Annotated in this window: 50 protein-coding genes (1 of these 50 only partly in view); 22 read left to right on the plus strand and 28 right to left on the minus strand. The window is 48.1% G+C overall.

The window, feature by feature from the left end; all coding sequences use genetic code 11:
- The 3 genes from I3X05_RS12805 to I3X05_RS12815 form a co-directional block, all read left to right on the plus strand.
- Positions 1 to 1,205 carry the 3' portion of a PLP-dependent aminotransferase family protein gene (locus I3X05_RS12805; protein WP_337970770.1) on the plus strand. 229 nt of this gene lie to the left of the window's left edge, so only the last 1,205 of its 1,434 coding nucleotides appear in the window; its start codon lies beyond the left edge, outside the window; its stop codon occupies positions 1,203 to 1,205.
- Positions 1,171 to 1,608 carry a hypothetical protein gene (locus tag I3X05_RS12810; RefSeq protein ID WP_139046322.1) on the plus strand — a complete coding sequence of 146 codons (438 nt, stop codon included), beginning with the start codon at positions 1,171 to 1,173 and terminating at the stop codon, positions 1,606 to 1,608. The genes I3X05_RS12805 and I3X05_RS12810 overlap by 35 nt, the downstream gene beginning before the upstream one ends.
- Before the next feature lie 74 nt (positions 1,609 to 1,682).
- The gene (locus I3X05_RS12815) at positions 1,683 to 1,970 is read left to right on the plus strand and encodes a hypothetical protein (RefSeq protein ID WP_045570284.1); all 288 of its coding nucleotides are present in this window, start codon (positions 1,683 to 1,685) and stop codon (positions 1,968 to 1,970) included.
- Between the two features lie 125 nt (positions 1,971 to 2,095).
- Here the strand turns inward: I3X05_RS12815 and I3X05_RS12820 are convergent, their stop codons facing one another.
- From I3X05_RS12820 to I3X05_RS12830, 3 genes are all read right to left on the minus strand, one after another.
- Positions 2,096 to 2,554 (minus strand): hypothetical protein, encoded by a 459-nt coding sequence (locus tag I3X05_RS12820; RefSeq protein ID WP_045570285.1) that lies wholly within the window; start codon positions 2,552 to 2,554, stop codon positions 2,096 to 2,098.
- Between the two features lie 677 nt (positions 2,555 to 3,231).
- Positions 3,232 to 4,473: a hypothetical protein gene (locus I3X05_RS12825; RefSeq protein WP_193168060.1), complete on the minus strand. Its 1,242-nt coding sequence runs from the start codon at positions 4,471 to 4,473 to the stop codon at positions 3,232 to 3,234.
- A gap of 60 nt (positions 4,474 to 4,533) precedes the next feature.
- Positions 4,534 to 5,283: a hypothetical protein gene (locus tag I3X05_RS12830; RefSeq protein WP_045571075.1), complete on the minus strand. Its 750-nt coding sequence runs from the start codon at positions 5,281 to 5,283 to the stop codon at positions 4,534 to 4,536.
- Positions 5,284 to 5,634: 351 nt separating this feature from the next.
- Here I3X05_RS12830 and I3X05_RS12835 point away from each other — a divergent pair, with 351 nt between their 5' ends.
- The 4 genes from I3X05_RS12835 (at position 5,635) to I3X05_RS12850 (ending at position 12,672) form a co-directional block, all read left to right on the plus strand.
- Positions 5,635 to 6,864: a hypothetical protein gene (locus tag I3X05_RS12835; protein ID WP_193157513.1), complete on the plus strand. Its 1,230-nt coding sequence runs from the start codon at positions 5,635 to 5,637 to the stop codon at positions 6,862 to 6,864.
- A 188-nt stretch (positions 6,865 to 7,052) separates the two neighbouring features.
- Positions 7,053 to 10,781 carry an RHS repeat protein gene (locus I3X05_RS12840; protein WP_337970771.1) on the plus strand — a complete coding sequence of 1,243 codons (3,729 nt, stop codon included), beginning with the start codon at positions 7,053 to 7,055 and terminating at the stop codon, positions 10,779 to 10,781.
- 3 nt (positions 10,782 to 10,784) lie between these two features.
- Positions 10,785 to 12,116, plus strand: coding sequence for an RHS repeat-associated core domain-containing protein (locus tag I3X05_RS12845; RefSeq protein ID WP_337970772.1), 1,332 nt, complete (start codon positions 10,785 to 10,787; stop codon positions 12,114 to 12,116).
- 295 nt (positions 12,117 to 12,411) lie between these two features.
- Positions 12,412 to 12,672, plus strand: a complete 261-nt coding sequence (locus tag I3X05_RS12850) for a prephenate dehydratase domain-containing protein (RefSeq protein ID WP_193185844.1) — start codon at positions 12,412 to 12,414, stop codon at positions 12,670 to 12,672.
- A gap of 53 nt (positions 12,673 to 12,725) precedes the next feature.
- Here the strand turns inward: I3X05_RS12850 and I3X05_RS12855 are convergent, their stop codons facing one another.
- The 3 genes from I3X05_RS12855 to I3X05_RS12865 form a co-directional block, all read right to left on the minus strand.
- Positions 12,726 to 12,914 carry a DUF4250 domain-containing protein gene (locus tag I3X05_RS12855; RefSeq protein ID WP_045571078.1) on the minus strand — a complete coding sequence of 63 codons (189 nt, stop codon included), beginning with the start codon at positions 12,912 to 12,914 and terminating at the stop codon, positions 12,726 to 12,728.
- A gap of 79 nt (positions 12,915 to 12,993) precedes the next feature.
- On the minus strand, positions 12,994 to 14,358 hold the full coding sequence (locus I3X05_RS12860; protein ID WP_193166951.1) for a sodium-dependent transporter: 1,365 nt from the start codon (positions 14,356 to 14,358) through the stop codon (positions 12,994 to 12,996).
- Between the two features lie 200 nt (positions 14,359 to 14,558).
- Positions 14,559 to 15,302 carry a YggN family protein gene (locus I3X05_RS12865; RefSeq protein WP_193166952.1) on the minus strand — a complete coding sequence of 248 codons (744 nt, stop codon included), beginning with the start codon at positions 15,300 to 15,302 and terminating at the stop codon, positions 14,559 to 14,561.
- A 213-nt stretch (positions 15,303 to 15,515) separates the two neighbouring features.
- Here I3X05_RS12865 and I3X05_RS12870 point away from each other — a divergent pair, with 213 nt between their 5' ends.
- The gene (locus tag I3X05_RS12870; RefSeq protein ID WP_413470427.1) at positions 15,516 to 17,435 is read left to right on the plus strand and encodes a RecQ family ATP-dependent DNA helicase; all 1,920 of its coding nucleotides are present in this window, start codon (positions 15,516 to 15,518) and stop codon (positions 17,433 to 17,435) included.
- Here I3X05_RS12870 and dinB read toward each other — a convergent pair.
- The 11 genes from dinB to bolA all read right to left on the minus strand — a co-directional run bounded on the left by dinB (position 17,422) and on the right by bolA (position 26,988).
- Positions 17,422 to 18,486 (minus strand): DNA polymerase IV, encoded by a 1,065-nt coding sequence (dinB, locus tag I3X05_RS12875; protein WP_337970773.1) that lies wholly within the window; start codon positions 18,484 to 18,486, stop codon positions 17,422 to 17,424. The two genes, I3X05_RS12870 and dinB, sit on opposite strands and share 14 nt — an antisense overlap.
- Before the next feature lie 95 nt (positions 18,487 to 18,581).
- Positions 18,582 to 18,815, minus strand: a complete 234-nt coding sequence (locus tag I3X05_RS12880; protein WP_039433425.1) for a DUF2789 domain-containing protein — start codon at positions 18,813 to 18,815, stop codon at positions 18,582 to 18,584.
- 121 nt (positions 18,816 to 18,936) lie between these two features.
- Positions 18,937 to 19,170, minus strand: coding sequence for a (Na+)-NQR maturation NqrM (gene nqrM, locus I3X05_RS12885; protein WP_039430318.1), 234 nt, complete (start codon positions 19,168 to 19,170; stop codon positions 18,937 to 18,939).
- 19 nt (positions 19,171 to 19,189) lie between these two features.
- Entirely contained in the window at positions 19,190 to 20,194 is a 1,005-nt protein-coding gene (locus tag I3X05_RS12890) for an FAD:protein FMN transferase (RefSeq protein ID WP_045571082.1), read from the minus strand.
- Positions 20,195 to 20,347: 153 nt separating this feature from the next.
- Positions 20,348 to 21,574, minus strand: a complete 1,227-nt coding sequence (gene nqrF, locus I3X05_RS12895; RefSeq protein WP_337970774.1) for an NADH:ubiquinone reductase (Na(+)-transporting) subunit F — start codon at positions 21,572 to 21,574, stop codon at positions 20,348 to 20,350.
- Positions 21,575 to 21,608: 34 nt separating this feature from the next.
- Entirely contained in the window at positions 21,609 to 22,205 is a 597-nt protein-coding gene (gene nqrE / locus I3X05_RS12900; protein ID WP_055051426.1) for an NADH:ubiquinone reductase (Na(+)-transporting) subunit E, read from the minus strand.
- Between the two features lie 7 nt (positions 22,206 to 22,212).
- Positions 22,213 to 22,845 (minus strand): NADH:ubiquinone reductase (Na(+)-transporting) subunit D, encoded by a 633-nt coding sequence (locus I3X05_RS12905; RefSeq protein ID WP_045571085.1) that lies wholly within the window; start codon positions 22,843 to 22,845, stop codon positions 22,213 to 22,215.
- Entirely contained in the window at positions 22,845 to 23,612 is a 768-nt protein-coding gene (locus tag I3X05_RS12910; RefSeq protein WP_045571086.1) for a Na(+)-translocating NADH-quinone reductase subunit C, read from the minus strand. The genes I3X05_RS12905 and I3X05_RS12910 overlap by 1 nt, the downstream gene beginning before the upstream one ends.
- Positions 23,602 to 24,846 carry an NADH:ubiquinone reductase (Na(+)-transporting) subunit B gene (locus I3X05_RS12915; protein ID WP_039465269.1) on the minus strand — a complete coding sequence of 415 codons (1,245 nt, stop codon included), beginning with the start codon at positions 24,844 to 24,846 and terminating at the stop codon, positions 23,602 to 23,604. Before I3X05_RS12915 ends, I3X05_RS12910 begins: the two co-directional genes overlap by 11 nt.
- A 5-nt stretch (positions 24,847 to 24,851) precedes the next feature.
- A complete protein-coding gene (locus I3X05_RS12920; protein ID WP_082069718.1) occupies positions 24,852 to 26,192 on the minus strand; it encodes a Na(+)-translocating NADH-quinone reductase subunit A in 1,341 nt (446 codons plus the stop codon).
- Positions 26,193 to 26,676: 484 nt separating this feature from the next.
- Positions 26,677 to 26,988: a transcriptional regulator BolA gene (bolA, locus tag I3X05_RS12925; protein ID WP_045571088.1), complete on the minus strand. Its 312-nt coding sequence runs from the start codon at positions 26,986 to 26,988 to the stop codon at positions 26,677 to 26,679.
- A gap of 205 nt (positions 26,989 to 27,193) precedes the next feature.
- Between bolA and I3X05_RS12930 the strand changes: the two genes are divergently transcribed.
- The 4 genes from I3X05_RS12930 to I3X05_RS12945 all read left to right on the plus strand — a co-directional run bounded on the left by I3X05_RS12930 (position 27,194) and on the right by I3X05_RS12945 (position 30,971).
- Positions 27,194 to 28,324, plus strand: a complete 1,131-nt coding sequence (locus tag I3X05_RS12930) for a methyltransferase (protein ID WP_045571089.1) — start codon at positions 27,194 to 27,196, stop codon at positions 28,322 to 28,324.
- Between the two features lie 77 nt (positions 28,325 to 28,401).
- Positions 28,402 to 28,971 carry a YajG family lipoprotein gene (locus tag I3X05_RS12935; RefSeq protein ID WP_337970775.1) on the plus strand — a complete coding sequence of 190 codons (570 nt, stop codon included), beginning with the start codon at positions 28,402 to 28,404 and terminating at the stop codon, positions 28,969 to 28,971.
- Positions 28,971 to 29,528 carry a peptidylprolyl isomerase gene (locus I3X05_RS12940; RefSeq protein ID WP_337970776.1) on the plus strand — a complete coding sequence of 186 codons (558 nt, stop codon included), beginning with the start codon at positions 28,971 to 28,973 and terminating at the stop codon, positions 29,526 to 29,528. Before I3X05_RS12935 ends, I3X05_RS12940 begins: the two co-directional genes overlap by 1 nt.
- Before the next feature lie 51 nt (positions 29,529 to 29,579).
- Entirely contained in the window at positions 29,580 to 30,971 is a 1,392-nt protein-coding gene (locus tag I3X05_RS12945; RefSeq protein ID WP_045571092.1) for an AmpG family muropeptide MFS transporter, read from the plus strand.
- 82 nt (positions 30,972 to 31,053) lie between these two features.
- Here I3X05_RS12945 and I3X05_RS12950 read toward each other — a convergent pair whose 3' ends face one another.
- From I3X05_RS12950 to I3X05_RS12960, 3 genes are all read right to left on the minus strand, one after another.
- Positions 31,054 to 31,719, minus strand: coding sequence for a ChrR family anti-sigma-E factor (locus tag I3X05_RS12950; protein WP_045571093.1), 666 nt, complete (start codon positions 31,717 to 31,719; stop codon positions 31,054 to 31,056).
- Positions 31,716 to 32,300 (minus strand): RNA polymerase sigma factor, encoded by a 585-nt coding sequence (locus I3X05_RS12955; protein ID WP_045571094.1) that lies wholly within the window; start codon positions 32,298 to 32,300, stop codon positions 31,716 to 31,718. The genes I3X05_RS12950 and I3X05_RS12955 overlap by 4 nt, the downstream gene beginning before the upstream one ends.
- Positions 32,301 to 32,416: 116 nt before the next feature.
- Entirely contained in the window at positions 32,417 to 33,001 is a 585-nt protein-coding gene (locus I3X05_RS12960; RefSeq protein ID WP_045571095.1) for an LON peptidase substrate-binding domain-containing protein, read from the minus strand.
- A 309-nt stretch (positions 33,002 to 33,310) separates the two neighbouring features.
- Between I3X05_RS12960 and I3X05_RS12965 the strand changes: the two genes are divergently transcribed.
- From I3X05_RS12965 to csdA, 4 genes are all read left to right on the plus strand, one after another.
- The gene (locus I3X05_RS12965; protein WP_045571096.1) at positions 33,311 to 34,129 is read left to right on the plus strand and encodes an outer membrane protein OmpK; all 819 of its coding nucleotides are present in this window, start codon (positions 33,311 to 33,313) and stop codon (positions 34,127 to 34,129) included.
- A gap of 109 nt (positions 34,130 to 34,238) precedes the next feature.
- Positions 34,239 to 35,129: a 2-dehydropantoate 2-reductase gene (gene panE, locus I3X05_RS12970; RefSeq protein ID WP_082069720.1), complete on the plus strand. Its 891-nt coding sequence runs from the start codon at positions 34,239 to 34,241 to the stop codon at positions 35,127 to 35,129.
- Positions 35,126 to 35,725 carry a DJ-1 family glyoxalase III gene (locus I3X05_RS12975; RefSeq protein ID WP_045571097.1) on the plus strand — a complete coding sequence of 200 codons (600 nt, stop codon included), beginning with the start codon at positions 35,126 to 35,128 and terminating at the stop codon, positions 35,723 to 35,725. Before panE ends, I3X05_RS12975 begins: the two co-directional genes overlap by 4 nt.
- The gene (gene csdA, locus I3X05_RS12980; RefSeq protein ID WP_045571098.1) at positions 35,725 to 36,936 is read left to right on the plus strand and encodes a cysteine desulfurase CsdA; all 1,212 of its coding nucleotides are present in this window, start codon (positions 35,725 to 35,727) and stop codon (positions 36,934 to 36,936) included. The genes I3X05_RS12975 and csdA overlap by 1 nt, the downstream gene beginning before the upstream one ends.
- Positions 36,937 to 37,251: 315 nt before the next feature.
- Here the strand turns inward: csdA and csdE are convergent, their stop codons facing one another.
- The 4 genes from csdE to I3X05_RS13000 all read right to left on the minus strand — a co-directional run bounded on the left by csdE (position 37,252) and on the right by I3X05_RS13000 (position 40,314).
- Positions 37,252 to 37,686: a cysteine desulfurase sulfur acceptor subunit CsdE gene (gene csdE, locus I3X05_RS12985; protein ID WP_337970777.1), complete on the minus strand. Its 435-nt coding sequence runs from the start codon at positions 37,684 to 37,686 to the stop codon at positions 37,252 to 37,254.
- 40 nt (positions 37,687 to 37,726) lie between these two features.
- The gene (gene tcdA, locus I3X05_RS12990) at positions 37,727 to 38,536 is read right to left on the minus strand and encodes a tRNA cyclic N6-threonylcarbamoyladenosine(37) synthase TcdA (protein ID WP_193157518.1); all 810 of its coding nucleotides are present in this window, start codon (positions 38,534 to 38,536) and stop codon (positions 37,727 to 37,729) included.
- A gap of 82 nt (positions 38,537 to 38,618) precedes the next feature.
- Positions 38,619 to 39,722 carry a murein transglycosylase A gene (gene mltA, locus I3X05_RS12995; RefSeq protein ID WP_045571100.1) on the minus strand — a complete coding sequence of 368 codons (1,104 nt, stop codon included), beginning with the start codon at positions 39,720 to 39,722 and terminating at the stop codon, positions 38,619 to 38,621.
- Between the two features lie 118 nt (positions 39,723 to 39,840).
- Complete coding sequence (locus I3X05_RS13000; RefSeq protein WP_045571101.1) at positions 39,841 to 40,314, minus strand: DUF2850 domain-containing protein; 474 nt, start codon at positions 40,312 to 40,314, stop codon at positions 39,841 to 39,843.
- A 144-nt stretch (positions 40,315 to 40,458) separates the two neighbouring features.
- Here I3X05_RS13000 and argA point away from each other — a divergent pair, with 144 nt between their 5' ends.
- Both argA and I3X05_RS13010 read left to right on the plus strand, forming a co-directional pair.
- Positions 40,459 to 41,796 carry an amino-acid N-acetyltransferase gene (gene argA / locus I3X05_RS13005; protein ID WP_045571102.1) on the plus strand — a complete coding sequence of 446 codons (1,338 nt, stop codon included), beginning with the start codon at positions 40,459 to 40,461 and terminating at the stop codon, positions 41,794 to 41,796.
- Positions 41,797 to 42,016: 220 nt separating this feature from the next.
- Complete coding sequence (locus tag I3X05_RS13010) at positions 42,017 to 42,199, plus strand: hypothetical protein (protein ID WP_039430341.1); 183 nt, start codon at positions 42,017 to 42,019, stop codon at positions 42,197 to 42,199.
- A gap of 65 nt (positions 42,200 to 42,264) precedes the next feature.
- Here I3X05_RS13010 and recD read toward each other — a convergent pair whose 3' ends face one another.
- The 3 genes from recD to recC form a co-directional block, all read right to left on the minus strand.
- Positions 42,265 to 44,379, minus strand: a complete 2,115-nt coding sequence (gene recD, locus I3X05_RS13015; RefSeq protein ID WP_337970778.1) for an exodeoxyribonuclease V subunit alpha — start codon at positions 44,377 to 44,379, stop codon at positions 42,265 to 42,267.
- Positions 44,376 to 47,999: an exodeoxyribonuclease V subunit beta gene (recB, locus tag I3X05_RS13020; RefSeq protein WP_337970779.1), complete on the minus strand. Its 3,624-nt coding sequence runs from the start codon at positions 47,997 to 47,999 to the stop codon at positions 44,376 to 44,378. Before recB ends, recD begins: the two co-directional genes overlap by 4 nt.
- Positions 48,000 to 48,286: 287 nt before the next feature.
- The gene (gene recC, locus I3X05_RS13025) at positions 48,287 to 51,757 is read right to left on the minus strand and encodes an exodeoxyribonuclease V subunit gamma (protein WP_337970780.1); all 3,471 of its coding nucleotides are present in this window, start codon (positions 51,755 to 51,757) and stop codon (positions 48,287 to 48,289) included.
- 253 nt (positions 51,758 to 52,010) lie between these two features.
- On the opposite strand from recC, the gene I3X05_RS13030 reads away from it, so the two are divergent.
- Entirely contained in the window at positions 52,011 to 53,837 is a 1,827-nt protein-coding gene (locus tag I3X05_RS13030) for a DUF3413 domain-containing protein (protein WP_193166964.1), read from the plus strand.
- A gap of 33 nt (positions 53,838 to 53,870) precedes the next feature.
- On the opposite strand, the gene I3X05_RS13035 is transcribed toward I3X05_RS13030, so the two are convergent.
- Positions 53,871 to 54,851 carry a TDT family transporter gene (locus tag I3X05_RS13035; protein ID WP_337971194.1) on the minus strand — a complete coding sequence of 327 codons (981 nt, stop codon included), beginning with the start codon at positions 54,849 to 54,851 and terminating at the stop codon, positions 53,871 to 53,873.
- Between the two features lie 106 nt (positions 54,852 to 54,957).
- Here I3X05_RS13035 and I3X05_RS13040 point away from each other — a divergent pair, with 106 nt between their 5' ends.
- The 3 genes from I3X05_RS13040 (at position 54,958) to dapD (ending at position 57,551) form a co-directional block, all read left to right on the plus strand.
- Entirely contained in the window at positions 54,958 to 55,851 is an 894-nt protein-coding gene (locus I3X05_RS13040; RefSeq protein WP_337970781.1) for a LysR substrate-binding domain-containing protein, read from the plus strand.
- Positions 55,852 to 55,962: 111 nt separating this feature from the next.
- On the plus strand, positions 55,963 to 56,271 hold the full coding sequence (locus tag I3X05_RS13045) for a YebG family protein (protein ID WP_045571108.1): 309 nt from the start codon (positions 55,963 to 55,965) through the stop codon (positions 56,269 to 56,271).
- 248 nt (positions 56,272 to 56,519) lie between these two features.
- Entirely contained in the window at positions 56,520 to 57,551 is a 1,032-nt protein-coding gene (gene dapD / locus I3X05_RS13050) for a 2,3,4,5-tetrahydropyridine-2,6-dicarboxylate N-succinyltransferase (protein WP_337970782.1), read from the plus strand.
- The last annotated feature ends 120 nt before the right edge of the window (positions 57,552 to 57,671 follow it).

Genomic DNA, 57,671 nt, shown 5'->3' on the forward strand with positions numbered 1-57,671 from the left:
AACGCGGAACTTTTGTGTCCGATCGTCTACCCGAGCAACGTATGTCTGAACAATACCAGTACTTGCTTGCTGGCTCAGCCAAACCGGTCATCGACCATGCTGAGGCTGAGCCCCTTTCGGTAAAAGAGAACCCATCCTGCAATGATGGTATTCCGGATGCCCGTCTTATTCCTTATGAGCTGTTGGCGCGGGCGTACCGAAGGGCATTGATTGCTGCCAGCCGAAAGCAATATTTGGGCTATGGCGATCCACAGGGCACTATCGAATTGCGTCATGCCTTACAACGGATGCTGATACAGGAACGCTATCTGAACCTTAGCTCCGCGCAAATTTGCACTGTGCGTGGTAGTCAGATGGCTATTTACCTGGCCTCCCGTGTACTTAAGCCGTCCGATGGAGTGATGGTATTTGAAGAGCTGACTTATGCACCGGCATTGGCCGCTTTTGAAGAAGCTGGATTTACCATACTACGCTGCAAAACAGATCAGCAGGGGCTGGATATTACGCATTTACAGCAACTAATCTCAGGCCGGAAAGTGGCTGCAATTTACACTACACCCCATCATCATTATCCAACCACTGTCACTATGGTGATGGAGCGGCGTTTGCTGTTGCTGCAACTGTCGACCCAACATGATTTTTATATAGTGGAAGACGATTATGACCACGAGTTTCATTTTGACAGCAGGCCTATACCGCCGCTTGCCAGCTTGCCAGGGGCAGATCGGGTGCTGCATATAGGTTCTTTATCCAAGGTCTTTGCACCAGGTTTACGGATCGGTTATTTGGTTGCCAGTGCAGCGTTTGTCGAAAAAGTTGTACAACAAATTTTAATGATTGACCGTCAGGGCAATACTTTAACGGAGCTGGCTTTAGCAGAACTACTCCAGTCGGGAGAAGTGAAACGTCACATTCGTAAATGTAAAAAAATCTATAAAACACGTCGGGATCACTGTGTTAATGAGCTTAAAAGGCTTTTTGGTGATAGAGTGCGTTTTCATATTCCGGCTGGAGGGCTGGCATTCTGGCTGGAGTTGGGTACTCAACCGCAGTTTGATTTGGCAGAGTTAGCCACAGAGCCGCACTTTTTTGTTGATAAACAACGATGCTTTGTCCGGTTTGGTTTTGGCTCCTTCACAGAGCAGGAAATAACAGCAGAGCTGACCCGCCTTGATTGGTTACTGTTTCCTCGCTCCCATTCCTGAACATAAGTTTAATTGGAAACAAATTGGCGTTGGTGTTGGTGTTGGCTTTATGACTGGTGGGGTGGGGATTACCGCTGCGGCCCCAAAAGCTGCGAGCCAACTGGGCCTTGCTGTAGTAAAGGCTGCAACGACCGAATTTGCCTCCGTGCCGATTTCCACCATCGCCGCCCTCTCCCAGCAACCTAATGCCAGCAAAGGGTTACAAATCGCTGGCAAAGTCCTCAACGGTGCATTCTCCATTTTGGGCTTGGCTTACGGTGTGCAAAATGTCGCAAGGATCGCAAAGGTCATCCGCAAAAGCGCGTTGTTTCGAGCTTTCGCCGCAAAAACTTTGCCAGCTATAACGTCACAAAAGGAGACTTCGATACACATAAATCTCTCTCTCATGATCAAGTCGTTTTAAGGGGCATAAGTTCACTCTCTTCTATCGCCAGCACAACGTCATCCTTGGTGGCAGCCACACAAACGGAATTAGGAATGAACGCTGAAAAGAGCAATCTCGCATCAAAAATTCTGCATTTTACTGGTGCGGCAACTGGCTATTTAGGATCACAATCGCTGAAAGTGAGCCAACAGTTTCGATCTGATCCGATCGCTTTTAGCGCCAGTCGATTTTCTGATTTTCCCCACCTAGCCGGTTTGATTGGCTTACTCGCGACAGAGCCAGGCAGCGATGAGGCAAGCTTTTTCAATACACTCACTTTACTCTTTATGGTCAATTCAACGGGGACATTAAAAGTGCAAAATCACCTAAAAGAGCGTTAGCCTGAAGCCTGATTCATCTTCGGTTTAATAAAACAGATCAATTGGTTTAATGAAACAGGTCAATAGAAACTGTTTCTATTGACCTGTTTTTGATCTGTTTTGTGGAAAATAGTGATTAAAGCTGCCTATTCCTCCGAGTTATCCTCTGGCATCTGAATTTTCACACTGGAAACCTTGCCCTTAAGTCCATTTTTTCTAAAATATTCTATCGATACACTGCCATTGAAATCATTCATTTCAAAATCGCCGACAATGTAGTTTTCAATAATATCTTCTTCAACGGTTATCACTGTATAATCATCGTTGGTTGAACTATTGGGATCATCGTATATAGTGATCACCGTGCCAAAAGGGATTTGACTCAATACTAATGAACTGGCTTCATCATTTTCACAACTGTAAGTATCCTTCTTAAAATTAATCGTTTCATTTTTTGCCACTATCGAACAAACAAGATCTTGCGTAGCATATTTACCCTCATAGAACTTCAGTGTGGGCTGAATCGGTTCTGCCTGAGTAGAGAATGAGCCAAGAAGTAGAATTGAACCAGCCAATTTCATTGCTATTTTACCGGAATATTTCATTGTTCAGTCCTTTTATATATTAACATATTATATATTAAACTTGTGTTATAGACGCTCAGAAACATGCTAAATACGCTATTTAATGGATCCAATCAGAACTTAATTCCACTCATCACCTTTTAAGGTTACATCGCATATTTTCTGTTCATTGGTAAGGAAAATTTGCTTCTTCATCTTTTCATAATACAAAAAGAGCCATTTGGATATTAATAAACTCTCTCTATATTAATTTAAAGTGTAATCGCTTGTGTTCATCATTTAGTGATAAAAGTTTCCCTAGCCGATTTAGATCATATCTAACTTCAAAAAAAATTACTGAAACAGAGTGTTTAAATTAATAATTTTTAAAACACCATGTTTCATTTAAATATAAAAACACAATATTAGTTATCTAACAAAAAATTAATGCAACTTATGAAACATTAAAGCTAAATCTAGACGATTCATCTGGTCGCAACAGTGTCGGCGATACACCTTATGTAGCTGCATGCATTAAGATAGAGAACAATTTAGTAGTCGCGAAAGAAGCGGTCCCGTTGATAGGAGCCGCTTTTACAAATAAGAATAGAAATAAGAAATCCCATTCTAAAAACTTCCATTCGATAGCCAACTTTTTACAAAATAAACTCTTCACAGGGGTAAAATCTCTGAAAAATAAAAATCCAGTAGAGAAAATACTATTGAATTGGCTCAATCAATACTTGATTTTCCCCATCACCTTCTAAAGTTAGATAGAATGTTTTTTTATCTTCTGATAAAGAAGTTTTAATAAATAGTTGTTCAGGATTACCGCAAACACCATCTATATCTAAATGGCTATGGAATATGCCTTTAGAAAAATCAATCACGTTTACTTCAAAAGTGCTTACATTATTATCACTATCAAAGCTTCTATCCCTATATATTATTGCATTTTCACCAGACCAATAGAAATCAAATTCATTGCCAGAAGCTGTACTGAAATCACTACTATGGCATAGATCGATCTGCTGTAATGTACCTTTGTTTCCACTTCCATTTATAGTATAAAAATAAGGCGACTTGGCTTCGTAATCTATCCTTACTATATCATTTTCTTTAGTGAAATAGAGATCTCGACCTGTAACACGGACTCGGTTGTATTCATTCAGTCCTTGATAAGACTGGTTTTGAAAAATTATCTTTTCAATCTTGCTTGGATCAAAGTACTGATCAGCTTCCGCTAAGCCAATTTCAACAAAGAATGACTTCCCTAATTTTCCAGGCTTTATTGATAATGCATCGACAAATGTATTAAGCTCTGGGTTTATATAGTCTACAGTATCGTTTAATTGAACATTATTTGGTTCAAAATCAATAATAGGCCGATGCATTAAGTGACCTTCTTTAGCCTTATAAAACAAATTCATGTTATTACTATCCCTCTGAAAATACAGGACATCACGATTACTCGCAACATCGACCACTTCGTTGGGCGTATAATTCTTTGAACTACCATCCAGACCAATTGATACAACTCTAATTTCATCCGTTTCATTGTGAGTATCATAAACGTATCCGCTCATACTATCACTATATCGAAAAACAAGTTTTGAATATGGCTGAAGTTGTTGCGTATCTTTTATATACGCATTATCGTTTTGTGACTCTCCATATATAGTTAGTGGCATCTTATATTTCGTTGAATTAACTAAACTAAATGTATTTTCTAGGCAATAATTATCCCCACCAGTAGGAATTTCATTATCTTTTAATACTCTATTATTTCCTTTGCATGTATTAAATGTATTCAAAAGGGGAATCGCTAAAAATGGGATAAAAGGTATTTGATCTTGATCTAGTTTTAGACATTCTCTTTTAATTGCGTCCTCTATAGAGGATAATGTTGTATAGTTTATTATACCAGCATAGTATATTTCATCATCCTTATCACTAATCATTTTTTCATCTTCAGGAATTTCTTTTACATTTACGCCTGATTCTAAAACGCCAATATAGGGTCAGAATTGATTTTGACTGTTTAAAATACCTATGGGTGAACCAGAAGATGCTTCAGAAACCATCATTTTTGCATTGGCAATCGCAGAGATTTTGAATGGTTCGGAATAAGGCATAAAATAGGTAAAATAAGATATTCTCTGTGGCCAGCCTTTTGCGTGATGGATCGCGTAAGTAAAATTATGCGTGACATTGTCAAACTGATATCCCGACTCAGCCAGCATTTCCAACTGAGGTAGATCTTTTTTATCCACTAAAAAAAGGGCAATATCTGCTGTCTCATCATTCCTCACTCCACCATCCACAACCAGTTCTCCTTTAATGTTACTTTTAAAATCGACCCGAGTGGTTGATGAAAAAAACAGAGAAGTGCTATCAACGGTATAGTGATCATCTTTGCCTAGGTAGTTAAAGTAGCCATCAAAGATGAATTCATTTTTTGTTAAGTCCTCAAATGAATGTCCTGATGTTATCGCACATAGCTTGTCATCATCGCGTTTTGTCCTGATAAAAAATGCCGTGTTACGATTGATTGATTGATCATCATCATTTATATGAATAAAGAAGACAGACTTGCTCTGCAGAATTCGGTTGTCACTGCTCGAATTATCAACCTCAAGAAACGTGAAATAATCGGGATATGATCCCAACGGATGATATGGCTCATTATGCTCAGACACTGCACTAAATGAAAAAATAAGGCTCAGTATTAATATCACTCTTTTTAAGCAATCACCTATGGTTTTTCTCATATCATTTTCCCTCTTTTCAAATTTCTAACACATTATCCAGTAATATCTATCATATTGATTACTAAACACAAAATAGCACACGTAATTTTTATATATGCATTTTGTTCAACAATCAAACAGTTTCATTTAATTTATTTTGAAACATTGTGATTTTAAATATTGAATCATTATGTTTCTCACCAAAACTTTGATAGAACATTTTTTTTGCACTAACTTTCATTTTGTGAATACCTTATACCAACAATTAAATATTGATATATATGTCACTATTTAATTAAAGAAAGTTATTCATCTAGTGGCATTAATTATACTTATTTATGCTTATATGAATGGAATAAAGGAATAAATACTATGCTTACTTACCTCAATGACCCTAGCTCTACTACTCCTCATAAATCCACTACCAAATGTGCATTACTTTTCTTTTCATTGGCTGTATCCAGTACTGTTTTTGCTGGTCCTCCTAATGAATATATAAAGAGCTTAACAGTCAATCGAATAGGACAAGGCCCTATCTATGGGAATGGCGTTATGACCGCTAAAATTTCTATTGGTTATGAAGTTGCCGATGGATTTTCCGCAACCCCTGACGGTACAGGATATAGGGTATACAACACAGATGATGCCTTAATTTTTAGTGGTTGGTTTACAGATGAGCATGATAATGGTTATCTTCATCAAATTTCAAGTTATAATAATTACAGCCAAGAATACAGTCAAGAAAGCACGCGATCTTCTGACAATAAAGAATATCTGACTCGATATGTAGGAGCCGATAAATCCAATACTAGTGACACCGTAGAGTTTTGTATTTATCAAAGCTTTAAAATTTATGACACCACAGGAGGACTTATAGATGAACACTACACAGTAAATACATGTGATAGTGGTAATGCAAATTCTATTGTCACGCTCACAAGTACACCCCCTTTATATCTTTCGAGACAAGACTTTTATTTTGAAAATCCGGTATTAGAGGACAATGGTAAAATTGTAAAAATTTACTCGCGCCCTCTTTTTCAAACCAGTAACTCACATCATGTAAAAGAAGTTAGATGGTGGTCTCCTGAGGTTTTTGATCAATATAATTCATTGCATGAAAATTCAGCCATAATGGCAGACTATACCAAGATAAATAATAGTAGCACCGAAGCAGTCTATAACTATCTTGCTACATTTTTTATGGGAAAAGACACTCATTATAGATATATAGATGATACACTTTATGGCCAACCTTCAAAGGATGGAACAATCCCTTCATACTCTGGTAATAATTATGTAGGATCTTTTATTGTCGCAGACTTTTCTTATGATCAAGGCAGTCCAAGTAACACAATAAATAAATCTTATTTTATGAATAGAGATGCTGTCTGCGCGAAAGAAATATCAGGTATATATATAGGTCAAACAATATGCACAAATGTCGCAAACCATCAACCATTGTATAGTGATTCCACTGGACGTTGGCCATCACAAAAAGCTTATTCACATAGCATACTTAAAGTTATAGATGTTTATGGCACTATGAGCGATATATCATTTGGTTACGATGGTAATAGAATGGTTAATTTCTCAGAGTAACCCATATAAAACGATTCAATTACCACAAGAACAAAAAGATAGCATTATACTTTGGTGTTGATTTTACGTCGTTTTCAACACCAAAAATGTTAACTTAACTTTCGAGAAACACCATGAGCAATAATATTACAAGCAATGCCGACAACTTTTCAGATTATATATCCTCAGGGGTTGACCCAAGAACGGGAATGTACTCTATTAGTATTAATTTAGGAACCTTCTCATCCTACCGAGGTGTAGGAGAAGATATTCCCATCGTATTAAATTACAGTGCAGCAAGTACACTTGATATTGGCTTTGGACGAGGCTGGAATATTCCAATAAGCCGATTTGACAAAGAGAAGAATTTTCTTTCTCTCTCAACAGGCCAAGCATTTGAGGTCGAATGGAATCATCAACGCAATGAATATGACATTCCCTATCGTAAACTCAAAGATCTGCGCGTTTTTTATCTTGACGAGAGCGAAGAGATTCAGGTGGTCTACAAGGATGGTAAGCAAGAGTTTATCAGCTATAACGAAGGGATCACCACAAGAGTCGTTTCTGCTAACGGGCTGGAAATTGGCTTTGAATACGGACAAAAAGATTTTCAGCAAGTGCTGTGGCACATCTACGACAAAAATGCTGATCGCGAGTTGGAAATTGATTGGTGGACGAGTAAGTGGAAAACCGTAGTTACTCATAAGGTTCTTGGCACGGTTCGACAAACCATCGAAATTGATAAAACAGGTAATGGGAATATCTATACTCGTTTGGATGCAATCCGTTTTCCCGGTATCGATTCTACAACTCACTTTGAATATCGCTACATTGGTGCTTGCAACTATGATGTGATTGAGCGAGTGGCTCACGCCAACGGCTTGGTCGAAGAGATGCTCTACTACGACCAAGGACACTATTTACCTCAAGATGCCCCCATAGACACGTTTCCTTATGTTCATCGGCATACCGTTTTCCCTGGAGAAAACCAACCACCGCAAATCACTGAATATGAGTTTTCTGATCAGAATTATTTGGGATTTTCTTCTGATCGCGCGTGGGTCGCCGGGGAAGATACTTTATTTAAAGCGCACCGAGACTACACCTATTCTTCAACAGAAACCATCAATGGCAGTAAATCGGTCACTCGTGAATACAATAAGTATCACTTGATGAACTCAGCAAGCTATTATGACGACGGCGATCTTTATAAAGAGGAAAGCTACACCTATTTTGCCGATCTCGATAAGGGAATAGAGAGCCAACCCGCCACATACAGTTTGGCAAAATCACAAACTACCACCCACTATTTTGCTGGGCAAAGCCGCAGTTTTACCAGCGAATATGACTATGATGAATACGCGAATCTTTTATCGGAAACTCAACCTGATGGTTCAAAAATGGTGCGTAGTTACTATCCCGCATCGGGTGAGGGTACCAATTGCCCTGCCGAACCAAACGGCTTTGTCTCTCTAATAAAAACCGAGACCTTTACACCAAACAATGGCGATACAGCGCGTACAAAAGTTTTTACTTATAGCTCCCTACCCAAGCTCGACGACCCGAATGGCTATTTTGTGTTGCTGGCTAGTCAATCCGATGAGAATCAAAGCGAGGATTTTGAATATTACAGCTATGTCGGCAACCTTTATACCTACGGTTTGTTGAAGACGAAAACCCTCCGGTATAACGGTTATGAAACGTCGATCACTTGTCATTATGACTTTGGCGTTGACGGGATGACGAGTTCCGTATTAACTCGAAGCCACGATAATCTTGAGACGCTTGAAACGAAAACCCTCGACTACTTTTTCGGCGAACCAACCAAACATATTGACGAACAAGGTATTGTCACACGCTTTAGCTATGACGTTTTAGGGAGAAAAGTAGCTGCGGTGACAGCCCCTGGCACACCTTTTGAAGCAAGCCAAACCATTACCTATCATGTTGGTGATGGCGTCAATTCTATGATTCAAGTCGACACCAAAGGCAACGCTTTGCAAACGCGCTTTAATAATGCAGGCAAAGTGATTGAAGTATTGCAAACCCCTTACGGTGAGACACCATACACAGTGCAATCTTGTCTCTATGATGACTTCGGTTTATTGGTGTCCAAAACCGAAACCGATTGGCTGGACGGCGTTGCACTGCCGCTAACGTCAACCTATCAGTATGATGTGAATGGCGAGATATCTTCAGTCACACATCCCGATGGCCGTAAAGAGCAGTTTACCCAAGATCCGGTGACGCTAACCACGCACTACCAACATGAGTCCGGTTTGAGCAACCAAACTCTGATGAGTGAATGGACTCAGTATGACCTATCGGGGCGTGAAATAAACAAAAAAACCTATGATGCGTCAGGGGCCTTGCTGGCGAAAACCGATTATCACTACGATGGTTATGACAATCTGCTGACGGTTACCGATACGGAAGGCCGGGTGATAAAACACCGTTATGACCGTCTAGACAGGCTGGTTGAAACCACTCGTATCATTGACGGCCAGAACGTAACGGAAAACTATCACTACCCCGACTTCACTCGATCTGATGTGCCTAGTGAGGTGCTCGTTGATGGAGCTAGCCAAGGCCAACAGACGTTTGATGGCTTAATGCGCTTAATGCAAAAAACCACTCTTAATGCTGGAACAACGCACTACTCTTATTCTGGTGTTTCTCCAGAACCAACATCGATTAACTTGGCCAGTGGCAGCCAACTGCACTTCACTAATAACTCTTATTTGCATGTCCCACTGACCATTTCAGTCTCTGGGCAAACTCAGTTAGATAGCGGTTTTAGCTACGACGCTCAAAGCGGCCTGCCTCTGAGTAATCAAAACTTATCTGGGACACGCTTAGTCTCTCGAGATTCATACAATCGCGTGCTTACGGAAACGATGCAAATTGACGGCGAAGAGAGAACGGCCAACTTTCGCTATTCGCTACTGGGCAAACTTCTCAGCAGAACCGACTATTTTGGCAACACAACGGCTTTTTACTTCGATAATCTTGGCCGCCTCGCTCAGGCAGAAGAGGTCGTCTCTGGCATACACACCTCGACTACCTTTGGCTACGATGTTTTCAGCAGGCCCATTCAATACACCACGCTACGCGCACAAGATAGCGCTGAAATTCGCCTTGAATACAACGCCTTTGGCGTAGAAACCAAGCGTGAGGCTCGCTTTAATGGCAGCCTGATTTTTACTATCGATCAAGTATTTAACCAACGCATACTGCTCGATTCGCGTACTTTTACTCAGCATGGAGAATCCACTCAAGAGACCTTCTTCTATGATGATTTGGCCCGCTTGACTCTCTATCAAGTGAGCGGTCCTAATGCGCCGCAAGATGATTATGGCAACGTGATTGTTGAACAGAGTTTCACCCATGATGTTTACGGAAATATCACCCAAGCCACCAGTGTATTTAGCAACGGCAGCAACAATACCGCCACTTTCTCCTATCCAAGTAACAATCCGCAACGTCTGGAACGGTTGACCAATACACACAGTCACTACCCGTCTAGCGTCGATTTTTCCTACGATGAGGCGGGCAACTTACTCAATGATGAAAAGGGTCGCCAATATAGTTACAACGCACTTAACCAAATGAGTTCAGTTTCTGAAAATGGCACCGTTTTGTCCGAGTATCAGTACGATGCCGGAGGGCGGGTTGTTACACAAAGTGTTGAGCAAAGTTTGATCTACCTTTTCTATCTCAATAATCAATTAATTAACGAGAGAAATGAGTCCGCTCACAGCAGCTTCCACAACATAGGACCTGGTTTAACATCGCGCAATGTCAACTCTCCTCAAGAAGAGGTACATCAGTTTAGTTTCGGCAATAGCCAGGGTAGCGTCTTAGAAACCTACTCGAGTCATGATGGGGAAGAGAGAGAGAAAACCTCGCGCAAATATACACCTTACGGAGAGGGCTAAGTTATGACTAATCCAAAATACAACGCCATGAATAGCAACCGATTCTACCCAAGTAGAAGACGCTTCTTAAAACAGGCCAGTGGCATAAGTACCTTGGCTATGTCAGGCATTACCTTGCCTCCGGTTGCTTTCGCGAACTCAGCACCGCCCCCCATGGTGATCAAAGCCAACCCGTTAGGCTTTAACGCCGAACGTCAAGATCCTATTACAGGTAACTATTACTTGGGGAAAGGTACTCGCATGTACAATCCGAGGCTAATGCGTTTTCATAGCTATGATTCGATGAGCCCTTTCGGTAAAGGAGGAACCAATGGCTATGCCTATTGTTTGGGTGATCCGATTAACCAACGGGATCCAAGCGGCCATTTTGCCTTACTGAGCATTTTGATAGGCGCCATTATTGGTGCCATCGTCGGGGCAGCGGCATCGGCCGCGGTAGAAGGTATACAATGCGCGATCAATCCCGAACATAAGTTTGATTGGAAGCAAGTTGTGATAGGGGCAGCAGTTGGCTTTGTCACGGGTGGTATCGGGGTAGCCGCGTCCGCCCCCACAACGGCTGCGCAGCTTGGTCTTACTATCGCCAAGGCGGCGGCAGCTGAATTGGCTTCCGTCCCCATAAATACCGTGACAGCGTTATCAATGCAACCCAACGCATCAAAAGGGTTGCAGATAGCGGGGCAAGTATTGGGGTTTTCACTCGCGATTTTCGGTGTGGGGTACGGTGTTAAAGGTGCCGCAAGTTTAGGTAAAAGTATAGCTAAAGGCAGAGTGGCCATATCATCATCAGCAAAGGCTTATAGGAGAATTGGCAGAGGTGGTGCTGATATCGACAAAGCGATGACTTTTAAAAACTTTGGTGTCACAGACCCCAGTAAATACCTATCTATAAGAGAAGCAGTCTTTACAGGCATAAGCATAGCCACTGGTATTTCAAGTGCTACAGCAGGTATCGCGTTTAACACCATGAACCATTTAGGCAAGAGCTCACGAAATAGTGAAATAGCCATGCGTTTCTTCCACTTCACAAGCTCAGTGACGGGTGCTTTAGGCAGCAGGTATTTAAATCCGATTAAAAACTTGAAATCCGATCCTGTCGGTTATCTTTCAGGCCGGTTTACCGACCTTTCCCATGTAACGGGGTTAGTGGCCATGCTATTTACCGAACCAGGCAGTGATGAGAACCGGCAATGGAATACGGTGTCGTTTTTATGCGGAACAACATCGCTGTATACATTAAATGTGCAAAATCATTTAAAACATTTTGATAAAAAGATGGAGAAAAAATCGATTTGGCGACAAGTAGATGAAGAAATATATAATACTTACTATTAACACGCATACACTACCTACTAGTGTATATGTAGATATGCTACCTATACAAAATTATTCAATTAGCAACATTTCAGAAAATTAAACTATTGCTGGCAAACCGGTCCAAGCGAGCATCGAAGCCTTACAGAAATATAATATAACTCAAGTAAAAGCGTTGATTACAATCCCAATAGAAATGTGTGCACTAATGAATGGAAAAGACGTGGAAGATAAAAATAAAATATATTCTATCGCCTCTCACCCTGCAGCTTTGGCGCAAATAACGGGTTGAAAAAAAAGTATCAACGCCACCGAGTTGCCTATTTCTGGTAGTACTTCCCTTGCGGCAAAAAAGGTTGCAGAGCAAACACTTCCTACGGGGACAGCTGCGATTGGGTCTTGTGGATTGGCTTCTGTGTACCCGAATCTATCTATTGTTCAACAAGGGATTGAGGAGAACAAAAATAATAACACTACCTTTTTACTGCTCAGTGTGAAAAAACGCACTTTACCTGTCAGCGAAGAAATTACCCGAGAAGAGTTGATGGCGGCGATATCCACTGGTCGGCAATTGTGATGAAAAAGACCAACCACTTTTGGGTTGGTCTTACTTTTTCAAAACGCTTGTCGTTAGCGAAATTGCTTCACTTCAGAGAGATATTCAAATCCCGCTTCGGCCAGTTTACGCTCTAATTTCGCTCTATCGATATCGTAAAATTTCGCTAAGCTATCGAGATCGCCAAACTCATCGCGCAGCTTCATATTGACCATGCTCAACAGGATAAAGGGATCCATCGTTTCAAAACGCTCTAAACTCATCAGGTTTTCTCATACTGACTAAATAACGGTGACCACTATAACAAAGTTGCATTTTGCATAGTAGCCACCAAAGAATGAGTTAGCCAAAGGAAGCCCAAATCACGGTCGCCACCAGCACTGGGCAAACAAACTTCACATACGCAGGCCAAAGCTTACCAAACCAGCCGAGCGAAAACGTTTCATAGCCTTGCTCTAACTCTTTCACTTTGGCATGACGGCTCCACACCCAACCACCAAATAAGCAGAATAACAGCGCCGCGGTTGGTTGTAGGTATTGCGTGGCTATGGTCGCGACCAATCCAAACAACGCACCAAAGTTGTAGACAATCACCACACTCAGCAGCGCAATCAAACCGCCGAGCACCCAACTGGTGCTGCTGCGCTTGGTGTTGAAGCGTTCACCGACAAGCGCAACCGGGCACTCCAACATGGAGATTGACGAAGTGAGCGCAGCGATGGTCAACAGCAAGAAAAACACCACGGCAAACAGCTGTCCGAGCAAGCCGAGGCTGTCGAACATTAAAGGCAATACAGTAAATACCAAGGTATCTGAGCTCAGCAAAGAGCCATCTTCCGCGTAAATTTGCACCCCTTTTTGCATTGCGACAAACATGGCAGGAAGCACCACTAAGCCAGCGATAAAGGCCACGGCGGTGTCGACTAAGGTGACATTCATCGCCATTTTGGGCAGGTTCTCTTTCTTACTCAGGTAAGAGCCGTAGATCAGCATCGAACAACCACCGATGGTGAGCGAGAAGAAACCTTGCCCCATTGCCGCAAGGAGCAGTTTTCTATCCCACACTTTGCTGAAATCGGGCACGAGATAGTGTTTCAACCCTTCCATCGCGCCATTTTGCGTCATGATGTAGACAAACAGCACAGCAAACAGCACAAACAGTGCTGGCATCAAGCGGGTAGACCACTTTTCGATCCCCTGTTTTACGCCACCTTGCACGATCAAAATGGTCAACACATAGAAAACCAAGGTACCAAACAGGTTGCGCTCAACGCTAAAGCCTTTAAACCACGCACTGGCAGCGTCGAGACTGAGCAGATCAGTGATCGCTCCCAGCATAAAACAGATGATCCAGCCGCCGACGATGGAATAAAACGCCAGTACGGCACTGGGCACGCTAAGACCAATCCAGCCAACCAGACCACCGACTTTCTTACCTACAGGATGATTGGTGAGTGCGCGCATACTGTCGACGGGGTTGGCCTGACCATGACGACCAATCGCCATCTCCACCACCAGCATCGGGAAAGCGACGATCAAAATCATCACTAAATAGACTAAAAGGAAAGCACCGCCACCATTTGATGCGGCTTGTGTAGGAAAGCCCCAGATATTGCCAAGACCAACCGCTGCACCAGCGGCCGCAAGAATAAAACCAAGACGAGAGCCAAAAAGCTCCCTCGGTTGAGAAGATGTTTGCTGTGACATACGACCAAATTGCACTCATGAACTAGTTAGCAAGTACAATAACAAAACATCTTGGGTCAAACCATTCACAACTGGTCAAATCTTCGGCAAATAGAAAAATAAGCAGCGAATCACTTTGTAAAAATTACAGTACACCAGAATAAAGAAAGAGCGCTCTGTGGCGCTCTCATGATGGTTTCATCGCTAAGCCAATCTTGGCTTTAAATAGTAAAGACTTGATAGTTCTTCAGTTCTGGGATTTTCTTCAGCATCTCTTGCTCTTGTGCCGCCATGTCATCCAGTGAATCACAGAAATCTTGTGTCTGCTTTTCCACCTCTTTGCTATGCGCTTTTACCTTCTCTTCGACCTTTTTCTTCAACTCGGCCATGCTGTCGGACAGTGCCGAGAGGTTAAAGCCGCCTTCGCCTTTCATTTTGCTCGAGAGAGCCTCAAAGGCGCTGGCAAAAAACTCTTTATTGAAGATCTCTTGAGCGCGCTGAAAATCCTCTTGCCAAGATTGGGTCATCGAAGAGAAACTTTCCGCAGGCAGAACCAGCTTACCATCTTGGTAATAACGCGATTCAACCTCGGCAAAGAACTTGCCCACCGCCTGTTTGACGTTATCAAAAGTGCCAGGTGCATCCAAACTGGCTGCGATGTCATCAATCACATCATTGGCAAACGCTAACCCATCGGCGGCCAACTGCTTTGCTTTTGGCAGATAGGCGTTGAGGTTTTCACGATAAGATTCGATAGCGGCTTGTTGATCTTGGCTGAGTTCGATCTTCTCCCCATGAATATAGAGGTTGTTATGGCTATCCACACGGGCTTTGTCACCATTTTGTTGATGAATTTCCACCGCTTCGCCATCAAGACGGATCTCATTTTTTATATCAACACGGCACTGCGCTGCAGAAACCGAGAAAGTGGTTAGCATGGAGATTAAAACGGCTAGCTTTTTCATTACGCTTCCTTAACGATTTTTGCCAAACTGTAACAGCTCGTAATAGGTATTTTGTCAGTAAATTGTCACAACTTATCGCATACATCAAGGAAACAAACTGACGGATTTCTCCCTTTGATTCATACTATTGTCCTTCTTCTACCCCATGAGATTTGCTGGCTTTCCGGTTATGATAGTCAAGAACGTCACTGGAGAGAATGAAACATGAGCGAGATGAACCTCGAAGCAACACTCAAATCGGTATTTGGCTTTGACCGTTTGCGCCACGGACAGCAAAGCGTGATAGACAACGTGCTGTCGGGACACTCTGCCGCGGCCATATTCCCCACAGGTTCTGGCAAGTCACTCTGTTATCAGCTTCCGGCCCTGTGCCTACCTCACTTAACTTTGGTCGTTTCCCCACTGATTGCACTGATGAAAGATCAACTCGCTTTTCTCCACAGCAAAGGTGTTGCCGCTGCGGCTATTGAGTCGGGTCAAGCCAAAGAAGAGACTCAGGCGGTGATGAACGCCGTCAAACAGGGGCAAATAAAGGTGTTGATGATCTCGGTTGAGCGGTTGAAGAACGAACGTTTTCGTCAATTTATCTCAGAAGTGGCTATCTCGCTCATGGTGGTCGATGAGGCGCATTGTATCTCGGAATGGGGCCACAATTTTCGCCCAGATTATCTCAAACTGCCTCAATACCAACGCGCATTGAATATTCCTCAAGTACTGCTGCTCACCGCAACGGCCACACAAGCAGTGGTCGAGGACATGCAGGATAAATTCGCCATCGCGCCACAGCATGTCACGATTACTGGCTTTTATCGCCCCAACTTGGATCTCTGTGTCTCGCCTTGTCGCGAGGAGAATAAAGGCGAGGCCTTGTTAAGTTTGCTGGCGCAAGACCCTCATGCGCCAACCATTGTTTACGTTACTTTGCAGCACACGGCTGAAGTTGTCGCTCAAATGCTACAAACTGCGGGTGTGAAAGTGGCGGCTTACCACGCCGGGCTCGATCACAACGTACGTGACGCCATTCAGACGCAGTTCATGCAAGGCGAACTCGATTGCATTGTCGCCACCATCGCCTTTGGTATGGGCGTCGATAAAGCCAATATCCGCCGCGTAATCCACTTTGACTTGCCCAAATCGATTGAAAACTACGCGCAAGAAATTGGCCGTGCTGGACGTGATGGGCTTGCGTCACAGTGCATTCTGCTCGCCAATCAAAATGGCTTGAGCGTGCTGGAAAACTTTGTCTACGGCGATACCCCAGAGCTGGCCGACATTGCATACGTTCTGAGACAAATTGCCAATGCAGGTGAGCGATGGGAAGTGATGCTAAATAGGTTGGCAAATGAGGCCAATATCCGTCAACTGCCGCTAAAAACGCTGTTGGTTTATCTCGAACTGGCTGGGCAAATCGAAGCGCAGTTTGCCTATTTTGCTGATTATCGTTTCAAATTTATCGACAGCGCCAACGCGATTTTGCAGCGCTTTTCCGGTGAAAGACGCCAGTTTGTGGAGGCCATTTTCCACTGCTCTGCACAATCCAGAGTATGGTGTCAAACCGATTTCGAAGCGCTTTGGCTCACCTACCGCGCCGAAAGACAACGCATCGTGGCCGCGTTAGAGTATTTTCATCAGCAAGGTTGGATCGAACTGGAAAGCAAACAGATGACCGATGTCTATCGGGTGTTTCCGTTCCAAGAACCACTTAGCACGCTGGCTGAGCGCTTGTATCAACTGTTCAAAGACAAAGAGCGGAGTGATGTCGCTCGCATACATCAGATGCTCGATTTTTTCCAAGCGGACTCCTGCCTAAGCTACACCCTTGCCAGCTATTTTGCCGACAGCCAAGCGCCAAAGCACTGCGGACACTGTTCGGTGTGCCGAGGCCAAGTGGCGCATCTGCCGCTTGAAGTGGAGCAAATTTTTCCAAACGACAAGGCGCAGGGTTGGCTCGATGAGTTACAAGCGCAAAGTGCAACGCCATTGAGCTCGCAGTTGATCACTCGTTTTCTCTGTGGCATCAATACGCCCTTGCTGACCAAACTGAAAGCCAAGAAGCTGACGGGTTTCGCCAAGCTTGAGAGCGTGCCATACAGCAAGGTTTACCAACAAGTAGAGCAGCTTAGAAAAAGCTAAGTTGCCGAGTTTGCTCTTGCGGTTTTAGCATCACGCTCAACCCAAGTAGGCGAATCTCCCGCCCTTTTTGCCGTTGCAATACATCTTGTAGCAACTGACGAAAATAGGCCAAATCCAGCTCACTGTGCACATGTTCAATGGTGGTGAGTTGGAAGTCGGCAAATTTCATTTTGATCCCTTGCTTGATAATCGCTTTGTCTGGGTTGGCTTTTTGCAAACGCTTTTCCAATTCGGGATAGAGCTTTTCTTCAATCACTTGCCAGCACTCTTGATAGCTGGAAATGTTCTGACTAAAAGTGCGCTCAACGCCAACGGATTTTCGCTCACGTTCAACCACCACTTCACGCTCATCAATGCCGTGACTGCGTTTCCACAACAATCCCCCTAAACGGCCAAAGTGGCGTAGCAACTCGCGATAATCACTGTTTTTAATGTCTTCACAACGATAGAGACCTGCTTGATGGAGTTTTTCTAGGCTCACTTTGCCAACGCCTGGGATCTTTTCCAGCGGCAGTTTATCCACCACCTCCTGCACTTTCTCTGGCGGAATAACAAATTGTCCGTTGGGTTTGTTCATATCCGAAGCCACTTTGGCCAGAAACTTAATTGGCGCGACTCCGGCTGATGCTGTCAGTTGCAATTCCTGCCAGATATCACGGCGAATCGCTTGTGCGATTAACGTGGCAGAACCATGACATTGGGTTGAGTCGCTGACGTCTAGGTACGCTTCGTCCAACGAGAGTGGTTCGATAAGGTCGGTATAGCGGGAGAAGATTTCCCTGATGTGTCGCGAGACCTGAACATACACCTGCATCCTTCCTGGCACTACCAGCAATGAGGGGCAAAGCTTGAGCGCTTGCGCGGTTGGCATAGCACTGCGCACGCCAAATTTGCGCGCCTCGTAATTACAGGTACTCAGCACCCCTCGCTGCTTTTCATGCCCACCGACCGCCAAAGGGCGGCCACGGTAATCGGGATTGTCACGCATTTCTACTGCGGCATAGAAACAATCCATATCAACGTGAATGATTTTTCTCACACGTTCTGACATTTTGCGCCTGGATAACACTGTTTAAAAACACAGTATAAGGACAGTGTTCGATTTTGCAAAGCAAGACGTCGCTGATGTCACGCCATGGGCTAACATTATTTGCGCAGCATCACGTCTAACTGGTCGACCAACTCTGCCCAATCGGCATCTTCTTCAATCGCTTCACGCAGAAAACTCGCTTGAGCTTGGGTCCAAAAACTGGCCTGGTGCAGTGGTGTGGTGTCGCGTGGATGACGGTGAGCGTCGATAAACTCATCTATCTCCCTAGGTGAACTGCCAAGCCCTAACTGTTCAAACAGCTCAGCCATACCGTGTTGATGAAGTTGCATAGTACCTCCTGACATAACAACGGTTTTCAAGTCCAATTTCCTAAGTATAGAACCAAGTGCTAGCACATACCCCTGCAAAGAAAAAACAACCCAGCCGAAGCTGGGTTGAGTAATGACAAGGTCATGCTATGCGGTCTTTTTCCCACTCTGAGAGTTTTTGTGCTCGGGCCGCCTCTCGTGCTTCACGCTTTTTGCGCGCATCACACGGTTCTGGACAGTTGCAGACTTTCTCAATCCCAACCGCGCCCAAACCGCCACAGCTTCCTTTCACCACTTTTTTCTGGAAGATATAACCCACAGCCATCGCGGCGATCACCGCGACAAACACCGCAAAGGTAATTAGAAATGTACTCATACGCTTAAACTCAATCCTGTCATTTTTTCACAAATGGTTGGTAGGCTTTAGAAACCAGCTCTTTAAAACCATCATCCGTTTTTACAATCATTAGTACGGGGATGTTGTTTTGGTTGGCTACTTCCATTCCTTTGATATCGCCAAGCACCATCAGCCCCGTCGCTAAGCCATCGGCGGTCATGGACGACTTATCCAGCACCGTCACCGACACCACTTTATTGGAGATGGGTTTACCGGTCGTCGGGTCAATAATATGTGAATAACGGACCCCATCACGCTCAAAGTAGTTGCGATAATCGCCAGAAGTGGCAATCGCCATATCGCCCGGCTCAATAATTTCTTGAATCGCACGCTCTTCAACAGAAGGTTTCTCGACAGCAATGCGCCAAGGAATACCCTCACGGTTGACGCCTTTTAAACGAATCTCCCCGCCCACTTCAACCATGTAGTTGTTAATGCCTTGCGACTGAATGTAATCGGCCACCACATCCACCCCCCAGCCTTTAGCAATGGTCGAAAGATCCACATACAAGTTCGGCAAGGTTTTTGTCAGTTGATTGCCTTGTACGGATAAATGGTGAATGCCCGTTTTGGCTTTGCGCTGTGCGAGTTCAGCATCGCTCGGCACCACTTCAGGGCGTGCTTCTGGGCCAAATCCCCACAGATTAACTAACGGCCCAACCGTGACATCCAACGCTCCTTCAGTCAACTGATTAAGGCGAATAGCTTCTTTCACCACCGTTGCGGTTTGCTCAGAAACAGTAAACGGCTCTGAACCTTGGTATTGGTTAAAACGGCTCAGCTCTGAATCTTTGCGATAAGTCGACATCTGATCGTTCACTTCTTCCAACAAGCGATCCACTTCGGCTTGGATCGATTCAGCGCTCGGGATGTCGGGTTGAACGATGTATTTTATATTATACGTCGTGCCCATGGTTGGGCCGCTAAGATGAACTTGTTCTGCAGGCTTTTCACAGCCAGCGAGAATCAATAGAGAAGCAAATGCAACAAGCCACTTTTTCACTTGTTTAACTCCTATTGTGGAATGGATATAGAAAATAGGTGCAAAATTTGGCCTCCATTTTCTATATCAACTCTATTACGTCAAAATCATTTAATAAGAAAAAAGAATGGCTGACCCACAAGGGCCAGCCATAGTTTCAGTCACTTAGCGGAATTAACCACCGAAGTCATCCAGTAGGATGTTTTCGTCTTCAACACCAAGATCTTTCAGCATGCCGATAACGGCAGCGTTCATCATTGGTGGACCACACATGTAGTATTCACAATCTTCTGGCGCATCGTGATCGCGCAGATAGTTTTCGTACAGTACGTTGTGGATGAAGCCGGTGTAACCCGTCCAGTTATCTTCTGGTTGCGGATCAGACAGCGCACAGTGCCACACGAAGTTGTCGTTTTCAGCCGCTAGGCCATCGAAATCTTCTACGTAGAACATTTCACGCTTAGAACGCGCACCGTACCAGAAAGACATCTTACGTTTAGACTGCAGACGTTTTAGCTGGTCAAAAATGTGTGAACGCATTGGTGCCATACCCGCACCACCACCAATGAAGACCATTTCTGCATCGGTATCTTTGGCGAAGAACTCACCAAACGGACCAGAAATCGTACACTTATCACCCGCTTTTAGCGACCAGATGTAAGAAGACATCTGACCCGGTGGTACGTTTGGATTGTTTGGTGGCGGCGTCGCGATACGTACGTTCAGCATGATGATGCCAAATTCTTCCGGGTAGTTCGCCATAGAGTAAGCACGAATAATTGGCTCATCCACTTTTGAAACGTAACGGAACAGATTGAACTTGTCCCAGTCACCACGGAATTTTTCCGGAACATCGTAGTCAGCGTACTTAACTTCATGCGCAGGCGCTTCGATCTGAATGTAACCACCCGCACGGAATGGCACAGACTCACCATCAGGGATCTGCAGCTTAAGCTCTTTGATGAATGTCGCTTTGTTATCGTTAGAGATAACCGTACATTCCCACCGCTTAACACCAAAGATCTCTTCTGGCAGTTCAAGATCCAAATCGTTCTTCACAGCAACCTGACAAGCTAGACGCTCACCTTCACGAGCTTCACCTTTGGTAATGTGATCAAGCTCAGTAGGTAGAATGTCACCACCGCCAGATTTGATTTTTACGCGGCACTGACCACATGAGCCACCACCACCACAAGCAGACGAAACGAAGACACCGGCACCAGCCAGTGCAGTCAGCAGTTTACCGCCTGGTTGCGTTACGATCGCTTTTGCAGGATCGCCATTGATAGAGATTGTAATGTCACCTGTTGGTACTAGCTTGGATTTGGCGAACAGAATCACCAAAACCAACGCCAGTATAATCAGGGTAAACATCACTACACCAAAAATAATAGTATACATTCACTATTTCCTTTATTGCTGCGGTTTACCCGACTTACAGTTGAACACCAGAGAATGACATGAAGCCCAACGCCATCAAGCCAGCTGTGATAAAGGTAATACCCAAACCACGCAGACCTGGAGGAACGTCTGAATACTTCATCTTCTCACGGATACCTGCAAGAGCGACGATAGCCAGCATCCAGCCCACACCAGAACCGAAACCGTATACCACAGATTCAGCAAAGCTGTAGTCGCGCTGCACCATGAAAGACACACCACCGAAGATGGCACAGTTTACTGTGATCAATGGTAGGAAGATGCCCAGTGCGTTATACAGAGGCGGGAAGAAGCGATCGAGGATCATTTCCAGAATCTGTACTAATGCCGCAATAACACCGATAAAGGTAATAAAGTTCAGGAAGCTTAAATCTACCCCTTCAGCCAGTGCATCTGGTTTTAGCACTAGGTTGTACACCAGATTATTGACTGGTACAGAGATAGTCAGTACTACGATAACCGCAATACCTAAGCCGAAAGAGGTCTTCACTTTCTTCGATACCGCCAAGAAGGTACACATACCTAAGAAGAAAGAGAGTGCCATGTTCTCGATGAAAATCGATTTAACCAGCAAACTAATATAATGTTCCATGACGACCTTACTCCTTCGCTTCTACTTGTTCAGGCTTGAACGTGCGAATCGCCCAAATCATGAAACCGATCAGGAAAAACGCTGAAGGTGCCAGCAACATTAGGCCGTTTGGTTGATACCAACCGCCATTGCTGATCAGTGGCATCACTTCAATTCCGAATAGTTTGCCTGAGCCCAAAAGCTCACGGAAGAAACCAACGGTAATCAAAACGAAGCCATAACCTAGACCGTTGCCAATACCGTCGATAAACGATGGAATTGGTGCCGACTTCATCGCAAACGCCTCCGCACGGCCCATTACGATACAGTTGGTAATAATGAGACCAACGAATACCGACAGCTGTTTAGAGATGTCGTACAGGTACGCTTTCAGGATTTGGTCAACCACGATTACTAGAGATGCGATGATCGCCATCTGCACGATGATACGCACGCTGTTAGGAATGTGGTTACGAATAAGTGAAACGAAAAAGTTAGAAAATGCAGTAACAAACATTACCGCTATAGTCATAACAAACGCCGTTTCCAGTTTGGTGGTTACTGCCAGTGCAGAACAAACACCGAGAACTTGTAGCGCGATTGGGTTGTTGTCCAATACTGGCGCTAGCACGCTCTTTTTCAGCTCTTTTGCGCTAGACATTAGTTCAGACCTCCGTCACGAACTTTAGCTAGGAACGGACCAAAGCCCATGTCACCTAACCAGAAGTCGAATGTGTGTTGAACGCCGTTACTGGTCAATGTTGCGCCTGATAGAGCGTCAACACCGTGCTCAGAACCTGCAGGTGCGCCACCTTTGACGATTTTGATCGCTGGCTGGTGGTTTTCATCAAACAGTTTCTTACCAACCCATTGCGCACGCCAAGATGGGTTTTCTACTTCGCCGCCCAATCCCGGAGTCTCACCCTGTTGGTAGTAAGTGATACCAGATACGGTATTGCCGTCAGTTTCTACTGCAACAAACGCGTACATCATGGACCACAGACCGTTACCGTGAACCGGAATGATCACCTTAGACACTTGAGCGCCATCTTTAACCAGATAAACCACACCCGTGTTTGCACGACGAAGGATTTTTGCGTCATCTTGATCGGCTGATAGCTTGATCGATTCCGCAGGATCTTTTGCTGCTTTACGTTGGTCAAATGTGGTTGCGTCACCTTCAACAAAGTCGCCAGATTTAAAATCAACCAGACGTGGTTCGATGTATTTGGCAAACAATTCGGGTACAGAACCTTTTTCTGTAATGCCAGCTACTTCGACAATCTTACTTTGTTTATCTAGGAGTGCGTTTGCTTTTTGCTTGCTACGCAAGCCAACCGCCGCTGCCGATACGATGATTGAGCACACTAGGCTCAACGCGATAACAACAAACAGCGTCTTTTTAATGCTATCGTTATTACTTGCCATAGCGTGCTAGTCTCCGCTTGATGTTTTTCTCCACAACGATGTGGTCGAACAGAGGGGCAAATAGGTTAGCGAACAGAATCGCTAGCATCATGCCTTCTGGATATGCAGGGTTGACCACACGAATCAGCACACACATGATGCCAATCAGAATACCGTAGGCCCATTTCGCATTGTTAGTAAACGAAGCTGATACCGGATCGGTCGCCATGAAGAACATACCGAATGCAAAGCCACCTAAAACGAGGTGCCAATGCCAAGGCATGTTGAACATCGCATTGCTGTCTGAACCAATCACGTTGAACAGGGTAGACAGAGCGATCATACCGATCATCACACCTGCGATGATGCGCCATGAAGCAATACCCATGTACACGATAAACGCAGCGCCGATAGCTAGAGCAAGAGTCGATACTTCGCCGATTGAACCCGGAATGTTACCGATGAAGGCATCCATCCAAGTGATCGCCTGACCTGTTGCGGCATTAACTAGCGCACCGTTACCGCCTTGCGCCCATTGGCTCAGAGCAGTAGCACCAGAGAAACCATCCGCCGCAGTCCAAACTAGGTCACCCGAGATTTGCGCTGGGTAGGCGAAGAATAGGAATGCACGGCCCGCGAGAGCTGGGTTCAGGAAGTTACGACCAGTACCACCGAAGACTTCTTTCGCGACAACCACACCGAAGGTAATACCCAGCGCAGCTTGCCATAGCGGAAGTGTTGGCGGAACAATCAGTGCGAACAAGATAGAAGTCACAAAGAAACCTTCGTTAACTTCGTGCTTACGCACCATACAGAACAGCACTTCCCAGAAACCACCGACTATGAATACCGTCGCGTAGATAGGCAGGAAGTAAGTCGCACCCAGCAGCATTTTGCTGCCCCAACCTGCATCAGCGGCCAGTGTGCCACCGAGCATTTCTGTCAACCAGTAGTGCCAGTTGCCAGCAACAATTGCTGCCAGCTGATCACCAGCATACATATGATTGAGCGCGGCAATTGCTTGACCACCCGCGTTGTACATCCCCCAAAACATCGCTGGGAACACGGCTAGCCAAACCATGATCATGATACGTTTTAGGTCAACGCTATCACGAACGTGTGAGCTTTTTTTCGTCACCAGACCCGGTGTGTAGAAAACTGTTGCGACAGCTTCATACAGGGCAAACCATTTTTCATGTTTACCACCCGGCTCAAAGTGATGCTCGATATCTTCAAGAAACTTTTTGAGGCCCATGAAAATTACCCTTCCTTCTCAATCTTGTCGAGGCATTCACGCAGTAGCTGACCGTACTCGTATTTGCCTGGACACACAAAGGTACACAGCGCGAGATCTTCTTCGTCCAGCTCCAAAGCACCTAGGCTTTGCGCACTGTCAGAATCACCAGCACAAAGATCACGAAGCAACAACGTTGGCTCCATGTCGAGCGGCAGTACTTTTTCGTAGTTGCCAATCGGTACCATTGAACGATCACTACCGTTAGTCGAGGTTGTCATATTGAACAACTGACCTTTGAACAAGTGACCAAGGAATGAACGGGTAACAGAGAACTTGTTCTTGCCAGGCATTGCCCAACCAAGGAACTCTTTGTCACGACCTTCACGCAGAACAGAAACCTGCAGGTGGTAACGACCCAGATAAGCGTGAGGACCCGTTGCATGCACACCAGAAAGTACCGAGCCAGAGATGACACGCACTTCACCGGGCATGATCTCGTTATCGGTCACTTCATCTAGGCTTGCACCGATAACGGTACGAACCAAGCGAGGATTGTTGACAACCGGACCAGCCAGAGAAATTACGCGCTCAGCATACAGTTCACCAGTCAGGAACAATTTACCGAAAGCGATAACGTCCTGATAGTTAATGCTCCAAGCCACGTTTTGTGCATTTACAGGGTAAAGGAAATGCATGTGGGTGCCAGCTAGGCCAGCTGGATGCGGGCCATCAAATACATGCTCTTCGACATTAGACTGCGCGCTGCGTGGCAGGCTAGAGCCAGATTTACACACGTAAACCTTGCCTTCAGTCAAAGCGGAAAGCACATCCAATCCAGCAACGAAAGCTTCAGCTTGTCCATTGATAATCAACTCAGGTTTCGCTGCCAAAGGATTGGTATCCATTGCCGTCACGAAGATCGCCTTAGTTGAAGACTCGATTGCCGGAACCTTACTGAACGGACGAGTACGCAGAGCAGTCCAAAGCCCAGACTCAACCAGTTGAGTTCTGATCGCTGCGCGATCAAGACCTGCCAGTTGGCTAGCTTCAAACTTATCAAAAGTAACCTGCTCGTCACCTGCCACTTCAACCACAACCGATTGAAGGACACGTTTCGCGCCACGATTGACTTCGATAACTTTACCGCTCACTGGAGAAGTAAATTTCACGCCAGGGTTCTTTTTGTCTTCAAAAAGAATTTGGGCTTTCTTCACTTCATCACCTACGCGTACATGCATCGTAGGACGCATGCCAACGTACTCTTCGCCAAGCAAGGCGACTTTTTTGATGGCTTTGCCATCATTAATCACCTGGGTAGGAGCTCCTGCTATAGGAAGGTCCAAACCCTTTTTTATTGTAATCATACGCACTTGCACTACTTTTATCGGGAAAAAGATTCTTTTGATTGCGTAACTTTTAGACACGACATTTGTGTCCGGTTCTGGCGTCGTTTTAAACGCCAAAATCGCAACATCCTTTTAAAAATCTCTTCACATGAAATTGGAGAGATTTATCAGGTGCGATATTTTAGCATCTTTTGCGAACTTGATGCCATGACCAATAAACGCATTAGCCGTTTTATTTCGAATGAATTGAGAGATATAGACTAACTATTGTTCATAACTTTGACACGTCGCACAAATGGCAACCGGATTACAAACTTCTAGCATAGGCAGAAACTATCGATCTCGACCTATCATTTGTTACACTCATTTGTTGAAACGCTGTTAATACATTTTTTAATCAGTATCGCTAAGAAAGCGAACCATTGATGGACATAAAAAAAGATGGTTTACACCATCTTTCCCTCAATCATCAAACAAACCAGCCTTGGTACAAAGACCGATTTTAAACACGGCTGCCGCCCATACACATTGGGCTGTCTGGCGCGCCGCCGCGTTCTAATCGCCACTCTTTCTCAGTGTAGGTGTGAATCGCCAACGCATGGATGTGATTATTCAGCTCATCGGCTAATGCTTGATTCACTTGACGATGACGGGCAAGCAGTCTCTGCCCTTCAAATTTGTTAGTCACCACAATGACTTTGAAGTGACTTTCTGAGCCTGGTGGTACGTTGTGCATGTAACTTTCGTTCACGACGCTCAGATAATCTGGCTCAAACGTATTGTGCAGCTTCGTTTCTATGACTTCTTGGATCATATTTCATCCCCTTTGCTCACGAACCCTACAAGTATATACCCTATTTTACCGACATTGGTCTGATGAATAGAATAAGACTGAACATTCTATCAACATCAACCGCTACAGAAGAAGATCCGTTGTGTTTTTTTGTAGACTCTGCCTATCTTGTTTGCCAGCCATCTGCGAGAATATTGTTAGAACTCAATATGACACGCACCATTTTATGAAAACCGATCTTTCTCTTCACGACAGAAACCTCACTCTCTTCAGATATCCAAAATTAACCAATGAAACACTGCAAGCGTGGGACGCCGGAGATGAGTATCTGATCAATCATGTCGAAGCGCTCGACTTAAATCCGGGGCAGAACATTCTGGTGTTGAACGACCATTTTGGAGCGCTTTCCTGCTGGCTCTCGGCCAAGCATAAAGTGACTTTGATGAGCGATTCCTATATTTCTCATCAAGGTACACGGAACAATTTGCTAGAGAATCAATGTCATAATGTCACCATCCTGACATCGATGGACGCCATACCCAATGACACCCATGTCGTTGTGATGCAATTGCCAAAAAGCAATCGCCATCTGGTATGGCAACTAAGCCAACTTCGCCAAGCCCTCCCGAGTAATGTGCCAGTGATTGCAGTCAACAAGGCCAGAGACATTCACACTTCCACGCTGAATCTGTTTGAGAAATATCTCGGTACGACTACGACATCACTGGCGTGGAAAAAACATCGCCTTGTCTTTTGTCACGCCAACAGTTTGCAGCCAGACACACCAGCTGCGCTCGTCAGTTGGGATGTGCCAGAGCATCAAATGACGCTGCAAAATCTGCCAAATGTCTATTCGGGTGAAAGCTTAGACTTAGGCGCTCGCTTTATGTTAGAGCATATTCCAAGCGATGAAAAACTCACACACATCATTGATTTAGGCTGCGGTAACGGGGTGTTGTCGGTCAAAGCCGCGCGGCTCAACCCACAGGCAAAAATCACCTTGGTGGATGAAAGTTTTATGGCGTTGGCCAGTGCAAAACTCAACATTGAACACAATGCGGAGCACACGGCCGAAGTGGAATTTATTGCCAACAACTGCTTGGAAGGATTTTCGCCGCAAAGCGCTGCTCTGATCTTGTGTAACCCGCCATTTCATCAGCAACAAACCGTCACTGACCATATTGCTTGGCAGATGTTTTGTGATGCAAAACGGGTGCTGGTAAAAGAGGGGAAACTTTTGGTGATCGGCAATCGCCATTTAGGGTACGATGCCAAACTAAGACGCCTTTACGGTGAGAAGAATGTAAAGCTCGTCGCTTCAAATAGTAAGTTTGTGATTTTACAGGCAACTAAATAAGCTGCTAGTTTTAATCCGCTCCATTCTTGATTTTAATGTTAGGTTATAAGCCATCGTTGCTAACAAAGGAATACACCATGAGAAAACTGGTTATCGCTGCTTCTATCGCCCTGCTTGCGGCCTGTTCGACTCCTCAGCAGGAACAACTCAATCTGAACCCGCAAGCGACCTTAAGCACCAATCCACTTGTACAAGGCAAAACTTACAGTCTAACAAGTAAAGATCTGCGCGCCGCACAATACGTTGCCCTGCTCGATAGTGGGCGCTCCAATATTCTGCCACTGCATGCCAAACAGAATATGCGCATTCTACTGGAAAGCCTGCTCGAGCAGCAATTCTCCTCACAAGGCTATAAAGTGGATCTCAACAGCAGTAACTTGATCAACTTAGAGATACGTGAAGCTCTGGTCAATGTGCGCCACAGCGTGATGCAAAATGAGATTGACGCCAAAGTGGTGTTGGTGGTTACCGCAGAGACACCGCGTGGTAAGTTGGAAAAAACCTACAACGGCACCGCGCAGCGCACTGGCTCTTTGAGCGCTTCGGACGAAGAGATCGAAATGGTGCTCAATGACGTGCTCAATTTGGTCATGGCTGAAATTGCCAATGATCAAGAACTGCAATCATACATGAAGGAACGTTTCTAATGCTTAAACCGACCATGAAAGCCATAATCACGACGATGGCTTTGCTCAGCTCTCTAGCATACGCAGGCCCTAAAGTGGCGTTTGAAACGACGCTCGGCACGATCACCATTGAGTTGGATGAAGAAAAAGCACCAAACACCGTCGCCAATTTTCTTAAGTATGTGAATGATGGCAGCTACGTCGGTTCACAGTTCCACCGCGTTATTCCTGGTTTTATGGCACAAGGTGGTGGTTTTGATGAAAAGATGAATCGCTTGCCGACCTACGATGCAATTAAAAACGAAGCCAATAACGGCTTAAAAAACGACACAGCGACCATTGCCATGGCACGCACTCAAGACCCACATTCAGCCACACGGCAGTTTTTCATTAATCTCAATGACAATGATTTTCTCAACTACGATGTGCAGCCTCCGGGTTATGCGGTGTTTGGCAAGGTGACCGACGGCTTTAGCGTGGTGCAAGAGATGGCCACTAATCCAACCAAGAGCCAAGGTCGGATGAGCGACATTCCGGTCGTGCCGATTGTCATCACCAAAGCCACTTTACTTCCATAATGACCCGCCCCTTGATAAAAAGGGGCGCGTTCTATTTTTCCGGGATAGGTTATGTCTTCTTCCCCTGCCATTTCTTGGCGCGAGACCTTACAAAGCTACCTAGATAGACGTTTGCTGTGGGTATTTATGCTCGGATGTTCGAGCGGCTTTCCTTGGGTTCTGATTGGATCAAACATGTCTGGCTGGTTGAAAGATGCTGGGCTCACTCGAGCTGCAATCGGCTATTTCGGCAGTGTGTTTGCCGTCTATGCGATCAACTTTCTCTGGGCGCCGCTGGTGGACCGGGTCAAAATTCCGCTGTTGCACGCACGTTTGGGCCAAAGACGCAGCTGGATTTTCCTTTGTCAGATTTTTGTTTTGCTGGCAACTTTGCTGATTGCTGGGGTCAATCCGGCCGACAATCTCGCTTTAACGTCCGCATTAGCGCTGGCGATTGCCATCGCCTCCGCCACGCAAGATGTCGCGATTGACGCCTTTCGTATCGATACCTTTCCCAAGTCCAACACCTCTAAGTTGCCACAAGCGTCTGCCATGGCGGTGATCGGTTGGTGGACGGGGTATTCACTGCCGGGCTACTTGGCTTTTGTGAACGCAGACACCATAGGCTGGAACGGCGTTTACTACGGCATGGCGGCCATTGTCGCTTTACTCATGCTGTTTACCTTGCTCGTGGGTGAACCTGTTACCCACCGCGACGAACTGCAAGCCGCCGCGCAAAAGCGCCATGGTGATGTCGTCGGCTCGAAATGGGTCGCTTGGCTGAGTGTGACGGTACTGGAACCCTTTATCGACTTTTTTAAACGCAACGGTACGCGCGTCGCCATCACACTGCTTTTGTTCGTTTTCCTGTTCAAAATTGGCGAAGCTTTTCTTGGCCGCATGTCGATCACCTTTTACAAGGAAATTGGTTTTAGCAATGAACAAATCGGCTACTACTCCAAACTGCTCGGTTGGGGAATCACCATGTTTTTCACCTTAATTGGCAGTATGGTGAATGTTCGCTTTGGCATCGTCAAAGGGCTGATGATAGGCGGCACGGCGATGGCCGCAAGTAATTTGATGTTTGCTTGGATTGCGCAAGTCGGACCAAATGAGCCGCTATTTTTAGCCACTCTCGTGGTCGATAACTTTACATCTGCCTTTTCAACCGTCGCCTTTGTCTCTTTCCTCACCGTGGTCACTGGCCAAGCTTTTTCCGCTTCTCAGTACGCGCTATTGGCATCACTGGGTAACTTTGGCCGCACGACGCTGGCATCGTTCAGTGGCGAACTGGTGGATTATCTGGACAATTGGTCGATGTTCTTTATCGCTACGGCCATTATGGTGATCCCGAGTTTGTTAATGCTCTACTCGCTGCGGCACTACTTTAGCGATGTGTTAAAGAAAGCAGCACAAAACGACCAAGTAGACGCAAAAACGGATAGTGAGTTAAAGGCGCAATAGCAAAAAGAGCAATAACAGAGATAGATATAAACGACAAACAGGATAAGAGAAAGGCTTGCAGAATTTGCAAGCCTTGTGCTTTTTAAGGGTACATACCACGTCCGAACATATTAAAGATGCGCGCCACGCCTTGGGTAAACACCATTGGCTCGGTAAGCACCGTCAAACACAAGCAATCGGTATCTGCTTTGGTTCTTGGGCTGTGCTTAACCGAAGCATCACGCAGTAAGAAATCTCCCGCTTGGTACTCACCATCTTCATCACCAAAACTGCCGTGCAGCACTAAAGTTGCTTCCAAGCCTTTGTGTGTGTGCTGCGGAATTTGCACTCCTTCGGATATATACATCAGATTGACTCTCGCCTCTTCGCCAAAGTCAATTGGTGCACTGTAGACTTTGCCACCGTAGCTGCGCCACTCTGCCACCAAGTCGGCGTAGCGGCTCAGCGTTTGGGGCAACATGAAACGACGGTTTTTCACCGTAACAAAACGGCGATCATAGACTTCGCGCGCATCGGAGCGGATCTGGCTGTCCATGACTTGCGCTAGCATGTGGCTAAAATCGATCTCAGCCAGCGGTTCCGAGTTTGGTTCAAACATAGTTTGTGCCTGCGCGCCTTCCATGTGCGCCACGGCGTTCTGACACTCAGGACAGGTTTCCAAATGGGTAGCGACCATCAACCCTGTGACCGCGTCAACTTCTCCACAGGCATACGCCTGCAACATGGTAATGTCGGGGTGAAAACTCATAACTTATCCGCCTGCATACTGTGTCTTAACTTCTCTACCGCAAGTCTTAAACGTGACTTAACCGTCCCCAGAGGAATATCGAACATCTCTGCCACTTGCTGTTGTGGTAAATCCTCGATGTACACCGCCTGCATCACTTCTCGTTGTGCCTTGGGTAGACACTGAAGAAACTTCAACACCTGCTCTTTGAGTAGATCTTGTTCTGGGCTGTAGCAATCCACTAAGTCGAGTGGGTAGTAGTCACTCGGCCAAATATCGTCGGCATGGATGTGTAAATCTCGGCCTTTCTGTTTGCGCAACAAATCAAAACAGAGATTGCGAGCAATGGTGTAAACCCAAGTAGAAAGCGCACTTTTGCTGCCATCAAACAGGTGTGCCTTGTGCCACACCGTCATCATGGTATCTTGGACTAACTCCAAAGCAACTTGCTCATTACCCACATGCTTGTAAGCGAAATGACGTAATTTGGGCGCGTAAAAGTTGAAAATCACAGCAAATGCCTGCCGATCTTTCTCTTTCACTCTTTCCATGCACGCCGACCAATCTTGCCGGGTCATCGCTTGAGGATTTTCATTCAACATAGCCAGTCCTTCTGAAGGCGTTATGCTCGCTTTGGTGGTTGTACGTTATTGTTCACCGTGTGGATCAGTCTCATCACACAAATTTTTCTCGCTTAACGCTTAAATAGACGCTTTGCTTAGTGCTGGTAGCGTGCATTGTCATTCTCCACTACTTGGCTGAGAAAGTTTAGCCCACTAGAGCAATCAGGATGCCCGGCAAATTGTTCAAATTGTTGCACGCTGAGCGGTAAAATTTCCAGCCAACGCTGAGTCACCCAGTTCGCATCAGCGTAGAGCCTTTGCGGGTACAGATCAGCTAACTGAGGAAATTGCGCATAGACTTGGTCAAGCTGTTTGCCAAGGTAGCTCTCTTGCTCTGGCAGATCGGCTTGCGGCCAAGGTGACAGAGGTTGCACGGTCGCCAAACGCAAACCATCCTGTTCGAGCGCAATTTGCTCGATAGTAAAGCGTTGCACCCCCTGCACGGTAATCCCCAACAGGCCATCAGGCAAGACATCAAAATCGATGATTTTCACCTCCGTACCACATTGGGATAAGGTACTGCGCCCTGCACTCCTATCCACCAAACACATGCCAAAGGTCAAATTGTGCTCACAGCAGGTTTTCACCATGCGTTGGTATCTTGGCTCAAAAATCCTCAATTTCATTTTTCCGCTAGGCAACACGGTTGAGCTGAGAGGAAAAAGCATTAGTTGCGTCATAGTCACCCCGCTTAAAACTTCTGCAGCTTTCTACGCGCAAACCTTTACCTAGATCACAATGAAGGCAATTTATTAACAACCCTGCCTCTCTCTCGCTTTCAACAAATCCTCGCCTGCATCCAGATTGATAGTTTTATAAAAGTTCCCAACTTTCGTTTCAAAAGGAGATCGTGATCACCCAAATTGAAGAAAAATTGCACTCACATCACTTTTATTTGCGATTTAAATCGCTATGATGCGCGCAAATCATAGAACACAAGCACACGAACAGTGTGTCTTAACACCGTTACAAATATAGAGAGTTCCCCTATGCGTAAAACACTATTGACTCTTGGTCTGCTAGCAGCCACCGCTGCTCCAGTTATGGCTGCTGACTACTCTGGCGACGTTCACAAGAACGATTACAAGTGGATGCAATTCAACCTAATGGGTGCATTCGACGAGAAAGGTTATTCTGAATCTTCTCATGATTACCTAGAAATGGAATTTGGCGGCCGCTCTGGTATTTTCGACCTATACGGTTACGTAGATGTGTTTAACCTAGCTTCAGATCCTGGTAGTGATAAAGCTGGCGCAGAAAAAATCTTTATGAAGTTCGCACCGCGTATGTCTCTTGATGCGGTGACGGGCAAAGATCTCTCTTTCGGTCCAGTACAAGAACTGTACGTTGCATCTCTAATCGAGTGGGGTGGTAGCTCTGTTGTAAACAACCAAAAAATCGGTCTAGGTTCTGATGTGAATGTGCCTTGGCTGGGTAAAATCGGTCTAAACCTTTACGCATTCTACGATGGTAATAAGAAAGACTGGAACGGTTTCCAGTTGTCTACCAACTGGTTTAAACCTTTCTACTTCTTTGAAAACGGTTCATTTATCTCTTACCAAGGCTACATTGATTGGCAATTTGCAATGGACGATGACAAGATTGATAGCAAATTCGACACTACTGCTAGCAGTGGCGGCGCGATGTTTAACGGTATCTACTGGCACTCAGACCGCTTTGCAGTAGGTTACGGCCTAAAAGCATACAAAGATGTGTACGGTTTCGCAGATGGCGAAGCTCTAGCTTGGGGTCACAAACCAGAATCGTCTGGTGTAGGTCACTACGTTGCAGTCACTTACAAGTTCTAATTGAACTGAGTTGTAATGCAAAAATGGCGCTTTCGAGCGCCATTTTTATTTGCTTTCGCCAATTCCCTCATTATCCTTGCAGCAAATCCTTTTTGATGAAGATGATTTGGTGAACATTGTCATTTTAGGCCCGGGCGCGGTTGGCTCACTTTGGGCGCTCAAATTACAGCAAGCTGGCCACCAAGTGGCACTGTGGGCAAGAGAGAATGCTCCGACACTCTCATTGCAGTTGGAACAAGGCCCCTTATACTCTTTTATTAATCAGTCGCCGCAAGAGATAAAGCATGCGGATCTGTTGCTTGTCACCGTTAAAGCTTGGCAGGTTGCAGAGGCTTTGGCACCGCTGGTCGATTCACTGTCAAGCGACAGCATCATTGTGCTAATGCATAACGGCATGGGCACGGCTGAACAGGTAACGGCTTTGCTGCCGGGTAATCCTCTGGTCGTCGCCACCACCACACATGGGGCTTACAAGCCTTCGCGCCAGCAGGTTTTGCACACTGGCATAGGCACTACCCAACTTGGCGGAGTGAATGCGCTTGGTAAGCAGTGCGCTTTTCTCGCTGACGTGTTTGACCACGCCCTGCCCGCTGTGCACTGGAATGAGCAGATTGAGCACGCCCTGTGGACCAAACTGGCGATCAATTGCACCATCAACCCGCTCACCGCCATTCATCAATGCAAAAACGGTCAACTGGCAGACGCTCGTTTTGCGCCTATGCTGAGTGAAATCAGCGCAGAGCTTGTTTCCGTGATGCAACGGGAAGGAATAGCGAGCGATCACTCGCATCTGCTGCGCAGCGTCATGCAGGTAGTTGAGGCAACCGCCGAAAATTACTCCTCCATGCAGCAAGACATCTATTACCAACGCAAAAGCGAAATTGACTTTATTAACGGTTACTTACTGCGCTGCGCTGCCAAACATCACATCAAGACTCCTCACAATCAAAAACTGTTTGAACAAATCAAACAGATAGAACAGAGCTGGACAACATCATGACAAAACGAATTTTGGTGCCGATTGCACCGGGAACCGAAGAGATGGAAGCGGTTACCGCCATTGATATGATGGTGCGCGCCGGGTATGAGGTGACGGTCGCCAGCGCCGACTTTGAGGGCAACCTCACGATCACGGCGTCGCGCGGCGTGATTTTGGGGGCTCAGTGCCTTTTGATCGACGTCGCCGATGAACCCTTTGACGTAATTATCCTTTCTGGCGGCGTTGCGGGTGCTGAGGCGTTTCGCGACAGCCCACTGTTGCTAGAGATGATCAAACAGCATATGTACGAAGGCAAACTGCTGGCGGCAATCTGCGCCGCGCCAGCACTGGTATTGCAACACCACAACCTCTACCCCAAGGCGCTCATGACCTGTCACCCCAATTTTCGCACGCACATCCCACAAGATAACTGGCGCGCCAAACGGGTGACTTACGATATCAACCACAATCTGCTCACCAGCCAAGGGCCCGGGACTGCGTTGGAATTTGCTATGGAAATCATCATTCTGCTTTCCGGCAAACAGCATGCTCGCCAAGTCGCTGAGCCGATGGTGACGGTTCCAGTGCTGAACTACCACAAGCTGGGTGAAGAGTGATGTTTGACGTCGATTTGGTACGCGCGCAATTTCCCGCGCTGCAACAAAGCGTCCATGGGTCACCGCTGGTCTATCTGGACAGCGCGGCCACGACGCAAAAACCCCAATGCGTGATTGATGCCATCAGCCACTACTACAGCCGACACAATGCCAATGTGCATCGCGGTAGCCACAGTTTAACCGCCGAAGCCACCAGTCAGTTTGAGCAGGCAAGGCATAGCATCGCGCAGTTTATCGGCGCGCAAAGTGACCAAGAGATCATCTGGACACGCGGCGCCACCGAAGCGCTCAATTTGATCGCCCAGACCTATGCGCGCAGCACTTTGCAGCCCGGTGATGAGATTTTGGTTGGTGAGATGGAGCATCACGCCAATATCGTTCCATGGCAAATGGTCGCCGAGCAAACGGGGGCAAAAGTGGTGAAAATCCCCATGACTCAAGATTGCCAATGGGACATGGCGGCCTTTTCGCAGCGTTTAAGCAACCGATGTAAAATTGTTGCCGTGGCGCAAATCACTAACGTCACCGCCAGCCGTCAACCGATTGAAGCGATCATTACACTTGCCCACCAAGTGGGGGCCATTGTGGTGGTCGACGGTGCGCAAGGCATCGTGCACGAACCTGTGAAGGTCGCGGAGTTAAACGCCGACTTTTACGTTTTTTCAGGGCATAAACTTTACGCACCCGCAGGTATTGGCGTGTTATATGGCAAGCTCGCCCTGCTGGAAACGATACCACCCTGGCATGGCGGCGGGAAAATGGTAGAGAGGGTATCGTTTGACAAAACGACGTTTTCCGCTTTGCCGGGCAAATTTGAGGCAGGCACGCCCAACGTTGCGGGAGCACTTGCCCTAGCGAAAGCGATTGAGTGGTATCAGGGCTTTGAGCGCCAAGAAGTCGAAGCGCATTTGCATCAGTTGCAAACCGCAGCGTATCAGGCGCTGGTCAACATCGATGATATTCGTGTGCTCGGTTACCAAGCCAATGCGTCGGTGCTGACTTTTGTCGTCGACGGCGTACACCATCAAGACATCGCCACTTTGCTCGACCAGCAAGGCATTGCGGTGCGTGCAGGCCACCACTGCGCCCATCCTTTGATGGACGCGCTGGGCGTCTCGGGCACTGTGCGGGTGTCGTTTGCGATTTACAACACCATGGATGACGTTGAACGTCTCATCAATGCGGTGAAAAAAGCACTCGAGTTGTTGTGAGGAAGAGAGGTGCTAGGGTTCTAGGTGCTAGGGTTCTAGGTGCTAGGTGCTAGGTGCTAGGAAGAGCGGTTAACAGCGGTCCTATGGTCCTATGGTCCTATGGTCCTATGGTCCTATGGTCCTATGGTCCTATGGTCCTATGGTCCTATGGTCCTATGGTCCTATGGTCCTGTGAAAGGGCAGGGTTCTAGGTGCTGGGTTCTAGGTGCTAGGAAAAGCGGTTAAGAGCGGTCCTATGGTCCTGTGGAAGGGCTGGGTGCTGGGTGCTGGGTGCTGGGTGCTGGGTAGCGAGTCTCTCTTTTGCGGACGAGTTGTCTAGTCGGCTTGAACTTGCTGTTTCATCTGCTCCACAATCGCTTTTAGCCCGTTGCCACGCGACGGGCTAAGGTGAGCAATCAAACCCAGTTTGGCGAAGTAATCATCGATATCAAAGGCCAAAATCTGCTCGGCGCTCTTGCCGTCAAAAGCGGCCATCACCAGCGCAATCAAGCCACGCACAATGCGTGCGTCTGAATCGGCGCAGAAGTACCAACGTCCATCCCGCTGCTGACTCAAGAGCCAAACTTGGCTTTCGCAGCCGGCCACCGTGATTTGCGCCGATTTTAGCGCTTCAGGCATGACTGGTAGCTGTTTGCCCCACAAAATCACCTGACGATAGCGATCTTCCCAACCAGAGAAACCTTGCATCACCGACACAATCTCATCACAGTTGATCTCATGACCAAAAGGGGAAGCGGGAAAATCAGACATGGTGAGGCTCCTAATATTGCAGGGAAGTTGAGACAAATATTTACTGTTTGTGCTTTTGGATTAACTTTTCCACGATGCGCGCCACGGCGACAAAAGCAAACGAGGCCGTGACCACCGTCGCCGCGCCAAAACCACTGGCACAGTCCATCCGTTTTGGTCCTTCGGCGCTCGACTTCACCGCGCAAACAGACCCATCCGCTTGCGGATATTTCAACTGCTCGGTGGAGAACACGCAGTCTATGCCAAACTTACGCGCCGGATTTTTCGGGAAGTTATGATGGCGACGCAAAGTATCTTTGATCTTTTTCGCCAGAGGATCTTGAATGGTCTTGGTCAAATCTGCCACTTGGATTTGGGTTGGATCCACTTGTCCACCCGCACCGCCAATGGTGATCACTTTGATTTTATTGCTGCGACAGTATGCCAGCAGCGACGCTTTAGCTTTGACGCTGTCAATCGCATCCAGCACGTAATCGAATGATTTGCTGAGATACTGGTGCTGATTGTCGGGCGTAATGAAATCGTCAATCAGGTTCACTTTGCACTCCGGGTTGATCAGCTTGACTCGCTCAGCCATCACTTCGATTTTACTCTGCCCGATGGTACCGCTCATCGCATGAATTTGGCGGTTAATGTTGGTCACACACACATCATCCATATCGATCAGCGTCAGTTCGCCAATCCCCGTTCGCACTAACGCTTCGACCGCCCAAGAGCCCACGCCGCCAATACCAATCACGCACACGTGCGCGGCGCGAAGTATCTCTACTTCACTGTTGCCATACAAACGACGCGTGCCACCAAATCGTTGGTTGTAGCTATCAGAGGCTGGGGTATCGAGTTCGCGCATAATCTAAGTTCCAAAGCTCGCCAGAAAAACAAAGAGTGCGATTTATACGCACTCTAAGAGGAAATGTCCAGATGAGGAAAAGCTATTGTCGCTTTTCCGGTGGCATTGCCCAAGGGGCTTGCGTCGGCGTGCCTTCCAAACCCAATTTCCATACTCGGCCAAAATGTTTGTAGTGGCCCGCTTCCGTTCCCGCTCGCGGCCCCATACCATGATAGAGGTCAAGGTGGTTCTGTTTCACCGCCCCGCCCGTATCGAGCACAATCAGCAGGCGCAATTGGTGAGCCCCACTCCAAGTGCCATCAGCGTTGAGCAGCGGTACTTCAGCCAAAATCGGCGTGCCCATCGGGAAAATCGAGCGATCGCCAGCAACCGAAGCCATCGGCAGCAGAGGGATCCCAGCCGTTCCCGTCACAGGCGCTGCGGCGCGCGGCGCAAAAAAGACAAAAGAAGGGTTCTGTTCGAGCAGTTCTCGCACACGGGCTTCATCATTACGCAGTACCCAATCTTTGATCGCCTTGAGCGACATTTTTTCTCGTGCCACTTCGCCGCGTTCAATCAACACCTTACCGATGCTGACGTACGCTTTGTTGTTTTTCCCAGCATAAGCGAAATATTCCAGCGTATCGTCGTCACCAAAATGAACAAAGCCGCTGCCTTGCACTTCCATGATAAACGGATCGATCAAATTCTCTGCGTAACCAAGCTCCAATCCTTGTCCTTGCAGCGCACCAGCATAAATTTGCGCGCGAGTCGGACAATCTTCACTACACTCCGGTTTGCGGTAAACAGGGTAGCGAAAACGCTCATCAGGCAGATGGCGAAGCTCCATCACCGGAGAAAAATAGCCAGTAAACAATACATTGCCTTGCTTATCTCCACCGCCGAGCTGCGCGGTTTGAATGCCAAACGCGCTCAACTCACTCGGCTCGCCGCTTTGCAACACCCATTCATTGAGTTTTTCGTACAGCGGTTGGTAGAGCGCTGCCAGCGATGGAGAGTTGCTTACTACCGCCTCAGACTGGCGGGCAAATTCGGTAAAATCGCGCGGTTTGCTTGAGTTGACTTGCTCCACTTTATTGAGCGAATCGACGAACTCGCCATCAAGATACTGCTGAGCCCGATCGGTTGGCTGCGCACAGCCAAATAGAAGTAAAGAAGCAAACAGAGGAAAGGAAGGTTTTAGCACACGTTATCATCCATCAATCAAGGTGAAGTGAAGGATGGCAAACTCACGCCACAAGCGCAATGATAAAGGCGTAACCGACGGTGAGACTGACACAAATCTGACCCGATAGGATTGACAACTAACGTAAAGAGAGGTTTTGCCGCCCTTCTAAGCGGAAGATAGGCAAGTAGTGATCGTTGGAATCCAGCTTCATCTCAACGTATTGCTGCTGACCTAAAATACGAAAGCGGCGCTCTTTCCCCCCGGTTTGGTAGGAAAAGTATTTACCATCGAACTCGAAACTGGTCGCCACCACTGAGCCGTTTGACGTCACCCCTTCCGCGCTGATCTCAAACACTTCACGGTCATAATGGGGCACATCTTGTTCCACCCATTTGCCATAAATCAGGCTTTTCGGCAGCGGTGGATTAATCGCGCGCGAAATCAAATCACCATACAAAAACAGCACCACCACCGTACCTACAAGGGCTATCCCCATCAGGAGTCGTTCCACAATTTTGCGCTGCTTACGCTTTTGCGCATCCATCTCCATTGCGCTATCTAAGTCGGTTTGATTCTTCTTAACAGTCGGTGGCATCTTGCTATCTTTCATTAATACAACCCGGCTATATTACACCTCTGGTCGCGCTGAACAATCACGCAGATCAATAGTTGCTATCTCAACAAAAAAACACCTTGCTAAAATAAAAATAAAAAGACAAAATTTGTGCATAAAAAATCACAAGGAAATCCAATTGTGAAAATTCGCAGCACCGCTCTCGTAAAAGGTTTTAGACAGTCAACCCCTTATGTTAACGCTCACCGTGGCAAAACCATGGTGATTTTGCTCAGTGGGGAAGCGATTGAAGATAAAAACTTTGGCAACATAATTAATGATATAGCATTAATGCACAGTCTCGGCGTGAAGATTGTTCTGGTGTATGGTGCCAGACCACAAATCAATCACTTACTGGAGAAGCAAGCGTGCCAAACGCCTTATCATAAAAACATTCGTGTGACTGATGAAAACACCATTTCGGTAGTTATGCAGGCAGCAGGACAACTGCAACTGGCGATCACCGCCAGCCTGTCGATGAGCCTTAACAACACGCCCATGGCGGGTACTCAACTGAATGTGGTGAGTGGCAACTTTGTCATCGCCCAGCCGCTTGGCGTGGATGATGGCGTCGATTACTGCCACAGTGGGCGTATCCGTCGTATCGATACCGAAGCGATTAATGGCTCGCTCAGTCAAGGATCGATTGTGCTGCTTGGTCCGATTGCCAGCTCGGTGACAGGCGAATGTTTTAACTTGCTGTCGGAAGAGGTCGCCACTCAGGTCGCGATTCGCCTCAATGCCGATAAGCTGATCGGATTTTGCTCCGAGCAAGGGGTGATCGATGAGAACGGCAATGCAGTCGCTGAGCTGTTCCCAAGTGAAGCGGATGCGGTGATCAAAAAGCTGTCGCAAGATGTCGATCTCAGCAGCGATTTTAGTTCAGGTACATTGCGCTTTCTCAAAGGAGCAGTGTCCGCGTGTCGCGCGGGGGTGCCCCGCAGCCACCTGATCAGTTACAAGATCGACGGTGCGCTGATCCAAGAACTGTTCTCGTTTGACGGCATCGGCACACAGGTGGTCATGGCCAGCTCTGAGCAGGTTCGTCAGGCAGATATTGACGATATCGGTGGCATTTTGGATCTGATTCGCCCGCTGGAAGAGCAAGGCATCTTGGTGAGACGCTCGCGCGAGCAGTTAGAGCAAGAGGTGGAACGTTTTACCATCATCGAGAAAGATGGCCTGATCATCGGCTGCGCGGCACTTTATCCTTATATCGAAGAGAAGATGGCGGAGATGGCTTGCGTGGCGATTCATCCCGATTATCGCGATGGCAACCGTGGCTTGATGTTACTTAACCATATGAAACATAAATCGAAACCAATCGGTATTCAGCAGATCTTTGTTCTCACCACCCACAGTGTACACTGGTTTAGAGAACAAGGTTTTTATGAGATTGGCGTGGATTCTCTGCCGATGGCGAAGAAAAATCTCTACAACTATCAGCGCCGTTCTAAGATCTTAGCGCTGCATTTGTAGAGCTTCCTACTGGCAAAAGCGTGAAATCCGATATGCAATGCTTTACATTATTTTTGCTCACATTTTGTTCTTTTTTTAATCAGCGCACTACTTTATAATGCGCGCCATTCAGGATTACAACCTGAACCAAGGACATAGGAAATACACCATTGCACGGATTGCTCGATTGATTACTTAACCGCCGTCAGTAGGCCACGGCTAAGCAATAAAGAGCACTGATATGAAAACCGTTATTTGTAATTCGTTGCAAAGCTTCTGGGATATGGCAGATAACCAGTTTCTAGAAGGTCTGGATGTTCACTGTGTTTTCCCAGTGAACGCCGCGTTAAAAGAGTTCATCATGAACTACCAACAGCAATACCGAATTCGCAGCATCACTTTTACCAAAGCGTTTCATGCTTAAACAGTTTTACAAGGCCGGGGTTATCCCGGCCTTGTTGCATCAGTGCGATACACGGTGACAACGGCCTATCCTTGTAAGCGCTCCACCAAGCCACTCGCCCGCTGAGTGCGGACACGAATCGCTCGCTTGAGCACTTGGCCGTCGGCATACAGCGCCAGTTTTTTCTTTGCTCGAGTAATACCGGTATAAATCAGCTCCCGTGTCAGGATCGGGCTAAACTCTGCTGGCAGCACCATCAGTGTGAAGTCAAATTCACTACCCTGCGATTTATGAATGGTCATGGCATAGGCTGTTTCATGCTCGGGGACACGGCTCGGTAAGATCGCCTTCATGCTGCCGTCAGGCAGTTCAAAAAAGACTTTCAAGCGCACCTCGTCCTCACTCTCATCACGCATACAAATGCCAATATCGCCATTGTACAAGCCCAGCGCATGGTCGTTGCGCGTCACCATCACAGGGCGACCGTGGTACCAGAGCTCATCTTGAGTGCGGATCAACTTGCGCGCCGCAAGCGCTTTTTCAATCCGTTGGTTAAGCCCACTGACACCAAAGTCGCCCTCACGCAGCGCGCACAATAAGCGGCATTGATTGAACAGCGCCAAGACCACTTTGGCCTTCTCAGCGCTACTTTCGCTTTCGCCCGTCATTGGGCTGAGCTGAGTCTCTTGCAGGCGGGCGAGATAGCGGCCATATTCGCTAACCAGCGTTTGGATCATCTGATGGTAGTTCTGCGCATTGAGATCCCAGTGGGTAATGTCACTCATCTCTCGCTGCCAGACTTGATCCACCGCGTGCGCATCCCCCGCGTTAACTGCACGCGCCAACTGACCAATCCCTGAACGGGCATCAAAGCGAAAGCTTTTTTGCAGCATGCACAAGCTGTCCGCAATCGACACTTTGCTTCGGCCCAGCGAAGTTAAGCTGGCAAAGCCAGTCAAACGCGCCAACGCGCTCGCTTGCTCCGGGCGGTAACCGGTGTGAGAAAAGGAGCAAATGTCGCCCAGCACTGCGCCTGCTTCCACCGAGGCGAGCTGATCTTTATCGCCAAGCAAAATCACTCTGGCCTGCTTAGGCAAGGCATCGATCACTTTGTACATCATGGATAAATCCACCATGGACGCTTCATCAATCACCAAAATGTCCAGATGCAGCGGGTTTTTACTGTGATGACGAAATTCGGCGCTGCCGGGAATCGCGCCCAGTAAGCGGTGTAAGGTTGACGATTCGGTCGGAATTTTGTTTTTCAACTCAGGGGACACAGGCAGAGCCGATACCGCTTTACCGATCGACTCCGTCAGGCGCGCGGCGGCTTTTCCGGTTGGAGCCACCAGTTTGATGGTGAGATCATGATCGCCAGCTTGCTCAATCAAGGCCGCCAAAAGTTTACACACTGTGGTGGTTTTGCCCGTCCCCGGCCCACCGGAAATCACCGTAAAGCGGCGCGTTAACGCTACCGCAGCCGCCACTTTTTGCCAGTTGAGACACACACTTTGCGGCACCAAACTATCCAAGGCGCTGAGCTGCTCGACCTTAGTCGCGGCCACGACTACGCGCTCAATCGCCGCCCAGTCAAGCTGACTTGCATTAACCACATCCAGATGATCGCACACTAACTGCTGGCGCAGGCCTGCCGAGTCCGTGCTTTCGTTGCGGCCACGCAGCAGCGCCTCAAGCAAAAAGCGATAATCACGCGCAAACAGGTGATCAAGCAAGTTGGCCAGTTTTTTCATCTCATCGGCGTCTAAACTTACCGCGCTACTGAGCTGGTTGAGCTTGGCAGCAACCATCACTTCATAGTGCCAGTAGCGCTGTAAATAGAGTCGTTGCCCATCAAAGATCAGCGGCAAAGCTTCATGGCTCTCGCCGACAATTGGCGATGCTTTGAGCTTTTCTGCCCAATCAATCGAGGACACCGCAGTATTCAGCGCTTGCGCCGCCTCAGCGTATAAACCAAGGCGCGCCGCGATATCGAGGCCCTGCCCGTGTGAATCGATTAATGGTAGACAGATGTGGCCGCGCCCGACTTCCGTGCTGACCAGTGCCGCTAACAGCGCCAATGCCTCATCCTCACTTTGCGAGGCAATCAAACGGGCGAACTGGTAATCGAGCTGGCGCAGACTGCCTTGCTTGGCAAGATCGGCAAGTAATGACAAAAAATGCATCGCTGAATGGGCGCTCATAGTAACTCCATCTGACCGGATAGACTGCTGGCTGGCTCTTGTGGCTCCTGACCATCCAGCAGACGATCCATTTGTTGTAAAAACGCCAGCGAAGGGCGCGCCGAAAAGATGCCGCTGCCACTTTCGCCATCCATGCCACGCAGAAACAGGTAGTAGACGCCGCCAAAGTGACGCTGGTAATCGTAATCCGCGACTCGGCTACGTAAAAAGCGGTGCAGCGCCAAGGCATAAATCTGGTATTGCAAATCATAACGGTGATCGACCATCGCCCCTTTGAGCGCTTCGCCGTGATAAAAGTGCGTCGCATCGCCTAAGTGGTTGGATTTCCAGTCGAGTACGTAATAGCGTCCTTTGTGTTCAAACACTAAGTCAATAAAGCCTTTGAGCATGCCTTGCACAGTTTGAAAACCGAGGTCGCCAGCTTGGGCAGAGAGCGGATCGTGCCGCTGGCAAACACGGTTGAGCGCGGCGGCGCTCAGCACTTCGATGGGGAGAAAGAACTCCATCTCGACCAAACGCTGACTAGGCGCTTTGTCTCGAAGGCGCAGTGTTTTGCCATCCAGCGGCGTCTCCAGCACAGTATCAATTAAGCGTTGCAGTACGGGTAACCAATCACTATCAATCTGCTCTTGCGCCATCAGCTCTGAGATGACTTGGGTATTGTGCTCTGATGTGGCTGGCTCGGTAAACTCCACCTCTTCAAACAGGGCATGCAAAAACGTGCCCGGACGGGCGCCGCGAGGGAAGTTAAAAATATTTTTCTCCACTTCCAGCACCGCGCTCTCATCTCGCTCCGCCGACGAGTCGATATCAAAGCCGCCGAGTTCCAAACTGACATCGTAATCACTGTGCTGCGATCCTTGTTTGACCAAGGCAGAATAACTGGTCATGCGCCACAGACGATCAATCGGCGTGTGCAGCTCTCGCGCCGCGAGCGCACCGACGGGCTGCGCACTGGGCTGAAATTTTTCCTCCGGCAGCGGCAACGGCGCGCAAACGTCGACGCACGCCAACGCCGCTTTTTGCTGCAACAGCGCCGCAGTGAGATCGGCAATACCGCCCTGTTGACCATTTTGCAGCAGGTAGCCCATCGCACTTTGATGTACCCCTGTCGGCTCTTTGGTTGAGCGGCCATTGCGCAGCGGCGCACTACCGATAAAACAGCCATACACGGCGCGGGTCAGCGCCACATAGATCAGGCGTAAATCTTCGGCCAAGCGCTCTTTGTCTGCCTGCTTTAACGCCGCTTCGTGGCGGGTGATATCCAGCACCGTAGTGTCACTGTGCGCGTCGTAATATTTCGCTTCACTCGCCTCTCGGGCAGCAAAAACAAACGGCAGAAACACCAGATCGTATTCCAACCCTTTCGATTTGTGGATGGTGACGATCTGCACCAAATTCCGTTCTGATTCCAAGCGCTGGATCTGCTCGTCACTGCCGCCCATGCCCGTTTGTGCATCACTGATCGCCTGTGCCAGCCAGCGCAGCAAGCCGTGGTCACTGTCGAGCTCACCACTGGCTTGCTGCAACAGCTCACCAATGTGCATCAGGTCCGTCAGTACTCGCTCACCGTTCTCTTCACCGAGTAGGCGCTCTGCGACGTGGCGCTTAGCCATCACCGAACGCAGCATAGGCAGCACGCCACGCTGCTGCCACAGGCGACGGTACTCGCGAAATTCATTCAACGCCGTATCCCAAGCCAGCTCGTCATTGTTAAGCGCATCAAGCGTGGCGGCATCTAAAGCAAACAGCTCAGACGCCAGCGAAGCGCGCAGCGCGCGATCGTTGTCTGGGGTTAACACCGCTTGCAAAAGACGCTGGATGTCCTGCGCAACCGGACTAAGAAAGACGCTGTCACGATTGGAGAGATAGACACTAGCGATGCCCTGCTCTGCCAATGCTTTTTTGATCAAACGTCCTTCACTCCCGGTTCTGACCAGCACCGCAATGTTGCCCGGCAAAATGGCTTTTCGCTCTTCTCCTCGCAGCAGCCACGCATGGCCTTGTTGCGACTGGCTGAGCACGTGCTGAATTTGACTCGCGCTCGACGCGGCCATCACTTGCTGGTACTCGCCTTTGCTGACCGGGCCTTGCTGCGCCTCTTGCAACCAGTAAGTGAGCGCAGGTTGCTTTTGACCACCCATGATCCAAAAGCGATGTTCCGCACCCGGGCTGGCGCTAACGGGCAGAAAGGGAATGTCTTGATCGTAGATAAACGGGCTATCCGGCCGTTGGAACACCTGATTAACCGCCTGCACCATCTCGGCACTCGATCGCCAGTTGGTGCCAAGCGTATAGTGAGCACTCACTTGATTACGCGCTTTGATGTAGGTGAAGATGTCTGCGCCGCGAAAGCCGTAAATGGCCTGCTTGGGATCGCCAATCATAAACAGACCGCACTCAGGATGGTTGAGATAGATACGGCTGAAAATGCTGTATTGCAGCGGGTCGGTGTCCTGAAATTCGTCAATCATCGCCACCGGATAGAGGATGCGAATTCGGCTGCCGAGCAAATCTTGCTCATCATTATCAATTGCTGCGGATAACTGGGTGAGCAAGTCATCAAAAGAGAGCCACTGCTTCTGCATTTTGGCTTTCGCCAGCCAAGTGCGGCACTGCGCAATCGCATGAGCCAACAGCGGCGCTTTTAAACTGATCGGCTGAGCAAGAAAGGCATCAATAGCGAGAAAAATCTCATGCTCGGGCACCACGCCCTGCGGCGTTTTCTCTGTCAGTTCGGTTTGTGAAAACTTGACCAACTTGTCCGGAAAATCGTAGCTGCTGGTTTCACTAGCCGCCCACTGATTGACGGCGGCGAGCCATTCTGGCATCGACTTTTTGCTGTAACTGCGTTTATTGACATCGGACGCCGAAATCAAAGGCATGAGGTCGTCTTGCACCGCGCGCCAACGCGCTTTTAAGTCGGCAATTTTTTCTAGATTGGCTTGATGCAATTCGGCCAAACTGCCTGCCATCGGCTCTACTGTCAGTTTGAGCGGCGCGCCCGTTAAGTAGCAGCCAATCTCAGCGAGCAGTGCCGCTGGCGAGCTCCACAATTGGCGCACTTCCGCGGCCAAAGCCTGCGGTAAAGGATAGAAATTGCGTCGCCAGTAGTCGGCGACCACCTGCGCTTTGAGCTGACTTTCATCGGTGACGAACTCATTGTTGAAACGGCTACCGGACTCAAACGCGTTTTGCGACAACATGCGCTGACAAAAACCGTGAATGGTATACACCGCAGCCTCGTCCATTTGCCGTTCCGCTTGCAACAAGATCTGCGCGGCCTGACGATGATCGTCAATCTCGGCCAACAGCGGCTTGATCACCGCATCATCACTTTGCCCACGGGAAAACGCCAATCTTGCGGCATGAATGCGCGCGCGGATCCGATCACGCAGTTCGGCCGTGGCCGCTTCGGTAAAAGTCACCACCAGAATTTGATCGACGGTTAACGGCACGCGGTGGCGGGTATCGTCACTGCCGTGGCCGAGCAGCAAGCGCAAATAGAGGCCCGCGATGGTGAAGGTTTTGCCCGTTCCGGCAGACGCTTCAATCAAGCGCGCGCCATGCAAGGGAAACTGCATGGTGTGCAAAGGAATGGCGACAGGCTTGTCAGTCATCGGCGTAATATCTCCGGATTATCTGCTAATCGAACTGTGATCAAACATCAAAAATTCTATGAATATATGCAAAGTGTATAAATATTAGGATGTTGTGAGATCTCACTCACGGAAGCTCTGTGCGGCTCTGGTTAGTATGCGCCTCACGAGCTCTGCCGTACTGTTGACGGTATTCTCCATCGAATCGTGGTCCCTCTGACCTCGTGGCCGTACAGCGAACGCCCTACACCAATAATGATTTTCTGGCGGCCACTCTACTCTTGCACTTCTCATCATCACCCGCACTGTCAAGACGCATCCTCACCGTCAACCACACTCAGCCTTGCTCCTTGCAACACTAAACTACTGAGCAGACGGACTTCATGCACCAACGTTTCGTTCCACTGCGGCCAGATGCGCGCAATATAGACATCACTGCCCTCACCTGCGCCTAAAAAGCCATCGTTAAAGGTATCGGCCATTTTTTTGTGGGCTTTTTCTTGGTCATCAACCCACTGGCCGCGGTTAAAGCCCGCTTCAATCGCCGCCAAGGCGGTGTGCGGGAAATAGGCTAAGGGGCGATTCATCCCTTCGACAAACAGACGCACCAGCTCGGCAAGCAAGGCTTTGGCTTGCTCTGGTTGAGTAAGCGCCGGGTAGATAAGATGCTGCACGCCCTCTTTGCGATCGTAACCAATCAGGTGTGTCGGCTGAGCCAAGCCACTGGCGGACATCGCTAGGTGATCTATCCAGCCAGCCAAATAATCCTGCGCGCGGATCCGGCCACTGCGGTAACGTATCAAACCACATTGATAATGACGCGTTAACCAGCCCGTTAAGCGGATCGGCTTGCCTTCGCCAAGCAGATCAAAGGTCAAATCGATCTCGATGTCTTCTTGCTCACGTACTGCGAGAAAGGTCAGCTTATCCACCAGCGCTTCTGCTTGAGCACGGTTAGCGGCAAACTCGATTTCACCAAAAGCGCCAACGGGCAAATGGCCGCAAGCTCGCTGCTGTTGTAAAAACTGTTCAATCACCGCTTGTGGATCTTGCTGAGCCACACTCGCTTCAAGCAAGCGGTCAAGGAGCTCATCACGCAATTGAAAACTGCTGAGCCCGTCGAGAGTAAAAGGCTCATCATCTTCCATCACCGGCAGCGGCGGTTCAAACAGGACTTTTAAGCGGCGATTGAAAAAGTACTGGACCGGTAAACGCCAGAAGCGGTGCAGTTCAACCAGATCCAGCTCGTAAGGAAAACTTATCCCCAACCAATAGTCATCCAATGCACGTAAAAATGCGCCGCGGCTTTGATTGAGTGAAGTTTGACTTTGCAACTGCGCGGCCGGGATCCACTCTTTGGCGTAGCTGCTCATCTCACCTTGAAACGCGCTAGGGCTGAACGGCACCAAAGGATGATGAGTTTGTATGCTGCGCACCAAACGCTCACCGGAAGCATCCACCGCCAGCGCTTCATCGCCCACCAAACAGTAGTTTTGCTGGCAATATTCCAGCAGTTCAGAGACCAGCACCGAAGGCACCCGCTCGCTGTTATCTTGCACCGAGCGGCCCACATAACTGATGTACAGCGTCTGCTGCGCAGAGAGCAAGGCTTCGAGGAACAGATAACGGTCGTCATCGCGGCGTGAGCGATCGCCCGGCCGAGCGCGGCCGTTCATCAGATCAAAACCTTCCGGCGGCACCGTGCGCGGATAAACGCCATCGTTCATGCCGAGCAGACAAACGGTGCGAAACGGGATAGAACGCATGGGCATGAGAGTACAAAAGTTGACTTGCCCGGCGAGAAAACGTTGGCTGACCCGCGTGCCCGACAGTTTGTTGTGCAAGTATTCACTCACCACCGCCGGAGACAAGTCCGCGCTAAATGCGGCATCGCTCAACTGCTCTTTCAGTTGCGTTAAGGTGTCACGAATCGACTTAAGCGCCACTTCTCCATCCAGATCGACCTGAAAGAAATCATCCAGCAAGTCATTCAAAGCGTCACGCCAGTCATCTACTTGGAGGTTTTGCGCTAATTTGCTGCGATATTCGGTAATTTTTTGAATAAAGTGGCTCAGTTTGCCCGCCAGCTCAGCCCCCATTCCTTGCACCTCGTTGTAAGGTGCAATCAGTCCGCTACGCGATTGAAATAAGCCCGCCGTATCGGCCATGGCATAACCGAGCAACATGCGACGAATGCCAAACTGCCAGGTATTTTGCTCGGTTTGCGGCAGTTCGAACTCACCGCCCGTGTGCTCATCCAGCCCCCAGCGAATGCCGGACGCTTCGACCCACTGCTTGGCTTGCAGAAAATCGTCATCACTGAGTGCAAAACGGCGCAAAATCGCCGGCGCTTCCAGAAGTTCGAGCAGTTCTGACGCTAAACAGCGCGCTTGAGGTAAGTTCAGCAACTGTAGAAAAGCGCTCAAAATCGGGCTTTCCTGCGCGGCACTGCGGTCTGAAATTGAGTACGGAATGAAGCGCTCGCCCGGCGCGTTACCAAACACCGCCTGAATGGCCGGGCTGTAGGCGTTGATGTCGGCCACCATGATGATAATGTCGCGCGGTTTTAGACTGGGATCGGCGTCAAACATCGCCAGCAAACGGTCGTGCAGCACCTCCACTTCCCGCATAGGGCTGTGGCAAACGTGCAGTGACAGTGACTGATCACCCAGTGAAACCACCTGTTTGTGCCCACTGTGGTCGAGTTGATTGTCGTCTTGGTGCTCTTCTAAATTGAGAATGTCCGCTTGCAACTGATGCAGCAGAGTGTCGCGTTCCACCTCAACAAACGCTTCAATCTCATGGGATTCGAGCTGCGAGAGCAGATACATATTATCCCGCCCCAATTTGCCCATCGAGGCGAGCAAACTGTTACCGACCATTTGGCTATGCAGTTCATCGGCAAGATTATCTTCAATCGAGCCTTTCAACTGCTCACTTTCACCCAGCGCTTGTGAATGGTCTTGTTGCCACACTACATGCTGACGATGCTTGGCCGCCAAGCGCGCGAGAAACTTGCGATCGCGCACGTCTCCCCAGTAGTAACGACAAGGGTTGGTGAACATCAGATGCACATCGATATGCTCTCCGAGCGCTTTAAGCGCATCGAGATAACGCGGCGGCAGCGACGAAATACCAAACACAAACAGCCGCTCGGGCAGTTGTTCAAAAGTTGCCGATGATGCTTGCAGAGTGTGAATAAAGTCTTGATAGAGGTTGGCACGATGATAGGGCGATTGCCCTAACGCCAAGGTGTGCTGATAGAGCGCCTGCCAAAGCGGCGCCTGCCAAGGGTGCTCATCCGCAATTTCCTCCACCGCTTGCCCAACCTCCCACTTGGCGATCCACTCGGGGCGATAGACCAAGTAACCATCGAAAATATCGGCGATTTTCTCGGCCAGCTGGTAGAGCCGGCTGCGGTCTTCATCTTGCTGCAAATAGCGCGCTAGAGGGGTAAACGCAGGTTGATCTAGCATGCCCGGCAGCAATTGCATCAGTTTCCAAGTCATGGCTTCTTTGTTAAATGCGCTGCGCTTGGGCACATCCGGCAGTACCTTGGTAAACATCTCCCAAATAAACGTCGCCGGCAGCGGAAACTCAATATTCGCCGCTACACCAAACTCTTTGGCCAGTTCGATCTTTAGCCACTGCGACATCCCCGGACTTTGCACCAAGATGCGCTCTTGCGTGAACGGGTTTTGCAGCGGCTCTCGGCGGATCAGTTCCACCAACAGAGATTTAAGAACATCAACCTGATTAGAGTGATAAACAGTAAACAAAATAAGGCTTCCGAGCAGTAAGCGTGACTGTGCCTAAGCTTAACATACGCCTGCAAAATCAAGCACCGCTGTAACTCACTGATTTGCTAAATGGTTATAACGCATTCCATACAAATTTCTTTAGCTGTCCAAGTGAACTGTAAAATATTACTGACACAGTGATACAAAGTGTGACATACCCCACAACTATTCCATGTTAAAAAACGCCGTTTTATACTCTTCCGCTTTCCAATCTTGCAGAGGGCCCTTTCGTATGCTGCGTAAACTGTCTGACAACAGCGCTTGGCTAGTCGCTTTTTTTGTCTGCTTTAGCCTGTTTCTGGCTCTGGCTTGCTATCCATTTTTGCTCCCAGCCGATGCACAGCAAACGTTCAGCACTTTGCAAGTGTTCTATCTGATCGCCACTCAACTCGGCTGGCTGGGATTATTGGCCTTTTTGCTTGTGCTTTTAGCTCTGCCATTGACTTGGTTGCCAACCAAGTGGTTTAGGGGGGGCGTGGTGCTGCTCGCGGCCCTCTTGTTGATCATTTTGCAAGTGGACATTACCGTCTTTCAGCACTACAAGTTTCACATTAATGGCTTGCTGGTGCGTATGTTTGTCGACAGTGGCAGCGAAGTGTTTCATATCTCGTGGCTCAGTTGGGCACTGTTTATCTCCGAAATCGCCGTACTGCTGATCGGCTTAGCCGTGACTGTCTGGCTAACAGGCCGTTTAGCCACACGGAAAAGCAAATATGCGATGGTGGCTGTGTGGTTTGCACTGCTCGTGAGTAGCCAAGCAATCCATGCTTACAAGAATGCCTTGTATGACAACGAAGTGAGCCAGTTCACCAGCAATTGGCCACTGTACTACCCACTCACCGCGCGCTCTTGGATTTATCAGCACGGTTGGGTGGATGAGAAAGTGGCCGCCCGCAATCGAGTTGAGCTAAAAAATGTCACCAGCAGTCCATTGCACTACCCGTTGCAACCTGTCGCGGTGACAACGCCAGAGCAGCAGCCAAACGTGCTGTTTATCCTGATTGACGCGTGGCGCTACAGTGATGCAACCGCCGAGATCATGCCAAACGTCAGCCAATTTGCCCAAAAGAGCGCGCAATTTTCCCAACACATGAGTGGCGGTAATTCGACTCAAGCGGGGATGTTTAGCCTGTTTTATAGTTTACCCGCAACGTACTGGGACAGCGTTTATGCCAGCCAAACTGCGCCTATCTTTCTCGATGCGCTACAACATTCGGGGTACCGCATGGGGATCTTTGGTTCTGCGTCACTCACCAGCCCTCCGCTGTCGCGTACCGTGTTTAAGAAGGTGAAAGATTTACGTCTTAAAACACCAGGCGATAGCCAAGTGGAGCGTGACGCGCGCATCACAAACGACTTTCTGCAGTTTGTTCAGCAACCGAACTCACAGCCGTACTTCGGTTTTCTCTTTTACGATTCAGCCCACGGCACTGAGTTTCCTGAATCTGAAGGGGCGAAATTCACCCCCTACTGGGAACGTGTGGATCACATTCTGCTCAATAACTATTTTGACGCCGAGCTCTACCACAATCGCTACAAAAACTCGCTCTACTACATCGATAGTCTGATTAGCAAGGTGCTGAAAAATATAGATTTAAGCAACACCATCGTAGTACTCACATCAGATCATGGTGAAGAGTTTAACGACAACGGTATGAACTACTGGGGCCACTCTGGTAACTACAGTCAAGCGCAGATCCATGTGCCGCTGTACATTTACACGCCTGACCAACCAGCGGCTCGCTACGATTACCGTACCACCCATTTTGATCTGGTGCCGACCTTGATGGAGCGCTTATTCGGTGAGCAAACCGATACCGCTACTTACAGCGTCGGGCATAATTTGTTTGATGACTCAGTGAAACGTGAGTGGTTTATTGCTGGCAGTTACTACAACTATGCGCTAGTGGGGCAAGAGATCATGATGGTGGTTAATCCGGCAGGTAATGCCAAACAGTTGAACAGCCAACTGAGTGTGGTCCGGGAAGAGACAATCCCGCCGAGTGTGATTCAACAATCGCTCGACGAAATGTCGCGCTTTTTCGCTAAAAAAAGCTAATACCAAGCCCGGCTTCCCGCCGGGCTTGCTACTTTAGCACTGTCTTACTTGAGCCTGCTGCATCTTTGGCAAAATAAGCAGGTTATAACTGTATTGCAACGCCACATAGCCAACCACTAAGGTGGCGACAATAAGTTCTAGGCTCGCCAGCCACTGCACCTGCGCCACATATTCCGCACTGATGTCGACGGTTTTCATCCAAGCCGCCATTTTAAACAGCGCGGTCGAACCAATCACCATCGGGAAGGTAAACGCCGCATAACCGGGGCTAAAAGGCAGTCGCAGCAGGGTAAAAAACGCCAGATAGATGATGGCCGTCATCAACACTGCAATGCCAAACAGCAGCGCCACAATCACAGGCGAAGGATGCGCGGTGACGGTCAAATACCCGGCCAAAGAGAGGCTCGCTGGCGCGGCCAGAATCGCCATGGTGGGTTTGGCTGCATCGGGCACTTCATGGGTAAACATGAAACGGTAGATCATGATGGGTAGCATCACCGCATAGGCAAGCATGCCAAAGAGCAAAGCACCGTGCACAATAGGCGCCAATACAGGGTTACCGGAGAAAGAGACATCCGCGACAATGATGCCAACCGGAGGCACAAACCAACTGGGCACCATGTGGTGAAGTTCAAACTCTTTTGCACGGTGATAGACAAAACTCAGCAAAAATACGATGTGTAGCGCAACCGCCACAGACCACATGACATCACCAGCGATAGGGAAGAAATGCCCTAGCGAATTCGATACCACCATGGTCGCCATGGCAAAAGTCGGTACCACACTGCCCACAACGGGGTGCGCCAAATCTTGTCTCAATAAATGGCGATGAAAAAGGAATTTTACCGCGAGGATCAACAGCAAGGCGCTGGCGACCGCAGCGCTCAACCACTGCCCGTAGCCATGGAACTCGGCGAAGTTTTCCCAGCACCACCCCAAACTGGCAATTCCTAGCGCTAAGCCAGCCATCGGCGTCGGAGCACCCATCACTTTTGCTTTTGTTGCTTGAATCATCATGACCTCGACCTACTGTATTTAGGAAACAAGCTCATTTTAAGCTTGCATCATGTTTGAAGATATCTAATTATTTACAACCAACGTTCAGAGAATCTAAACAAATATGGCAAGCCACATTTCACTGCGACAACTGAAAGTCTTCACCACCATCACGCAGCATCATACCTTGACGGCGGCGTCCGAAAGTCTGTTTCTTTCCAAAGCCGCTGTCAGCATGGCGCTCTCTGAACTAGAGAAGCAGATCGGCCACGCGCTGTTTGATCGGGTGAATAACCGTTTGATTCTCAATCAAGAAGGGCAAAAGCTCTTGCCTTTAGCCGACGAACTGCTCAGCCGCGCCCGAGATATCGAAAGCCTGTTTGATGGTGACGCGAGCTTATCCGGCCAGTTACGAATTGGCGCGAGTGACACCATCGGCAACCAAGTGGCCCCTTATCTGTTGCGTGATTTTCGCCGTCAGACCCAGCATCAGTCACAGAGTTTGTTTATTTCCAATTCGGCACAGAGCTGCGACAAACTTGTGGACTATGAGCTGGATATTGCGCTGATCGAAGGCAAAACACTGCACCCAGAGTTACATTCCAGCCAATTTAGCCAAGATGAAATGTGCGTGATCTGCGCCATGGATGCCCCTTTCGACGCCAATCAAATGATGACGCTGAGTGAACTGGAAAACAGTGAGTGGATTTTGCGCGAAGCCGGTTCTGGTTCCCGCGAGTTTTTCTTACGCGTTATCGCACCGCGCATAGAGCAATGGCACGAAGCGTTTCAGCTCAATACCACTGAGGCGCTGATTAACTCCGTCGCTGCAGGGCTCGGGCTTGGCTGCTTGTCGCGCTTATCGGCTGAGCACGCAATTCGTGATGGGCGGGTAAAAATGCTCAACATGCCTCTGGATATGAAACGCCGCTTTTGGCTGCTGGTACACAAAGAGAAATACCAAAACCCGCTTTTGAAAGCGTTTATCGCCTTTTGTAAAGAGTGGCAGAACGTCTAAAACCGCATGCTCGCCAGACTCTCATTCTGACAGGCACAATTGGACATCGCTGAGCAAAAGCTGTATAAACAGACAGTAAATTTTCGCAACGACTAACCTAGAGGATTAACCATGGCTGTTATCGTCAAGTACGTGGTAGAACGCAACGGAGAAGAGAAAATGACTTTTACCTCTAAAGCGGATGCTGACGCATACGACAAGATGCTCGATATGGCAGACGAGCTTTTCGAACTACTGGGTAAAAGCGACCTTCTAGAAGATGAAGGCAAGCAGGAAGATCTGGCGATGTTCCTCGCACAAAACAAAGAAGAGCTTCTCTACGCTCTGGGGGCGAAACGTCGCCCAGCGCCAAAGAAAGAGAAAAAGCTGGCTGCTGTAGATGAACCGTCAGCAGAAGAGTCTGCCGAAGACGCGGCTTAAGCTCTCACCACGCCTCCGAGAAACCGTCGCACAAGTGGCGGTTTTTATTTGTCGTGCAACACAATTTCTCATCAAAGCAATTTCTCATCAAAGCAATATATCCCTAAAAAGACAAAAGGTATCCACTGACGGACTTTCTCCCCGCTAGACCTTTAAGTTCGTTTTTTGTCTCTTTATGATGAACTCAACCTTATTCATGCTCTTCAGTGAACAGACGAGCACAAAGATTCAACAAATGGAGATTTCCTATGGCTTACTTTTCCCTAGCCTTTGGCACGGCGACTACAAACCGCGATGGCAAAATTATCGAAGCATTTTTTCCTCATCCAGTTTTAAACCCAAGCGAAGCGCTGGTTGACGCACTGGCTGCCGTGGCCGGATACGAACAAGGCAACCAAGCCATTGAGATCTCTGCCGCGCAAAGTGCCGAGCTTGCTAGCGCGTTTGAGAAAAACGGCGATGCGGCTAACGCAGCCTTTGCGGCTAAAGCGGCACAGTCTGCCCAGCCGCTGGTATTGGTGATCCTCGCAACAGATGAACAATCTCAGTCGGTGGCGGAAGGTTTCCTCAAGCTACAGTTGATTTCGCATCGTTTGATCAAGCCACACGGCACCGTACTGGACGGCATTTTTGGCCTGCTGCACAACATTGCATGGACCAACGAAGGCCCGATCGATCTGCCTGAGCTGGTAGAACGCCAGATCGAAGCGCGCCTTGCAGGCCGAGTGCTGACTGTCGATTGCGTCGACAAATTCCCGAAAATGGTTGATTACATCGTACCAACGGGTGTGCGCATTGCAGACACTTCTCGCGTGCGTCTTGGCGCTCATGTGGGCGAAGGCACCACTGTAATGCACGAAGGCTTCATCAACTTTAACGCGGGCACGGCGGGCGTGAGCATGGTTGAAGGCCGTATTTCTGCTGGCGTGGTAGTCGGAAATGGCTCAGATATCGGCGGCGGCGCGTCTATCATGGGCACGCTTTCGGGTGGTGGTAAAGTGGTGGTATCGATTGGTGAAAACTCACTGCTTGGCGCAAACGCAGGTCTTGGCTTCCCGCTGGGCGATCGCTGCACGGTGGAATCCGGTTTGTACGTCACCGCTGGTTCAAAAGTGCGCATGCTTGACTCAAGCGGTCAAGAAGTCGAAATGGTCAAAGCGCGCGATCTGGCTGGTGTCTCTGATCTGCTGTTTCGCCGCAACTCAGTGACAGGGCAAATCGAGTGCCTTGCCAACAAAACCGCGGTAGAACTCAACAGCGAACTGCACAAAAATAACTAAGCCAGAGCATCACTGAGCACGTACAGCACCTTTGCTTACTGTTCCGCTTGCTTGGCCATTCAGGCGATAGCACAGGCTGTCGCCTTTTATTTTACCAACGGATCCCGATTTCGCTGCTTA

The organism is Vibrio navarrensis, assembly GCF_015767675.1.
Lineage (GTDB): Bacteria > Pseudomonadota > Gammaproteobacteria > Enterobacterales > Vibrionaceae > Vibrio.

What these genes read in the sequence shown, in the direction of transcription:
- I3X05_RS12940 (WP_337970776.1), top strand. Translation starts at nt 28,971, where the DNA reads ATGCTTAAACCGACCATGAAAGCCATAATCACGACGATGGCTTTGCTC.
- bolA (WP_045571088.1), bottom strand. Translation starts at nt 26,988, where the DNA reads ATGATCCAAGAAGTCATAGAAACGAAGCTGCACAATACGTTTGAGCCA.
- I3X05_RS12865 (WP_193166952.1), bottom strand. Translation starts at nt 15,302, where the DNA reads ATGAAAAAGCTAGCCGTTTTAATCTCCATGCTAACCACTTTCTCGGTT.
- I3X05_RS12930 (WP_045571089.1), top strand. Translation starts at nt 27,194, where the DNA reads ATGAAAACCGATCTTTCTCTTCACGACAGAAACCTCACTCTCTTCAGA.
- I3X05_RS12830 (WP_045571075.1), bottom strand. Translation starts at nt 5,283, where the DNA reads ATGAGAAAAACCATAGGTGATTGCTTAAAAAGAGTGATATTAATACTG.
- I3X05_RS12920 (WP_082069718.1), bottom strand. Translation starts at nt 26,192, where the DNA reads ATGATTACAATAAAAAAGGGTTTGGACCTTCCTATAGCAGGAGCTCCT.
- I3X05_RS12825 (WP_193168060.1), bottom strand. Translation starts at nt 4,473, where the DNA reads ATGATTAGTGATAAGGATGATGAAATATACTATGCTGGTATAATAAAC.
- I3X05_RS12880 (WP_039433425.1), bottom strand. Translation starts at nt 18,815, where the DNA reads ATGCAACTTCATCAACACGGTATGGCTGAGCTGTTTGAACAGTTAGGG.
- I3X05_RS13010 (WP_039430341.1), top strand. Translation starts at nt 42,017, where the DNA reads ATGAAAACCGTTATTTGTAATTCGTTGCAAAGCTTCTGGGATATGGCA.
- I3X05_RS12960 (WP_045571095.1), bottom strand. Translation starts at nt 33,001, where the DNA reads ATGACGCAACTAATGCTTTTTCCTCTCAGCTCAACCGTGTTGCCTAGC.
- I3X05_RS13040 (WP_337970781.1), top strand. Translation starts at nt 54,958, where the DNA reads ATGGCAAGCCACATTTCACTGCGACAACTGAAAGTCTTCACCACCATC.
- csdA (WP_045571098.1), top strand. Translation starts at nt 35,725, where the DNA reads ATGTTTGACGTCGATTTGGTACGCGCGCAATTTCCCGCGCTGCAACAA.
- I3X05_RS12915 (WP_039465269.1), bottom strand. Translation starts at nt 24,846, where the DNA reads ATGGGCCTCAAAAAGTTTCTTGAAGATATCGAGCATCACTTTGAGCCG.
- I3X05_RS12840 (WP_337970771.1), top strand. Translation starts at nt 7,053, where the DNA reads ATGTACTCTATTAGTATTAATTTAGGAACCTTCTCATCCTACCGAGGT.
- I3X05_RS12870 (WP_413470427.1), top strand. Translation starts at nt 15,516, where the DNA reads ATGAACCTCGAAGCAACACTCAAATCGGTATTTGGCTTTGACCGTTTG.
- recD (WP_337970778.1), bottom strand. Translation starts at nt 44,379, where the DNA reads ATGAGCGCCCATTCAGCGATGCATTTTTTGTCATTACTTGCCGATCTT.
- I3X05_RS13045 (WP_045571108.1), top strand. Translation starts at nt 55,963, where the DNA reads ATGGCTGTTATCGTCAAGTACGTGGTAGAACGCAACGGAGAAGAGAAA.
- I3X05_RS12965 (WP_045571096.1), top strand. Translation starts at nt 33,311, where the DNA reads ATGCGTAAAACACTATTGACTCTTGGTCTGCTAGCAGCCACCGCTGCT.
- csdE (WP_337970777.1), bottom strand. Translation starts at nt 37,686, where the DNA reads ATGTCTGATTTTCCCGCTTCCCCTTTTGGTCATGAGATCAACTGTGAT.
- I3X05_RS12950 (WP_045571093.1), bottom strand. Translation starts at nt 31,719, where the DNA reads ATGAGTTTTCACCCCGACATTACCATGTTGCAGGCGTATGCCTGTGGA.
- I3X05_RS12945 (WP_045571092.1), top strand. Translation starts at nt 29,580, where the DNA reads ATGTCTTCTTCCCCTGCCATTTCTTGGCGCGAGACCTTACAAAGCTAC.
- I3X05_RS12975 (WP_045571097.1), top strand. Translation starts at nt 35,126, where the DNA reads ATGACAAAACGAATTTTGGTGCCGATTGCACCGGGAACCGAAGAGATG.
- dinB (WP_337970773.1), bottom strand. Translation starts at nt 18,486, where the DNA reads ATGTCAGAACGTGTGAGAAAAATCATTCACGTTGATATGGATTGTTTC.
- I3X05_RS13030 (WP_193166964.1), top strand. Translation starts at nt 52,011, where the DNA reads ATGCTGCGTAAACTGTCTGACAACAGCGCTTGGCTAGTCGCTTTTTTT.
- tcdA (WP_193157518.1), bottom strand. Translation starts at nt 38,536, where the DNA reads ATGCGCGAACTCGATACCCCAGCCTCTGATAGCTACAACCAACGATTT.
- I3X05_RS12955 (WP_045571094.1), bottom strand. Translation starts at nt 32,300, where the DNA reads ATGTTGAATGAAAATCCTCAAGCGATGACCCGGCAAGATTGGTCGGCG.
- I3X05_RS12815 (WP_045570284.1), top strand. Translation starts at nt 1,683, where the DNA reads ATGAACGCTGAAAAGAGCAATCTCGCATCAAAAATTCTGCATTTTACT.
- I3X05_RS12820 (WP_045570285.1), bottom strand. Translation starts at nt 2,554, where the DNA reads ATGAAATATTCCGGTAAAATAGCAATGAAATTGGCTGGTTCAATTCTA.
- nqrF (WP_337970774.1), bottom strand. Translation starts at nt 21,574, where the DNA reads ATGTATACTATTATTTTTGGTGTAGTGATGTTTACCCTGATTATACTG.
- I3X05_RS12855 (WP_045571078.1), bottom strand. Translation starts at nt 12,914, where the DNA reads ATGAGTTTAGAGCGTTTTGAAACGATGGATCCCTTTATCCTGTTGAGC.
- I3X05_RS12905 (WP_045571085.1), bottom strand. Translation starts at nt 22,845, where the DNA reads ATGTCTAGCGCAAAAGAGCTGAAAAAGAGCGTGCTAGCGCCAGTATTG.
- I3X05_RS13000 (WP_045571101.1), bottom strand. Translation starts at nt 40,314, where the DNA reads ATGAAAGATAGCAAGATGCCACCGACTGTTAAGAAGAATCAAACCGAC.
- I3X05_RS12845 (WP_337970772.1), top strand. Translation starts at nt 10,785, where the DNA reads ATGACTAATCCAAAATACAACGCCATGAATAGCAACCGATTCTACCCA.
- recB (WP_337970779.1), bottom strand. Translation starts at nt 47,999, where the DNA reads ATGACTGACAAGCCTGTCGCCATTCCTTTGCACACCATGCAGTTTCCC.
- I3X05_RS12935 (WP_337970775.1), top strand. Translation starts at nt 28,402, where the DNA reads ATGAGAAAACTGGTTATCGCTGCTTCTATCGCCCTGCTTGCGGCCTGT.
- I3X05_RS12835 (WP_193157513.1), top strand. Translation starts at nt 5,635, where the DNA reads ATGCTTACTTACCTCAATGACCCTAGCTCTACTACTCCTCATAAATCC.
- dapD (WP_337970782.1), top strand. Translation starts at nt 56,520, where the DNA reads ATGGCTTACTTTTCCCTAGCCTTTGGCACGGCGACTACAAACCGCGAT.
- I3X05_RS13035 (WP_337971194.1), bottom strand. Translation starts at nt 54,851, where the DNA reads ATGATTCAAGCAACAAAAGCAAAAGTGATGGGTGCTCCGACGCCGATG.
- I3X05_RS12910 (WP_045571086.1), bottom strand. Translation starts at nt 23,612, where the DNA reads ATGGCAAGTAATAACGATAGCATTAAAAAGACGCTGTTTGTTGTTATC.
- I3X05_RS12860 (WP_193166951.1), bottom strand. Translation starts at nt 14,358, where the DNA reads ATGTCACAGCAAACATCTTCTCAACCGAGGGAGCTTTTTGGCTCTCGT.
- nqrM (WP_039430318.1), bottom strand. Translation starts at nt 19,170, where the DNA reads ATGAGTACATTTCTAATTACCTTTGCGGTGTTTGTCGCGGTGATCGCC.
- nqrE (WP_055051426.1), bottom strand. Translation starts at nt 22,205, where the DNA reads ATGGAACATTATATTAGTTTGCTGGTTAAATCGATTTTCATCGAGAAC.